Raw genomic sequence first — 54,537 nt, forward strand, 5'->3', positions numbered from 1 at the left:
CGAAGGCGATGTTGCTGAAACCGTAGAAGCGCCCGCCGGTGACCGGCTCGTAGCCGGTGACCGCGTTCACCTGCAGCGCCGAGCCGGTCATCACGTCGGCCAGCAGCGCCACCGAGGTGACCGCGGCGACCACCGTCAGCGGGCCGAGCGGGTGCGCCCGCCACGGCCCGGCGAGCGCCACCCCGGCGACCGCGCAGGCGAAGCCGAGGATGGTCACGATCACCCAGACCATCGGCGCGGGCAGGCTCCACCAGGGGACCAGCTGCGCCAGGAAGGTGGAGACCGCGATCGCCCCGCTGACCACGGCGACGACCCGGACGGCCGTCAGGGCGCGCGAGCCGCCCCAGCCCCGGCGGATCGCGACGGCGGCCAGCAGGTAGAACAGGATCTGGACCGCCACGAACACCGCGAAGAACGGTCCCCTCACCTCGCGCAGCACCTGGCTCGCGAGGTCGTCGTCGGCCAGCTTCCCGGCCGTCGCCGCGACCGGCTCCCCGCTCGGCACGTCGCCCAGCCAGGGGCGTCCCACGACGCCGTGGGGGACCTTCAGGTCCAGCAGGCCGATCGCGGTGGCGGTCAGGTCGGTGTTCGTGACCAGGCCGTCCTGGCGGGTGGAGGTGGCGGTGAGGTAGCCGCGGGCGTACGTTCCCCCGTCGGGGGACGGGCCCCGGGCGATCGCCACGTGCAGGTGGGGTGCCGCCGAGGTGTCGGCCGGCCCCCCGACCAGGACCGTGGTCCCCGTCCCGGGCGACGGGGTCCCGGGTGACGGGGTCAGGCGGTCGAGGACCGCGCCCACCACGCGGTCGGCCCCGGCCACGGCCTCCCGCCTGGCCTGGCCGGTCATCTCGTCCGTGGCGCCGTCCGTGGCGCCGTTCGTGGTGCCGTTCGCAGGGTCGTCCGCGGCGTCGGCCGGGGTGCGGCCGCCGGTCCAGGCCCTGGTGAGGTCGTCGGCCTCGACCACGATGAGGCCGTACGGGGACAGGTCGCCCAGCTGCTCAATGCTCGCCGCGTATTTCCCGATTTTTCCTGACTTATTGGCGGCGGCGAGGGCGGCTCCCGGCCCGACGGCGGCCACCTTCAGGCCCGCGCCGGCCGCGAGCTCGCCCAGCTGCCCGAGAACCGGCCGGTAGGAGGTGGTGGCGTTGAAAGCGGACAGCTCGGCCCAGCCGGGCACGCTCGCCCCGCCGCCGGGGGCCGGCTCCGGTGGGCGCGGGGGCTCGCAGCCCGCACCGGGCGCACCCGCGCGCTGGCCGGCCGAGACCGTCAGCCAGCCCGCCACCGGGCAGGTGATCCCCCGGTCGGGCGGCGGGACCGCCCGGGTGGACATGGACGCGGAACCGCCCTCGCCCACCAGCCTCCACAGGTTCGGGGTCCGCTCCCGGTCCAGGTCGCTCCACTCCAGGCCCGGTATCCCGACGATCACCACCTTCCCGGGAAGCGCCCTCGCCGAGGCGCCCGTCCCCGTCGTACCGGCACCGAAGGCGCCCGGAGCGCCCGGAGCGCCCGGAGTCCCCGCAGGGCCGGCGGCGGCGAAGGACTTCGAGGCGCCCGGGACGCCGAGGAGGACGCAGAGCAAGGTCAGCAGCGTGGTCAGCGACACCAGCAGCGCGGTCGGCAGCGCGGTCGGCAGCGTGGTCGGCAGCGCGGTCGGCAATGGGGGCGGCAGCGGGGACGCGGCGGCCGGAGCGGTCCCGGCGGCCCGGCGGAGCGCCGGTCGCGTCGCGGTCCCCCCGGTGGCCGGGCGCGCGGTCCCGTGACCGCGGTGTGCCGAAGCCATCCGGTTCCCCCTGTCCGTATCCGCTGTCCGTATCCGCCGGGCGGCCGTTTTCCCGGCCCCACGGTAACCTGCCTGCTCGTGAGGACTGGCGAGGTGACCACGACCGGGCGGCGCCCCTCGACGTGGCTGTCATGGATGTCGTGGCTGCCCGCGTTGCTGCTCGTCGCCGCCGCGGTGGCCCCGCTGGTGCTCTACTGGCTGGGCAACGTGGACGACCAGCGCCTGGTCGACCTCGATGTTTACCGTACCGGCGGAGCGGCGATCCTGGAGGGCCGGCCCGTTTACGGGTTCATCACTCCCGCGCCGCAGCTGCTGCCCTTCACCTACCCGCCGGTGGCGGCGCTGCTGGCCACGCCGCTGGCGGTGATGTCCTGGACGGCGGCGCAGTGGGCGTGGACCGCGTTGATCTTCCTGACGCTGGCGGTCACCGTCCGGCTCTCCTTCCGCGCCGTGTTCGGAGGCCCGGAGGCCGTGGTCGAGGGCTCGGGCGCTGTGCTCGGAGGCCCGGAGGCCGTGCTCGGAGGCCCGGGTGCCGTCCCCGGTGCGGCCGTCTCGGGCCCGGACGCCGCCTCCGGCGCGCCCGCCGGAGACGCGGCGCGCACGACGGGGACGTTCGAGGGAGTACGCGCCCGGCTGGGCGGGCTCGCCAGGTTCGGCGAGGGCGGGGCGGGCCGCCTGTGGGCACCCCTGCTGTTCGCCGCCCTGATGATCGCGTGCACCTATTTGATGCCGATCAGGGACCAGGTCCGCTTCGGCCAGGTGGACATCCTGCTCGTCGCGCTCTGCCTGGCCGACTGCGTGGCCCGGCGTCCGGTGTGGCCGCGCGGCATGCTGATCGGCCTGGCCACCGCGGTCAAACTCACCCCGGGCGTCTTCCTGATCTACCTTCTCCTCGCCGGTTTCGGGCCCGGCGCGAGGCGGGAGCGGCGCGGCACCTTTTTCGTGGCCGCGCTCACCGCGGCGCTGCTGACCCTGCTGCCGTTCCTGGTGATCCCGGCGGACGCCGCCGACTTCTGGTTCCGCGCGCTGCTCGATCCCGAGCGGCTCGGCGCGAACGCCGCGACCACCAACCAGTCGATGCGCGGCATGCTCATCCGCCTCTACCTGCCGGACGTGCTGACGAGCCTGCTCTGGGTGGCGCTGGTCGCGGTGGTCGCCTGGTACGGCTTCCGCCACGCCCGCAGGGCCCTGCTCGACGGGCACCTCGTGGCGGGGGCCGCCCTGGTCGGGCTTATGGCCGTACTGCTGTCGCCGGTCGCCTGGATCCATCATCTGGCCTGGGTGGTCGTGGTGCTCGGCGCGCTGGCCGGTGACGGGCGCGACCCGGTCAGGCTCCGGGTGGCCGCCGGGGTCTGGCTCTACTACGTGCTGCCGATCCCCTGGTGGGGAGTGACGATCAAGGCCGCGGAGATCCCGGTGCTCAGCCCCGTACTGGGCAAGATCGTGCAGAACGGGTTCGGTCTGGGCGCGCTGGCCCTGGTCTGGCTGCTGGGGGTATGGCTGCCCAGGCGGAGAGAGGCGTTCCGGGCGCTCTCCTGACGGTGTTCCGGACCGAGCCCCCTGACGGCTCCTCCTGCTCGCCCTCCCCGCGGTTCCGGTCGCTCCCCTGCCGGGATAAGGCCTCTGACGTGGAACGATGACGTGGAACGACTTCGAGTGATCATGTCGGAGCCGGCCGCGTCAGTAGGTAATCCTGCGCACATTTTCCGACAGTCGCCGGATAACCTGGGGACATGTCGAAACTCGCTTACCTGGGACCGGAGGGGACCTTCACCGAGGAAGCCCTGCGCATCCTGGCGCCCGAGGCCGAGCGCCTGCCGAGCCCGAACGTCACCGCGGCCCTGGAGGCCGTCCGGCGCGGCGAGGCCGACGGAGCCGTCGTCCCGATGGAGAACTCGCTCGAAGGCGCCATCACCACGACCCTCGACGAGCTCGCCCGGGGTGAGTCGCTGCTCATCACCGCCGAGCTGCTGCTCCCCGTCGAGTTCTCGCTCCTGGCGCGTCCCGGCACCGAGATCGGCCACATCAAGAGGGTCTTCTCCCACCCGGCGGCCATCACCCAGTGCCGCAACTTCATCGCCCGCGAGCTGCCCGACGCCGTGGTGGTCGCCGCCCCGTCGACCGCCGCCGCGGCGCAGGAGGTCGCGCTTCCCGGTTCGCCGTACGACGCGGCCATCGCCGCGCGCATCGCCGGTGAGCACTACGGCCTGGTCGAGCTCGCGGCCGGGATCGGCGACCGCACCGACACCGTCACCCGGTTCGTCCAGGTGTCGCGTCCCGGCCCGCTGCCCGCGCCGACAGGTGCCGACCGCACCTCGTTGGTCGTCTTCCTCGCCGACGACCACCCGGGCGCGCTGCAGGAGATGCTGACCGAGTTCTCCGTCCGCGGCGTCAACCTCTCCCGCATCGAGTCACGGCCCACCGGCGACGGCATCGGCCGCTATTTCTTCCACTTCGAATTCGAGGGCCACGCCGCCGACGCCCGCGTCGGAGAGGCGATCTCGGGGCTGCACCGCATCTCCGCCAAGGTGCGCTTCCTGGGCAGCTACCCGCGCGCCGACGGTCTCTTCCCGCAGATCAAGCGCGGTACGAACGACGGTGACTTCGCCGAGGCCGCCGGCTGGCTCAGCAGGGTCCGCACCGGTCAGGTCTGATCGTCACCCGGCCCGCGAGCCGGTGCCCGGTTCTGGGACGGTGCCGGGGCGCGCCCGCCGAAGGCGTCCCGGCGGGCGGGAAACGGATGCCGCGGCCGGCTCGTCACCGCCGCCGCGGGGACGGGCCGGGTAATCCGGGCGCGGACGCGAGCCGTACATCGGTAGCCTTGTGGCTGTGATTGACCTGCGTACCCTTCGTGAGGATCCCGACCGGCTACGGGCGTCGCAGCGTGCCCGCGGTGAGGACGACTCTGTCGTCGACACGCTGCTCGACCTCGACGAGCGGCGGCGCGGCGCGCTGAGCCGCTTCGAGACGCTCCGCGCCGAGCAGAAAACCGTCGGCAAGTCGGTCTCCCGCGCCTCCGGGGAGGAGAAGGCCACCCTGCTGGAGCGGGCGAAGGACCTCTCCTCGCAGGTCAAGTCCGCCGAGGCCGAGGCGGAGAGGCTCGGCACCGAGCTCGACGAGCTGCTCTACACGGTGCCCAACCTCGTGGAGGAGGGGGCTCCCGCCGGCGGCGAGGACGACTACGTCGTGCTGGAGGAGGTCGGCGAGAAGCCGTCCTTCGACTTCGAGCCCAAGGACCATCTGGCGCTGGGCGAGCTGCTCGGCGCGATCGACATGGAGCGCGGCGCGAAGGTCTCGGGCTCGCGGTTCTTCTTCCTGAAGGGCGCCGGCGCGCGGTTGCAGCTCGGGCTGCTCAACATGGCCATGCAGCAGGCGATCGAGGCGGGTTTCATCCCGATGATCACGCCTGTGCTGGTCAAGCCGGAGTCGATGAAGGGCACCGGTTTCCTCGGCGCCCACGCCAGCGAGGTCTACCACCTGCCCGACGACGACCTGTTCCTGGTCGGCACGAGCGAGGTGCCGATGGCGGCCTACCACGGTGACGAGATCCTGGACGGCTCCGCGCTCCCGCACCGCTACGCGGGATGGTCCTCGTGCTTCCGCCGCGAGGCGGGCTCGTACGGCAAGGACACGCGTGGCATCATCCGGGTCCACCAGTTCGACAAGGTCGAGATGTTCTCCTACGTACGCCCCGAGGACGCGCACGCCGAGCACCTGCGCCTGCTCGACTGGGAGAAGGAGATGCTGGCCAAGGTCGAGCTGCCCTACCGGGTGATCGACACCGCGGCCGGAGACCTGGGGTCGTCGGCCGCGCGGAAGTTCGACTGCGAGGCGTGGGTGCCCAGCCAGGGCCGCTACCGCGAGCTCACCTCGACCTCCAACTGCACCGACTTCCAGGCCCGCCGCCTCGGCGTCCGCTTCCGCGACTCCGGCGGCAAGCCCCAGCACGTGGCCACCCTGAACGGCACGCTGGCCACCACCCGCTGGATCGTCGCGATCCTGGAGAACCACCAGCAGGCCGACGGCTCCGTCGTGCTCCCCAAGGCCCTGCGCCCGTACGTCGGCCTCGACGTGCTCGAGCCCGTCAAGTAGGCCCGCGCCGCGCGGCGAGGCTCGCGGTGAGGGCCCCGCCGCGCGGCGGGGCCCTCACCGTGTTCACGCCGGACGCTCCTCCGCCTTTGCCGATGTCCCCGCTCGCGCCGCGCCCGCCCAGCCGACCAGGACGGATCCTCCGACTCCGATCCCGCCGACGAGCCAGGCGAGGAACCCGGCCGTCGGATAATCGTCGATGGTGCCCGACCGCCAGGCCGTGAAGAGCATCCACATCGAGAACGGCGTGCAGACGGCGATGGTGACCAGCGCCAGCCAGGTCCGCGCCGGTACGCGCGCCCGGATCGCCGCCGCCGCCGTGAGGATCGTCGCGACGAGGGCGCAGACGCCGCCGAGCAGGGCCACCAGAGCGCCGATGATGTAAATCTTGTCGGACGGCAGGGTGAGCACGAAACCGACCGCGGCGAGGACGTACGCGGGCACGGCCGAGCCGGTGGCCCGCCGCGTGTGACGGCGTGCCACGGCCATGCCGGACATGAAGCCGAGCAGGCCGACGAAGAGGCCGATGCGGTGCTCCGTCGTCAGGTCGACGCCCGGCGCGTCGAGCGGGATCGCCGCCTCCGCGGAGAAACCCCCGTCGGACAGGCCCATCCGCCGCCAGTTCCCCCGCGCGTCCCGCACGGCGACGCCGTCGTCGCCGTTGGCCGCGACCACCACGTGCCCGCCCGGTACGCGCTGTACCGCGATGGCCGAGGAACCCTGCCACGGTCTTTGCCACCGGTCCTCCATCTGCCGCCGGAGTGCTCCCTGACGTCCTTCGGAGACCGCCCATACCGTGTTCCAACTGGTCCCGCCGTCCCGGGACTCGTCCACCGCCAGCCGAGGAGGGACGACGCGGTAGCAGTGCGCGGGCTCGTCGGGAAGGCAGGCCCGGGTCACCGGATCGGGGGTGGGCGAGGGCCCGGCTCCCGGGAGGCCCGAGTCCGGCGAGGGCGAGGGGCTCACAGGGCTCCGCTCCTGCGCGGGACGACCGATCCACGTACGGCCGCCGTCGCGGGAGAGGATCTCGGCCCCCTGGTCCAGGACCACGGTGATGCCACCGCCGCGTACGAAGACCTGCGTCGCCGCGGGCGGCTGCGGTTCGGCCGCGGTGGCGGTCACCCCGACGAGGGCGACCGGGACGATGATCAGCGCGCGGATCCGCCGTACCGGGTGATCGGTGCCGCATCGGCGCCAGATCAGCCACGCGACACCCAGCGTGGGCAGGGCCACCAGGTCGGTCGGGTCGGCCAGGATCCGTGAGGGGCCCGCGGCCAGGGTCCAGGCCCGGGAGGCGAGTTCCGCGCCCGCCTCCGTGGTCTTGACCAGGGTGAAGCCCACACCGGTGGCGACGATCGCCCCGTGGGCGGCGAGCCGGGTGGGGGCGAGGGAGGCCGCGGTTCGGAGGGAGGCGAGGACCGGGGAGGAACCGGTACGGAGGGAGGCGAGAGCAGAGGAGGAACCGATTCGCAGGAGGGCGAGAACCGCGGAGAAGGCGAGGGAAAGAGCGAGGGCGAGTACGGGCGGGGCGACCAGCAGCCCCGCGACGTCGCTCAGCTTGCCGGTGACGAGCCCCGGCCACAGGGCCTTGAGGAGATGGTCGTTGACCAGCAGGACGAAGGTGGCGACCACGGTCGCCGGATGCCCGAACCAGGCGAGGAGGGGCTCTTGCGAACTTTCCATGACCGGCTAGATCCGCCGCGGCGCGGCCCGGTTCGGGTGCGGCGGCATTCGTGACCGAGGCGTGTCCCGGAACCCGGGCGGCTCGCACGCCCCCGGTGCCCGGCGGATCCTCCCGCCTGTCCCGCCGGCCTCGCCTGTCCCGCCGGCCTCGCCTGTCCCGCCGGCCTCGCCTGTTCCGCTCGCCTCGCCGTTCCGCTCACTCGGCGAGGTAGCGCTGGACCGTGGGGCCGAGCCAGTCGACGATCTCCTCCCGGGACATGGCCACCACGGGCGGCAGGCGCAGGACGTAGCGGCACAGGGCCATGCCGAGGACCTGGGTGGCGGTGAGCCCCGCCCGGAGCGCGGCCTGGGCGGGATCGGCGCTGAGGCGGGCGACGAGGGGGCCGAGCTGGGCGGCGAAGATCTCGCGCATGCGCTCGGCGGCGCCCTCGTTGGTGACCCCGGTACGGAGCAGGATCATCATGCCCTCGTCGTCCTCCCAGCGGTCGAGGAAGTGGGCGACGAGCGTCCTGCCCACCTCCTCCCGGGGAACCGCCGCCAGATCCGGAAATCTCAGGTCGACGTCGGCCGCGGCGGCGAAGAGCCCGTCCTTGTTGCCGTAGTAGCGCATGACCATGGACGGGTCGATGCCCGCGTCCGAGGCTATGGCCCGGATGGTGGCCCGCTCGTAACCGTCCGACGCGAAACGCTCGCGTGCCGCGACCAGGATCGCGGCCTTGGTGTCCTCCGAGGTTCTCCGCATGTCAACAACTGTAGGCCAACAGCTGTTGACATCGCCAGGGCGAAGATGCACAGTTATGCCAACGAGCGTTGACCAACAAGCGTTGGCATACTCAAGGAGGATGAAATGCTCCCCACGCTTCCCACGACCACGGACGTTCTCGTCGTCGGCGCGGGCCCGACCGGCCTCACCGCCGCCGTCCACCTCGCCGGGCAGGGCTTCGACGTGACCGTCGTCGACGACCAGGCGGCCGGTGACAACACCTCGCGAGCCGCCGTCGTGCACGCCAGGACGCTGGAGGTCCTCGAGGACCTCGGAGTCTCCGCGCGCCTGGCGGCCCTGGGCATCCACGCCCGGCGGTTCACGATCAGGGACCGCGACAGGATCCTGGTGCCCGTCGGCTTCGACCGGCTCCCGACCCGCTACCCGTACACGCTGATGGTCTCCCAGGCCGTGACCGAGCGGGTGCTGCTGGAGCGCCTCGCCGAGCTGGGCGGACGTGTCGCCAGGCCGTACACCCTGGAAAGCCTCACCCAGGACGACGAGGGGGTGACCGCGCGTCTCTCCGGGGGCGCGGTCGTCACCGCGAAGTACCTCGTCGGCGCCGACGGCATGCACAGCACGGTCCGTGAGCAGGTGGGAGTCGCGTTCGAGGGCGGGCGGTACGCGGAGTCGTTCAGCCTGGCCGACGTGCGCCTCACCGGCGGCGTGCCCCGAGACGAGGTCGTCCTCTACTTCTCGCCCGCCGGGCTGGTCGTGGTCGCGCCGCTGCCCGACGGCACCCACAGGATCGTCTCCACCGTGGACGAGGCGCCCGCCCTCCCCGACGTGGCCTTCGTCCAGGGGTTGCTGGACGCCCGGGGCCCCCGGAAGGAGCGCGCCGTGGTCGGCGAGGTCGTCTGGGGATCGCGCTTTCGCATCCACCACCGCGTGGCCCGTACGTTCCGCGCCGGGCGGGTCCTGCTCGCCGGTGACGCCGCGCACGTCCACAGTCCCGCGGGAGGGCAGGGGATGAACATCGGGATCCAGGACGCCGTCGTCCTGGCCGAAGCCCTTACGATCGCTCTCAAGGGCGGGGAGGAGGCGCTGGACCGCTACACCGCCGCCCGTCGCCCGATCGCCCTCCAGGTCGTCGCCTTCGCCGGGCGGCTCTCCGGGCTGGCCAACATGAACAGGCGCCTGCGACCGCTCAGAAACCTGATCCTGCGACTCCTGGCGCTCAGCCCGGCCTTCCGCCGGCAACTCGCCTGGCGGCTCTCGGGCCTGGTCTACCGGTGAAAGGTAGAAGGCGGGGTCCGCTGGAAACGAACCCCGCCTTCCGGTTCAACCAAGAGGTCTATGCGTCAGACGGCGCGGACCTGCGAGGCCTGCGGGCCCTTCTGGCCCTGGGTGATCTCGAACTCGACCCGCTGGCCGTCTTCGAGGCTACGGTAGCCGTTGCCCTGGATCTCGGAGAAGTGCACGAACACGTCCGGTGCACCGCCGTCCGGTGCGATGAAGCCGAAGCCCTTTTCAGCGTTGAACCACTTGACGGTTCCCTGAGCCATTAAAGCTCTCCCTCAGGATTTGAAACTTTGGGATTCACACCTCATGAACCCCATGTGTCGTACAGCGGGCCCCGGGGTGGCTCAGTAAAACTGGTTTTCACAACGGGATTCAGCTAATACAACGCCATCACATCTAACACTATCCGGCGCAGGCGTGTTCCCGCCATGAGGAAGATTCCTCGGACCGGATCCCTGGGGCCGACACGCCAGCCATCACAGTGCACACTGGGACGTGTTATGCAAAGCCCCAGGCTGGTCGCCACCGACCTCGACGGCACCGCTCTGCGCTCGGACGGCACCGTCTCCCCCCGTACGGCCGCGGCTTTTGCGCTTGTGGAGAACGCCGGGGCCACGCTGGTCTTCGTGACCGGCCGGCCACCTCGTTGGATGCACATGGTCGCGGGAGCCGTACGCCATCGAGGGCTGGCCATATGCGCCAACGGAGCCCTCGTCTACGACCTGCACAGTGAGCAGATCGTCAAATCCCACCTCATCCACCCGGACGTGCTTGAAGAGGTGGTGAGGCGTCTGCGCGAAAAGGTTCCCGACCTCGCGTTCTCTGTGGAATACGAGGGCGGATTCGCCCACGAATCGGACTTCCGTCTCGGAGGATGGGACAGCAAGGCGGTCGGCGGACGCCGCGTCGGAACGGACACGCTCACCTCGCGGCCGTGCGCCAAACTTCTGGCACTACATCCCAGAATGGACCCCGACATCCTCCACGCGGCGGTTTATGGGCTGGTCGGCGACCTGGTCACCCCCACCCATTCCAGCGGCCGGGCACTGATCGAGATGAGCGCGCACGGCGTGACGAAGGCCTCGGCGCTGTCCCACCTGGCCATGACGCTCGGCATCGTGGCCGAGGAGGTGATCGCCTTCGGTGACATGCCCAACGACCTTCCGATGCTCCGGTGGGCCGGAGTCTCGTACGCCGTCGCCAACGCCCACCCGGAGGTGCTGGCCGCGGTCGATCACGTGACCGCGGCCAACAACGACGACGGGGTCGCCGGGGTTCTTGAGGAGCTCTACAGGTCGTGACGGGCTCCGCGGGCCCTCCGAAAGCTCCGCGATCGGGGGGTCGACGGCGTCCGCCGTGCTCTCCGCCCGGTTCGCGAGCCCTCGCCACGCCCTTCGGCGGGCCGGCGGGTGTCGTGCGGGGGCCTCACAGATCGTGCGGGTTCCTCGTCACAGGTAGGGGCCCGCGTTGCCGCCCGGGGAGCCTTCCTGCTGCTGGAGGGACATGCCGCCGGGCAGAGCCCTGCGCATGTTCTCCAGCTGGGCGCGAGCCGCCATCTGCTGGGCGAACAACGTGGTCTGTATGCCGTGGAACAGCCCTTCGAGCCAGCCGACCAGCTGCGCGTGGGCGACCCGGAGCTCCGCCTCGCTGGGCGGGGTGCCGTTGACGTCCTCGGTGAACGGCAGCGAGAGCCGTTCCAGCTCCTCGACCAGTTCCGGTGCCAGACCGTCTTCGAGCTCCTTGATGGAACTCTGGTGGATCTCCTTGAGCCGCTTGCGGCTGGCCTCGTCCAGCGGAGCCGCCCGGACCTCCTCGAGGAGCTGGCGGATCATGCTGCCGATGCGCATCACCTTGGCGGGCTGCTCGACGAGGTCGGCGATCGACCGGCTCTCACCCTCCTCCTCGCCCTGGGAGCCCTGGGGACCCACGACCACGATGTGCGGAGTGCTCTCCTCAGCGTTCATAGCCTCAACTTACTAGCAGGATTTTCCCGATGTGTTCTCCGGACTCCAGGATGCGGTGGGCCTCGGCCGCGTCGCTCATCGGCACCCGGGCGTGCACCACGGGCCGGATGGCCCCGGCGTCGAGCAGGGGCCAGACGTTGTCCACGACCCCGCGCACGATCGCCCCCTTCTCGTCGACGGGCCGGGAGCGCAGCGTGGTGCCGTACACCGAGGCCCGCTTCGCGAGCAGGGCTCCCAGGTTCAGCTCGCCCTTCGCGCCACCCTGCAGGCCGATCACGACCAGCCGGCCGCCCGTCTTGAGAACCCTGATGTTCCCCGGAAGATATTTGCCGCCCATGATGTCGAGGACCACGTCGGCCTTGACCTTCTCCGAGAAGTCCTCCCGCCGGTAGTCGATCCCCTCGTCGGCGCCCAGCTCCAGGCAGCGGTCGATCTTCTCGGGGGACCCGGCGGTGACGACCACGCGCGAGCCGAACGCCTTCGCCAGCTGCACGGCCATCGTGCCGATCCCGCTGGCACCGCCGTGCACGAGGAGGGTCTCGCCCTTCCGAAGGCGCGCGGTCATGAAGACGTTGGACCAGACCGTGCAGGCCACCTCGGGGAGCCCGGCGGCCTCGACCAGGTCGACGCCCTCCGGCACGCGCATGACCTGCTGCCAGGGAACGGCGACCTTCTCCGCGTACCCGCCGCCGCTGAGCAGCGCGCACACCCGGTCACCCGGCGCGAACCCCTCGACGTCCGGACCCACCGCCTCGACCACGCCGGAGCACTCCATGCCCGGGTACGGCGAGGCGCCGGGGGGCGGGTCGTAGAGCCCCTGGCGCTGCAGCGCGTCGGCCCTGTTGACCGCGGAGGCGGCCACGTCGATGATGACTTCGCCGCGTTCGGGCAGCGGATCGGGAACCTCCCGCCACGTCAGCACTTCCGGTCCACCAGGTTTATCGATCACGATGGCGCGCATGTGATCAAAGGTATCCGCTGAGCCCCAACTTGGTGGTTGCTCGCGTTGACAGGAACACAGGGCGTTAACCTGCTATGTGTTTGCTGCCCTTTTATGCCCATCCCGAGGGGGAACACGGTGGCAAGACACGATCGTGAGGAATCTCTCGAGGAACAGCTCGCATGGCTCGACGCCATCAAGGAGCAGGAGGAGGAGGCGCCCGCCCTGGCGGTGAAGGCCACCACGGTGGACGACGCCGTCGTCTCGCCGTACCCGAAGGACCCCTGGAGTCTGGTCCCGACCGAGCCCGACACGACGTCCTCGCCGCTGTTCCGCGCGGCCGTCGACTCGGCTCACCCGGTCGCCGACCCTCCGGTGGAGGACGCCGACGCGGCCGAGTGGATGGAGGCCTCCGACACGGTGAGCTCCTTCACCGTGCCCGCTCCGGCATCCGGCAAGCAGGACAACGACGGCTTCCTCGCGCCGCTCAAGCCGCTGCCGCGCCAGGAGCAGGGTGACACCGGCGACCACGGTGTCGCCGACTTCACCGAGCCGCACCTTCGCACCCCGTTCGCGGCGCCCGCCCAGGAGCCGTCCCGCGGGCTGTTCGAGCAACCCAAGCGCCAGGCGGAGCCGGCCGAACCCTTCGCGCCTCCCGCCTCCGCCCCCGACCCGGCCGAGCCCTCCGACCTGGAGCCGCTCAAGCCGTCGTCCTCGGACACCGAGCGGTTCACCTTCGGCGGCACGGAGTTCGGCGGTGCCGACTCCGACCGCTTCTCCTTCGGGAGCGGCGGCACGCGCTCCACCTCGGGCGGCAAGGACTTCTCCTCGACCGGCTCCTCGACCGGCGGGGACTTCTCCGCCGGAACCGCCGAGGCCGACCGGTCCGCGTCCGGCACGACCGGGTCCGGCACGTCCGGCACGTCCGGTGCCTCCGACGGTGACGACCGGTTCTCGTCAGGTGCCGCGGAGGCCGACCGCTTCCCCGCCACCGGTGCCGAGCACGACCGTACGATCTTCGAACCCTTCGAGTCCTTCGAGTCCACGGTGACGTCGGTGGTGAAGGAGCCGCCCAGGCAGGCGCCCGAGCGCTTCGAACCCGACTCGGATCGCTTCGAACCCGTTCCGGCGCCCGTCCCCGCGTCCGGTTCCGAGCCCAGGCCCGAGCCCGCCGAGTCGTTCCGGGCTCCCGATTCCTTCGGCACCGACAGGCCGGAACCGGCCACGGCGCCGGAGCGTCCCGCGACCTCGGGCGCGTTCGGCCCGGAGTCCTCTTCGGCCTCCTTCGGCACGGACACCGCCCCCGGCTCCCGTGGCTCCTTCGGCACGGAGCGTTCCAGCTCGGCTCCGCCCCCTTCCGGTCATTCCGGTTCTTCCGGGTTCGCGGCCTTCTCCGGTCCCACGGCCTTCGCGCCGGGCCGGGACGCGCCCCCCGCCCCGGAGCGGGACTCGTCCCAGGAACGCGCGGAACGGGAGAGCCCCTTCGCGCCGGGCCGGGACGCGGCCGAACCCGTGCGGGAGCCGTACCAGGCACGCCGCCGTCAGACGGCCCCGGCGCCCGCCTTCGGCGCACCGGCCAGGAACCAGCCTCCCGGCACGGCTCCCCGGCAGTCCGCCGACAGCCTGGATCCGGAGTCGCTGCTGAGGGGCCGTCGCAACGCGCCCGCCGGGGGCTGGCGGAAGCTGGTCTACAAGGCGTCGGCCGGGCTGATCAAGCCCGGCGAGTCCCCGGAGGTCCGTCGCCGAAGGGAGCTGGTCGGCCGCGCACGCACCCCGGTGGCCACCGGCCACCACCGCGTCGCCGTACTCAGCCTCAAGGGGGGTGTCGGCAAGACCACGACCACGGTCGGCCTCGGCGCCACGCTGGCCCAGGTACGCGGCGACCGGGTCATCGCGGTCGACGCCAACCCCGACCGGGGCACCCTGTCGGACAAGGTCGAGCTCGAAACCTCCGCGACCGTCCGCGACCTGCTCAACGAGCGGCAGCAGATCAAGAGGTACGTGGACATCCGGGCCTTCACCTCCCAGGCCCCGTCGCGCCTGGAGATCCTCGCCTCCGACCGTGACCCGTCGGTGTCCGAGGCCTTCAGCGCGGCCGACTACCAGTCGGTCTCCCAGGTGCTGGAGAACTTCTACTCGATCTGCATCACCGACTGCGGCACCGGCCTGCTCCACTCGGCCATGTCCGGCGTGCTCGGACTGGCCGACCAGCTCGTCCTGGTCAGCTCCCCCTCCGTGGACGGCGCCCGCGCCGCCTCGGCGACCCTCGACTGGCTGGAGGCCCACCACTACGAGGAGCTCGTCCGCTCCGCGACCGTGGTGCTGTGCAGCGTCCGCCCCCGCTCGAAGTCGACCGTCGACCTCGACCGTCTGGAAGCCCACTTCGCGGCCCGCTGCCGCGCCGTCATCCGCGTCCCCTACGACCCGCACCTCGAGGAGGGCGCGGAGATCGACCTGGAAAGGCTCCAGCCCGGCACCCGCGAGTCCTACCTCCGCCTGGCCGCCTCGGTCGGTGACGGTTTCGCCGGTCCCCAACCCTGATCCGCACCCGGCGGGCGCCACGTCCCCGAATCGGGGACGTGGCGCCCGCCGGGTCAGGGCACGCCCGGGTCAATGAGAGACTAGGGTGCAATCTGACACGTTCTCCGGACGTGTCACCAGGAGAGCTCGCCTAGTGGACGATGGCGGCGGTCTTGAAAACCGCTAGGCCGGGTGACCGGTCTCGTGGGTTCGAATCCCACGCTCTCCGCTGAGCATCGCAAACGGCGTCTGACCAGGCACTTGGCCTTGGTGAGGCGCCGTTGATCGTTTCTGGAGTGTGCAGCCGTATGCCGTCGTGAGCGGCTCTGAGTCGGTGTTCGCGGGATATACGCGGAATGATGTTGGTCGCATCCGCGCAGGTCGCGCCGGGAAAAAGAGAAGAGGCCCCGGGGACTCCGGAGCCTCTTCCACGTGTGATCGATCATGCGGCCAGCATCTCCGCACGGACTCTGCACGCGATCGTCACCGATGTCTACGCCTCCGTCACCCGCTCCGGCCCCACGGCCTTGGTCGTCGTCAACGGCCACGGCGGCAACTACGTCCTGAGCAACGTCGTTCAGGAGGGCAACGCCGAAGACCGCCGCATGGCACTGTTCCCCTCACGCGAGGACTGGAACGAGGCCCGAGCTGCTGCCGGGCTCACCAGCTCCATGCACGAGGACATGCGCGCCGGCGAACTGGAGACCTTCCTGCTGCTGCACGCCTACCTCGACGTGATCCGCGCCGACTATGAGTCCGCCGACTGGATCTCCGACGACCGCCGCCATCTCCTGACGAAGGGCATGCAAACTTACACGGACAGCGGAGTCATCGGCCGGCCGTCTCTGGCCACTGCCGAAAAAGGCAAAGCCCTGCTCGACAGCCTCACCACCGGCTTCAACGAGGCACTCAGCCTCTTCGCGAAGCCCTGAGCAACGGTGCGTCGGTTGAGCGCGACCTAAGTGTCTAGTCCCACGACATGCTTGACGTTGCTGTCCCATGACACAGCTGACGAATGCCCTAGGAAAGACCGGCCTTGCGGGGCTGAACCGCTCTAATACGGCGGACAGGTTGAGCTTGGTGCGACGGACCACGGGGTGACGCCGACTGCGGAAGGATCGCGAGACCGCTTAGCTGAACCCTCAAAGGAGGAAGGCCACGGCCCGCTCGGCCACAACCGGGGCTGTTTTCCCTTCCGGCCCGAAATGGTTGAGGCCGTTCAAGGTTTCGAGTGTGGCGTTGGGAAGGGTGTCGCGGATAGCGTCGAACTCGGCTCTGCCGGCGCGCGCGGTGCGGCTCCCGCAAAGGAGCAGCACCGAAGCGGTGACGGCCGCGAACTCGGCGAGCCTGCCCTGCTGGGCTGCGAGCTGCTCGTGCTCGGCCAGACAGGCCCCCAGAAGGGGCCGCATCCGCTGCCAGCTCGGGCCGCGGAAGCCCACACGCATCGCCATGCGCAGATACCAGTACGGCATCTTGGTCATGAAGGCCGGCGCGCCGCCCGAGCCTTGGATGAAGTGAACGAACGCGCCGTAGGGATCGTCCGCGGCCAGCCGTTCCCGGTACGGGGCCATCCAGCCGGTGGGGACGGGAGCGACGGGCACTCCGGGCTCATAGACCGCGATGCGGTCAAACAGCTGGAACGAGCGTGCGGTCTCAAGGATGACGAGTGCGCCGTAGCTGTGACCGAACGCCAGCCGCGCTCCGGTCTCCGCCTGGACGGCGAGGAGGTCTTCTACTTCCTTTCCCAGGGCGTACTGGGGCCCCTGAGGGCCGCTGGCGCCGCGTCCTCGCCGGTCGACCACGTTCACCGTGAAGGAGCGGGCCAGCACGGAGGCCAACGGCAAGTAGTCCTCCGAGGTGCGCAGGCTGCCGCCGAGCACGATGAGGCCCGGCCCGGCGCCCATCGTCTGATAGCTGATCGGCGTACCGTCGGCCGAGGAGACGGTGCGCTGGTGTGCCGGTGAGGTCTGGATGCCCTGATTCATTTGGTTCTTTCTCGTTCCAGGCGGTCGAATGTGGCCAGTAGTTGCGCGGTGCGCTCGGCGTACTCGGCGTACGACACGCCGCTGTGCGCGACGAGTGCGGCCAGCCGGTCTTCAAGGCCCTGCTGGGCCGAGGCCACCAGCTGCTTTCCCTTGTTCGTGAGGCTCAGTTGTCGGCGGTGCCCCCCGGCAGGGTCGGGCTGGACGTCGAGAAATCCTTCGGCGGCAAGGACGGCGGTCATGCGGCTCACCGACGGCTCGGTCACACCGAGGGCGTCGGCAAGGGCCCGTTGCGTCGAGGCGCCCAGCTCCCCTACCAGGGTGAGCGCCAGGAAACGGCTGTAGGACACGTTGTACTCCGCCCGCAGGATCCGGTCGCCCGCCCGGTCCAGGCGGGCGGTGAGCACATGCAGGTTGAGGCTCAAATTTCGTTGCACCGTGTTAACTTAACATTCTAACTTAGGAATGCAAGTTAAAGCCGAGACTGGTTCACTCCCCGGATGGTGACCGTGAGTCGCAAGCCGCCGCAATCGACACCTACGGCCGGACCGTGCCGAAGATGCAGCGCCCTCGTCCGACCTGGACCGGGGACAGCGACATAGCGCTCGGACACGGGCGCTGCTGTCTACTCCTCGACATGGTTGATGTCCCACCACATCTCCCGGGACAGGACGCTGCTTCGAGGTGAGTGTCCAATCCCACGAGGAACGCACGCCGCCCATAAACGACGCACCGCGAGAAAACCGAACACGGCACCGGTGTCAAGCATGCCCTGGGACAGAGGTGTCGAGCATCTCCCGGGATAACACATGAGCGCGACCTAAGTGTCTAGTCCCGATTGATACTTGACGCTTTGGCATCGGATGATGCTTGACACTCCTAGCTGCTGTTTCGCTGTTCAGTATGCGCCTTGGACGTGATCAGGAAACCAGCACGGAGCTGCGGAGGATCACAGCTGCACGTGTAATCTCACCACGATGAGGTCGCCCGCACGGTAAAGGACGGGACCCGGGGTGCGGACAGGGCCGTCTGCCTCATCACCCTGATCCCTAGCCGCTCTTTCGCTGCTTGGTATGCGCTCTGGACGTGATCCTGGTGATCTCCTGAGTCGTGGTCCGGGACACGACGCGGATCGGTTCGCCATCGGCGTGGATGACGATGTGGGTGTCATCCACGGTCACATCGAGAATCTTGCGGGCGTGTACCCGGCCGATGTGGATCTTCTGGTCGACGACCATGATGCCGCCGCGGATGGAGACCGTGCGCTGAACGGTGACCGGCCCGGTAGGCGCGGCCGGTGGTGGCCCGGCCCGGCGAGCCCCGCGCAGCCGCCCGCACTCGGTGATCGGCAGCGGGCAGCGCACCGCGCGCAGCAGGGTGCGTTCGCCGTCCATGACCTGGGCGGTGATGCCGTCCAGGCGCAAGGTGACGCGCTGGCCGGCCAGATGAGCACCGATGCACAACGCATGACTGGCCAGGCTGACGACCCCGATCGAGCTGACCAGCCGATCCACCTCGATGGCCGCACGGTGCTGCGAGGCATCGCAGATCGGCGCGGGCCCGGCCGGGCGCGCAGCACCGCAGGCGACCAAAGCCGCCAGGTCCTTGACCGTCAGCCGGGAGGCCACCGTCTTGAGCCGGCCACCACCGGCGGTGGTGAACACGTGCAGATGCGCGGTACTGATCCACAACGTGATCGCCAACCCGGCGCGGTCGGGGCCGAGCCAGACCTGCTGGCGGCCGACCGACAGGTTGCCCGAGTCCGGCACCACCCGCTCGACCTCGATGGCCTGAAGGGCCATCGGCTCGGTCACCGCCACCTCCTCATCGGTGACGACTTCCGGCGGCGCCGAGACGGTCTGCACGGCCGGTGGCACCATCACACTCAGGCTCGCCGGCAACCGCAACGGCAACGCCTCATCGGCCTGTTGCCGCTGCTGGTGGTGGTCGGCCTGATCGGCGAAGAAGCGGTCGGCGGGAAAGGCCATCTCCAACGCCTGGTGCGGACGCGCGGTGTTGTAGTGCTCGGCGAAGGCATCCACCGCCTCCTGCGCCGCGTCCATCGAGGCGAACGGCACCTCGTCGTCGAGCAACTCCCGGCGCACCGTCTGGTGAAAGCGTTCGATCTTACCGGTGGTGGTCGGGGTGCGCGGCCGGGTATGCAGCAGCCGGATGCCGTTTTCCCGGCAGATGCCCTCGAACAAAACCTCACCGGCCTTGGGGCCGCCGAACCGGCCGGTGAACTGCTTACCGTTGTCGGTCAGCACCTCCAGCGGCACCCCGAAGGTGCGCATCGCCGCGGCGAACGCCGCACACCTGCCGCCCGGTGGGCCGGGCCACCACCGAGGCGATCACACAAAACCGCGAATGGTCATCCACCCCGGTGATCAGCTTGCATTCGGTGCCGTCTTCCAGCAGCACCCCGCCCATGATGTCCATCTGCCACAGCTGCATCGGCTCGGGCCGCTCCCAGCGCACGTAATCACCACGTTTGCGTTTACGCGCCATCGGATCGATCAAGCCGTTGCGCAGCAGCGCCCGGTAGATACTGGAGCGCGAGGGCACCGGATCCACCCCGCGCCGGGCCAGCTCCCAGCCCAACGTGCGCGGCCCCCACCGCGGATGAGCGCGCCGCAACTCACAGATCATCGCCTCGATCGCGGCCGGGGTCTGCATCGGATGCGCCCGCACCCGGTGCGAGCGATCGGCCAACGCGCCCAGCCCGCCCTCTCGATAGCGGCGCAGCCAGGTATGCACCGACTGACGCGAGATCCCATACCGTTCGGCGACATCGGTGACCTTCGCCCCCGACAACACCTCGATCACCGCGTGATAGCGCTGCTCCACGACACTCAACTCCACCAATGCCATTCCGGCCCCCGAAGCGCAGACAACGCCACGAGCAGGCACAGAAGACGATCAAGGTGTCAAGCATCAAGCGAGGCTTGAGTGTCAACCATCAAGCGAGACAGGACATGAGCGCGACCTAAGTCATTGCCGAATTGTTCTCATAGGTATCAAGCGGCGGCGCGGCGCGCCGCCGCACCCCCGGCCCTCCACCCGCCCGCCGTCCGGGCGTGCGGCCTGGGTGCCGGTCCCGGACGGCGACGGGACACCGGGCCGGGCACCGCACGCCGGCCCCGCCGCACCAACCGAACGCACCGACCGGGGCTGCCACGCCGCCGCACAAGTGCAGCCCTACGATCGCCACGGCATGGCTGGACGCCGTAGGTGCTTGGGGGCGATCGGTGAGCCAGGGTTCGTTCCTCACCCTGGCTCACCGACTAACGTAGCGAGCCAAGAGACGGCTTGACGCGTCAGAGTCGCGAAGAGTGGTTCGCCTCTATGCCTTGTGGTCGGCTACATATGGCGTCAGCGCAAGCATGCCCGTTCCTCGCACCTGCGTCTTGTGGGTCAAGGTGAGCGGACTGACGCCGTACGCGGCGGCGATCTCAGGGGCTAATTCGAAGGAGACCCATTTCCACTCATCGATCTGTTCGCTGCTTGCGGTTCGCAGGTCTCCGCCGGTCGGTAGCCCTAGTTCCAGGCGGCGTGCCTGCTCCAGGGCCAGCGGATCGCCGAGAGTGAGGAGTTCGTCATCGGGCTCGCCAGTGGCCGCGTACCGGCGCACGACGATGCCGTGCTCGGCTATCAGCCACGCCGAGCCGTCCCCTTGTGCGCCGTAATAGTAGGCCTGGGCTGCCCCGTATCTTGTACTGAGCGCCTTGCACAGTTGAAGCACATCCTCACGGCGCTCGTTGTCGTAAGGATCGCACCACGCGCCGAGAATCAGAGTCCAGCCGTCCACTTCAGGGGTGACAAAGACCCGCAACAGGTGCTCATGATCATCCAATTCGCTGTGTCCATCAGCGTCGATCACTTCTTGCGCCTCGGCGAACGTGATTGGCCTGAGCGGGGACAAGCCCAAGATTTCCATGACACCCGTCTGATCACCGGTCGGGACCGCGATCCAGCAGTTCCAGCACGTCCATACCGACTCCGGCCAGTCCTTTAGCTCTCCTCGCATAGGCCCACTGTGTCAGGGCTGCGAGACAGTTAGGTTGCATCTACGCGTTCCCGCAGGTCATAAGCCCGCTTGGGTTGCAGTTCAGGTTGCAGTTCACCGCTGTACCAGCAGGTGCCAGAAAGACCGGGGCGGGGCGTTGGTCCTGGTAGAACCTCTCTGAACGATGGCCTCCCTAACCGCTCATTCGGTGTGGCTGTACAGCCACAAGTACAGCCAAGAGGGCGAACCATGGCGGAAGCCTGCGGACGTTGGCGGACAACAAACGCCCAGACAGAAGCTGAATCGTCTTCTTCTAATCCGGGGTTCGTCCTTCTCTCTGGTCGAGTGTCCCGGTTGAGGCCACCGAGTCAAGGGCGCCTACGGCGTCGCTACACGATCAACTTCGTTGACCCTTGACACGGCGGCCTCGCCCTGGGGATCGGCAGCTTCGAGGAGGGCGGGGGAGAACCAGGCTGCGGCGCATTACTGCAACGCGTACTGCAACAGCCTCACACAACCGCTCACGATCACGACCGCTCGGCACCATTCCAGAGCAGGACACGAGCCTCTGATCGCGTGTCGGATGGTCCTGATGAGGAAGAGGTCAGCTCATCGACTCTGTGTCCGTTGCGTGTCCGTTAGTAGAGGGATCAAAGGGAACTCACGGGGACTCACCGGCACTCACCCCGCTCCCCCACAGGTCAGCGTTTTACCTGGTCGGCGACCACGGTGCGTAGAGACTTCCCAAGCTGATGGCGCGGGTTTCCACCAAGTCAAGCCGAACTAGGGTGAGTCGCTTCGGTGACGCTTGTGACCCAGGATCGCAACCCATGGAGGATCCCACTCAGGTGGGCGTCATCGGCGAGGCCAGGGGGTGCCCATGGTTCTGTTCTCAGTTCGCTCTCCGCGTCGAGATCGGCCCAGAGCCACTGGAACGAGTCCCTGACGCTCAGCTCATGGGGATCGGCCACATCGAACAGGCCGCGGAGATCTTCGACCAGCTTGGGTAGGGATACCTCGCCTGAGTCGTACAGGTCGAGGCGCGCGGCCATCTGGCCGATGAGGTCACGCTGGTAGTCCTCCACGGCATCACCTTCTTGATCTCTACGTCATTATGCCAACGCTTGGCCCGCGCGGAATATACGCGGAATGATGTTGGTCGCGTTTCCCCAGGTGGCTGCCCTCGATGCCCGGTTCGGCGAAGGCTGCCAACTCCGGAATCAGGTTCACGTCGGAGCGAACCCTGGCGACCTTGCCAGGGCCTGTACCGGCAAGCTGTGCCAAGCGGTGAAGTGGCGAACGGCGGGAGTGTCAATGCCGGTGGTGAGACGCTCTTCGATGCGGTGGCCCGTACCGCCGTGGACTGGGACGGTGTGACCTGCTCGTCCTGCGATCTCTCGAGCCACGTCCTGTTCGATCTGGGGTATTTCAGCTCCCGTGATGCCCTGTTTCGGACGCATGGTCAGACGTTGCGCCTGCCGGTTCGTGCCATCGCGGACCTCGTCATGAGTCGCCGAGCGGCTTGAGCCCTGCCGACACCGACAGGGCCGCAGAAGGGCCCCAGTGCTGCTCAGGGTCCCTTCGTGTCTCCGCTCACGCCGCTCTGACGGTTTCAGAATGAGGTTCAGATCTAGAGGGCAGTGCGACTTCAGAACAGTGTCTGTGACAGATTCACCGTATCGGCATCTGGATCGCTTATAACCGCCCCTGCGGGGCCGCCCGCGTAGACTCGGGTCTTACCATGCGACCAATTCAAAATGGTTTTCTTGTCGATGTCGAACTCTGCGGCAAGTGTCAGCGACATCGGTCGGCTTTTATGTGACGTGTTCCAGTATTCCTCCAGTATTTGGCGCTCGCTTCCCTGCACCGCCGCGCTGCTATACGATCATCCGTCGTGACGGACCTCTTTGACAGTCTTTTGGTGCTGCTCCCGTTGGTGGCTCTTGGGCATGCGGCCTATCGCGCCTTTCTGAACCCGGATGACGCGACCGGGATCTTCCGCAGAGGATTTCTCGCCGGTGGCGTCGTGTTGCTCCTCCTGCCGCTGGTGGGTGTGGTTCAGATCTTCGGCCGCGACTTCTCCGCGGGCCCTGAGACGCTTGACATCGCGGTGAAGGCGGGGTTCGGGATGCTGGTCGCGGCTCTCATCTGTGCAGTCGTCGAGCGTAAACAGAGCCGGCATCAGGGGTGAACGCGAAGCGGTGTGCTACGACAGAAGTACACGAAGGAAGAGCCCGGCAGAAAGGGGGAGCCCCAGGGAGCACAATCATTGCGATGGGCCGTTTTTTCGCAGGTCGGGCAATACTGACATTCGTTTTTGCAGATAGAACGCCAGGAACTCAGGCTTCCCGTGTCCGCTCCGTTCTCTGTTGATCAGTGGTTCGTGAGGGCCGGAACGCCTATTTTCCGGGAACGCTGAACGGCGGCGCCCCGACTGATCAGGATCACCGCGCCGATGAGCAAGGCAACCACTCCCGAAAACTCGGCGAACGCCATCATGACGTATTCGCCGTCCGGATCGCCGACTCCGGCAGGTGAGCTGTTGAGCCATCGTGACGCGGCCATTGCCTGGGACAGGACCAGAGATCCGAACGCGACGGTGATCCCTCCCAGGACGAAGCCCGGAGGCGCCGGCCGGGGCCGTTTGCTGAAAAAGCCGGCCCACAAGACTCCGGCCACCAGTGAGACCGGGACCGTGAGAAACCAGCCGATCTCCAGGCTCATGATCGCATCCAGGCGTAGATGCTCGAATCCCCCGCCCCGGGGAGAGTGCAGGAGCGGGATCATCAAGGTTCCGCTGAGGAGCCCGATCGCGAGGAAACGGGAGAACCACATGATCGGCATGATCTCGGACAGCCTGGGGGGCAGGTCAAGAAGTGGGGAAGGAATGAGCTGCGGCACGAACGGCGTCTGACCAGACATTCGGCCTCGGTGAGGCGCCGTTGATCGTTTCCGGGGTATGCGACCGTGAGCGGCTCTCGGCCGGTGTCCGCGGGATGCGTGCGGGATGGATTTTGAGACGTTCTCCCAGATCGCGCGCGAGAATCTTGCCTGGAGGATCGGGAGGGGAGTCGTGGATCACATGGACTGGGACCGGATACCGGGACCGGCCTGGTACCTCCCGGATGCCGCCCGAGCGGCGATGGAGGCGCTGACCGGGTCCGCAGACGCTCGGCAGGCCGCCCGCGCGCTGGCCGATCTCCGGTACGCGGTCACGAACGACCATGCCGGAACCCTCTACCCGGCTGCCGTTCCCGCGGCGAGCGTGCTTCTGGAAGCGATCGGGGAACGGCCGGGACCACCCCGGCAGGAGGCGTTGAACGCGCTGCTGGACTGGTGGGGATGCTTCTGTCCCGAGCCGGGGTTCGGGATCTACGAGGACCCGTCGGCCGGGTCTGTCGGCCTCATCGAAGGGATCGTGAGGCGCGTCCGTGGCGCCACGGACATGCTCCGCCGTGTCGCTGATGATCCGTCCGGGGGTGGAGGGCATCGGCCCGGTGTGAGGCTGCTGCTGGCCAGGCTCGACGAAGGCTGGAACATGGAGGCCGGCTGACGCGGAGGAACCGGTTCCCTCAGCCGTGTCGAACCGAGAACTGATGAGCCGAGGACTGCGGCGGGCCGCTCCGTCACCCGGTCCGTCACCCGGTCCTGCGGTTCTTCTTGAACTCCTCGACCAGCTTGAGGAACTCGGGTTCGGAGGCGGCGAACTTCGTGATGCCCTTCTCCCGGTCGGTCTTCACGAAGTACAGCCAGGGCCCGGCGGCCGGCTTCAGAGCGGCTTCGATGGCGTCGGCGCCCGGGTTGCAGATGGGACCGGGCGGCAGGCCGAGACGCGCGTAGGTGTTGTACCGCGACCGGCTCCTGAGATCCTCCTTCGAGGCCATGACGCCGGACTTGTTCAGGCCGTACATGATCGTGCTGTCCAGGGACAGCTTCATCTCGGGCGTGTGGTTCAGCCGGTTGTGGATGACCCGCGCGATCCTGGACATGTCGCGCTTGTCGGTCGACTCGGCCTGGACGATGCTGGCGATGGTCAGGATCTCCAGTGGCGTACGGCCGACACGCCCGGCACCGGCCACCAGGTCGCTGTCCTCGGCGGCGCGGTTGAAGCGTGTCACCATCGCGGCGAGGAGTTCGTCGGGGCTCGACGTGGGTGAGACCTCATAGGTTCCGGGGAAGGCGAATCCTTCCGGCGCGCCCTCGGCGTAGGCCGGAAGGCCGAGCGCCTCGCCGTCCTCGGCGGCCCGCCTGAACTCCGCGAGCGGTCTGCCGGTGGCGGTCGACAGCTGCTTCAAGATCTGCGTGAGCCGCTGTCCTTCTCTCACGGTCAGGGTGGTCTGCCCCTGCCCGGTCTCCGCAGGAGTCTCGCCGGAGCCCTGCCCGGTGAAGTCCTTGGGGGCCGCCACCGGAGAGGACAACCCCTGGACCACGAGCGTGGATCCGACCGCCATCACGGTTACGGCCGCCGCCGCCGCCAGGGCGAGGCCGCGCCGGCGGGATCGGTTCCGGTTGGCGGGGAAGAACCGGCCCGGTGGGGGTGGCTGCTCCTCGTGGGCCATGTCGGAAAGGGTCTCGCGCAGCAGATCCTCGATGTTCATCCGAACTCCCTCACGGTGCTCAGTTCAGGGGCGGCCTTCTTCAGACGCTCCAACGACCGGTAGATCTGGCTGCGTACCGACCCCACCCTGACACCGAGCAGCCGCGCGATCTCGGTCTCGGACAGGTCCTCGAAGTAGCGCAGCACGAGCATGGTCCGCTGCCGGGGTGTCAGCCGGGCGAGAGCCGCGCGCATCACCAGGCGAAGATCCACCAACTCGGCGTGCCCGTCGCCGATCTGTTCGGGCAGCCATCCGGTGGACACCTCCGCGACGCGGGAACGGCGCCGCCACCAGCTCACCTGCTCGTGATACATGGCACGGCGGACGTAACCCTCGATGGCCGCCGGGTCGCGCAGGCTGCGCCACTTCACCGCTGTCTTCGCCAACGCCGACTGCATCAGGTCCTCGGCGGCGTGCCGGTCGCCGGTCAGCAAGTACGCGGTACGGAACAGCGCCCCTGATCGATCGACGACGAACTTTTGGAAGTCCGCCTCAAATCCTGGATCCACCTGTCCTCCTCGCGATGTCACCAAGCAAGGACGCGGACAGGGCGCCGGTCTATGCCGGCACGGCCGAACCGATCCGCATCAAGGGCTGCACGCCCTGGTCCGCGCCATCTACCTTCGCCACCTGAGGGCTTCAGCCCGAGCCGATTCCTCAGGGGTCCCGCCTGCCGGATGACGATCGCCGGCGGGATGATCTGTCCCTGTAGGGCATCCTGTTGTGGTGATGCTTTTGCGGTGAGGATCCAGGGGTGGCCATGGCGCCGAAGATTTTCGCGGACGGACGTGACCGCGGCCTGGTCGTGTCCATGGTCGTGCTGTCTCTCGTCATGATGTGGGGCCTGGCCGTGGTGGTGCTCGACGTACTCGCCTCTGCCGAGCTGGGATCGGCGGCCGCACGGCTGCCGGACGCGAGGCCGGACATCGAAGGGGTGGCCGGCTCGGATGGCGGCCTGGCCCAGAAGGTACGGCGGGTCAGGGAGGAGGCCGCGGGGCGGACCACCGCCTTCGCGCTGTTCATCGCGGTGACCGCGGGGACGCTGGGCACGCTGGCCTGGTTCGCCTGGAGGCGCCGGTCGGCCGCCATGTCGTTTTGGGTCGGGGTGGTGACGGCTCCCTACCTGTGCGGGCTCGGCGCGGCGCTGTGGTTCCAGCCGTTGCCCGAGCCGAGGCTCGCCGCCCCCTACGGGGAGGCGCTGCGGGCCGTCCACCCGTACTGGTACGCGCCCGCCCGGACCGTGGTGATCGCGCTCGCGGCGGCTGTCCACATGGGCGTGCTCATCCTGATCGCTCGATGGTCGGTCAGAACGACCGGCAGGCCCGCGTCCGCCCGCCCTCTCGCCGCCGGGTTCATGGCCGTGACGGCGACGTGTGCCCTGGCGGTGGCGGCACTGAACTTCGCGGGCATCGCCCAGGCGAGGAAGGCGGCGCTCGGCGAGGCCGTCGCCGAGGGAGCGGACGCGGCGAGCGGCTTCGTCCACGATCCCGGCACCGCCGACCGCCTGCTCGACCTGTCCGTTCGAGACGCCTGGGTGTACGCGGCGCTGCTGGCCGTGGCCGCGCTGGTGGCCTGCGCGGTCGCCATCGGCGCGGCACGCGGCGGAAACGGGGCGCAGGTGACAGCGGCGACGCTGGCGGGTGTGGCGGTCGTGCCGTATATGACGGTGCTGCTCGCGACCGTGGCGCTGGGGCCGTTCGTCCACGGCAACGGGGAGCCGGTTCATCTGTCGGTGTCCGAAGGCCCCGAATGGTACCGGCCCGTGGTCTGGTCCCTCCTCGCGGCGGCCGCGATCACTTTTGTCGCCGGAACCGCACTCGTGACCCGGCCCTCGAACCGCCCCGCCCCCCGTAGCCCCTCAAGATGATCTTTCAGGGTTTCGCGGCGGTACGGTGTGCCGATGGCGGACATCTACGAATTCGTACTGTCGGTGAACATCCGTGCTGACGTCACCGACGACGAGCTCGCCGAGCTGCGGTGGCATGTGGGGCGGGGGCCACGACCTGAGCGACTGCCGATCGGCACTGACGGATACGGGGAAGCCCATCCACTCGGTGATCCTGACGACCCCGACTGCGAGTGGGAGGACGCGGAGGCGGAGCCCGTGTTCGCGCAGCGCGGCGCCGCCCGGCGAGTGGGGGGCGCGCTCGTCGCCGAGCTGGTCGCGCGAGAGCGACCGGACGGCTGGGCTCTGACGGTACGCCAGGAACTCCATCCTGACGACTTCTACCAGGTCCGGACCCTGCTGGCCTGGCTGGGCCGGTGCTCGGCCGACGCACATGCCGCAGGTGTCGAATCCTTCGTCGGTTACCTGCGCTTCCACGAGAGCACCGAGGTCGCGCCACTCGTTCTCGCGAACGGGCGGATTCGCGTGCCGGAGGACATCGAATCGCACACCCCGCACTGGGAGGACGCCACGGTGTGACCGGCCAGGCCCGTTTCGGTGCCAACAGCGGTCAGAGCCGGTGGGGAAGGCACGGATACGACGACCGGGCCGCAGGTTCCCGATCTGAAATTTTCACGGCTCGGCGAGAGGTTCACGCAGTTCGCCTGCCCGCCGGCCCGCCTCGTGCTTGACCCGCCCGCCGGGGCGGAACCACACTCCGCTGGAGTGTCACCCCTCCGCGCGGCCACCTGAGCGGTCCGCATCGCCGCCGCACTCGCGTGCCGGTTCTTACGGGGAAATGTTAACGCCAACAATTTCGGGAGCCGATAACAGCCGCTCATGTTAGCGATAACACGATCAGGTTCATCTCATGGCGACGCCGGGAGCCGGCGCCGAGTGGGCCAACGGGACTCAGAAGGCGCGGATCAGCACCGACAGGCAAAAGGACGAGACATGACGCAAGATCAGAATGAGCCCGTGAGCGGCGAGCGAAAGCCACTGAGCCGGAGAACCGTCCTGACGACGATGGGGGCCCTGCCGATCCTCACGGCCGCGGGCACGGTCATGGGGGCCTCGGAGGCCGCGGCCGCCACGGCGGTCATCAACCCGTCGGCGCAGCGGCAGACGATCCGAGGCTTCGGCGGCATGGCCTTCGCGTCCTGGATCGGCGACCTGACGGCGGCCCAGCGGGAAACGGCGTTCGGCACCGGCGAGGGCCGGCTCGGGTTCTCCGTGCTGAGGATCCCCGTCCCCGAGAACCAGGCGGACTGGAGCCGTGACGTGGCGACGGCGAGGCGCGCGATCGAGCTCGGGGCGTCCGTCATCGCGTCGCCGTGGAACCCCCCGGCCGGCATGGTCGAGACCTTCACCCGCGGCAGCCAGACCAACGCCAAACGCCTCAGGTCCAACATGTACGCGGCCTACGCCCAGCACCTGAACGACTTCAGCACGCACATGCGGAACAACGGGGTGAACCTGTACGGCATATCGGTGCAGAACGAGCCCGATTACGCGCATGACTGGACGTGGTGGACGCCCGCCGAGATCCTCCGGTTCATGCGGGAGAACGCCGGCTCGATCAACACCAGGGTCATCGCGCCCGAGTCCTTCCAGTACCTGAAGAACATCTCGGACCCGATCCTCAACGACCCCGTGGCGCTCGCCAACATGGACATCCTCGGCGCTCACCTCTACGGCACGCAGTTCTCGAACTTCCCCTACCCCCTCTTCAAGCAGAAGGGCGCGGGCAAGGAACTCTGGATGACCGAGGTCTACCACCCCAACAGCAGCGACTCGGCCGACCTCTGGCCCCAGGCGCTCGACGTGGGGGAGCACATCCACCGCGCCATGGTGGACGCCGAGTTCCAGGCGTACATCTGGTGGTACATCCGGCGCAGCTACGGCCCCATGCGGGAGGACGGCCAGATCAGCAAGCGCGGCGCGATGATGGCGCACTTCGCCAGGTTCGTCCGCCCCGGCTACGTGCGGGTCGACGCGACGGCGAACCCGGCGTCGAACGTCTACGTCTCGGCGTACCGGGGCGGTGACTCCTCGGTCGTCATCGTCGCCGTCAACAAGGGCACCTCCGCGGTGAGCCAGCAGTTCACCGTGTCCAACAGCACCGGATCGGCCGCCGTCTCGTCCTGGCTGACCGACGCGAGCAGGAACGTCGCGCCCCAGGGGGCGACCACCATGTCGAACGGCTCCCTCACCGTCACGCTTCCCGCCCGAAGCGTGATGACCTTCGTGACCAGCCTGGGCCCCGGCCCCACCCCGACCCCGAGCCCCACCCCGACTCCGACGCCCACCCCGACACCCGGCACCGGACCCCGGGTCGCCTACACGGTGAACGCCTGGAACAACGGCTTCACCGCCAACATCAGCATCACCAACACCGGGACCTCGACGATCGACGGCTGGACGCTGGTCTTCACCCTGCCCTCCGGCCAGTCCATCACCTCGGGCTGGAACGCCACCTACACGCCCTCCAGCGGCCAGGTGAGCGCCCGCAACGTCAGCCACAACGGCACGCTCGCCCCCGGGGCGACCATCGACATCGGCTTCCAGGCCAACCACACCGGCAACACCGCCGAACCGGCCGCCTTCACCCTCAACGGCATCGCCTGCACCGTGGTCTGACCGGCGGGTGAAGCAGCCCCCGAAGCCCGACCGGCGAAGGGGACGGGTGCGGCCTCTCCGATGAGGGGAGAGGCCGCACCCGAAAGCGCCGGTTCCTTGCGCGCCGGCGTATCAGGACGTTATGTCACCACCGGATCCGAGACGGGGGCGTGTTTCACGGAGTCCCGTCCGCGGGTCGAACATCAGGAAACGACGTCAACGCCGCTTTGCGCCTCAGGGCGATGAGACACATCGGTGAGGTTACGACGATGGATCTCGATCAGGGTGTAGGCGGCGAAGGCGTAAGCCGGGCCGTAAAAGAAAGGCGGGATGCCGACACCGGTGCCGTTCCGATAGCAGGAGTACCAGCTGGGGAGAGACAGGTAATCGACCGGCGGGCAGTGGGTCAGGTCCGACCAGGGGCCGACGACGTTGGCGGCGAGGTTGACCACCGCGAGAACTCCCAGGACGACCGCCAGGACCAGGGTGGTTCGATCCCGCCACCTTCGCCGGAGCAGGGCCGCCACGGCCACCATGGGTACGGGGAGCGCGAAGGCCAGCACGATGATTTCGGCGTTCCACAGCACCTGCATGACGTCCATGCCGACGGAGCCCAGGTAGCCGATGCCGAGGCCCTGAGACAGAGGGAAGATCCCGATCCCGTCGATGACGTGGAAGTCGTAGTAGAAGAGGCCGGTGCTCGCGATGACCTCGCTGCCGAACCAGGCCGTGACCGAGGGAAAAAGCACGAGCAGCGCAGCCACTGACCACCACCATTGGACTCGCATCCGCCCTGCTTCCCGGCACCGGTACCGAATGAGACGAAAAGCATGGCATGTTGGGCTCATCCCGGTGAGAACGGGCCTTCGACCCGGCCGGGCCGCCACCCGCGAACCGGCGTCCTCGGGTCATGACCGCCACGCGTCGACCACGTCCGCCACCGCCATCTCGCGCATCACGGTCACACCGACGCGACCGGCGTTCCCGGTCGGTCTGTGGGGCGCGGTCGATCCGCCGCACCACCGGCACGTCACCCGCCTACGGCGCCTCTTCGGCGACCGGTACCCGATTGCCCAGCCCGCGGGGCATCAGCAGGAACACCTTGGGCGACAGGCGGTCCATGTCCCCGCCTCTGCCGAACACCAGACCGGCGGCGAAGTCGACGAACTGCTTCGCCTCGTCGTCCGGTAGCGCGGTGAGGTCCATCACCACGGGCACCCCCGTGCGGAAGAAGTGCCCGACGTAGATCGCCTCGTTGTAGTTCTGGGGACGTAGTGTTTTGACCACCGCATAAGTCTCCACCGTCCGTCACGCCCGTCAAGATGTCTTCTGAAGCGTAGGCGGCACCTCACAACCCGCTGATCTCACAGGGTGCAGCCCTGTGGAATCGTGAACCCGCTGACACCTTGAACCCACCCGCGTACCGGGGAGTGATCGCGTGACCGAGTCCGGCCGGCTTCTCCAGGTCATCGTGTGCGCGGCCGATGCCGCCCGGGACGTCGGCCGTCTCGTCACCCTCGCCCAGGACGAGGGCTGGACCGTCCAGGTCGTCGCCACCCCGTCCGCGCTGGACTTCGTCGACGTCCCCGCCCTGGAACGGCAGACCGGATGCCCTGTCCGCAGCCGGTACCGGACACCGGACGAGCCCAAGCCCCCGCGAGCCGACGCGATCATCGTCGCCCCCGCCACGTACAACACCGTCAACAAGTTCGCCCAGGGCATCGCCGACACCTACGCCCTCGGCCTCCTCGCCGAAGCCCCCGGCCTCGGCATCCCCGTGGTCGTCGTGCCCTTCGTCAACGACGCTCTCGCCACCCGCGCGCCGTTCCGCCGGAGCGTCGAAGGACTCAGGGCCGAAGGCGTCCGCGTCCTGACCGGCGCTTCCGAGTCCGACCCGGTCGACACCGGAGACGAAAGCCGGGAGAGCCACCCCTGGGCCCTCGCTCTCACGGAGATCTCGGGAAAACAGGCTCACCGGGCGCGCGCCGATCGGTCATAGCGAGCGGCGAGGAACCGGCGCCATGAGACGCGTCGGTTCTCCGCGATTATCGGTCTGCGCCGGAATCTCATTATGTGTCCGCAGCCGTTGTGTGACGTGAAACAACCATTGATTCTCATGCTCCAGGCCTGTTCCGATGTTCTTCCTCTCTCGGCCGGCGACTCATATGTCATCGGGCTTCCGGGTCTTACAATGACCACCGGAGGGAAGGACGGTGGGGTCTGGAAGGCTCAGGAAGACAGCGGCCCGGTGTGGTGGTCGATCCCGGGCTGCCGCCTGAGGTCGCGGGTCTGCTTCGCGCGAATCCATCCCTGCTCAAACGCATACGGGCCGGTTGGAGGCCGTTGGAGAATCCGCCGAGGAGATCCGCGGTTATCCCGGCCGTCGCCGGTATGTTCGCGGCGGTCGGCTTTCTGGCGGTGCTTTCCTTCGAAAAAGGGGCCGGGCTCGGAATCCTGATGCTCATCATGCTCGCGTACTTCGTTTTCGCGGCGATCAGGGCCGCGAGGGATTCCGAGGAGAGCGGCAGCCCGGAGCAGGAACTGTTCGAGCTCGCGCACCGCTACCGCGATTCCTATCTTCTCCCCGACGACTTCGACGCCGACGCGAGCCGCCTGCTCGGCCGGGCGCGGCTGGCGGTCGACTCCGTCCTGCGGTCGCGCGTCAACGCCGAGGGACTGCTCGACGACGTACGGAACGCCGTCATGCTGCCGCCACAGGAATGGGAGGTCGCGCGCCTGCTGGCCAAGCTGTCCTCCCTTCGTGGAGAACACCGCGATCTCGTGCGGGGCGGGGTCACCCCGGAGGTGGCGGCCGCGATGAAGCCGCTGGAGCGCGTGCTCGCCGGCAGCGAGAGCGCCGTCACCGCGAAGGTCGAGGCGCTCGAGCGTTACGCGGCCCATGTCGCCGACGCCGAACGTGCCTACCGGGCCCGCGGCCAGATCGAGGCGCTGGTGGAGCGGTTGCCCCGCTACGAGGAGCTGCTCGCCGAGTCGGGGGCCGACGGCCTGAGCATGCCCGAGATCGGGCACCTCACCGGCGAGGCCGACGAGCTGGAGCAGGCGTTGCGCGCGAGCATCGGTTCGGCGCACGAGCTGTTCCGCCATCTGGAGGGCCCGGCGCCGTCCGGGTGAGGGGCATCGGATGATCACCTGCCCGGCGGGCCGGGGGCCGGCCGACCGGGGGTCAGTCGAACAGGCAGTAGGCGGCCGTCGCGTCGTCGTGGATTTTCGTCCGGGGCCAGCGGGAGCCCTTGGGGTCGGTGTGCTCCGCCTCGCGGACCCGGCGGATCAGTTCTCCGGGGCCGGAGCGTTCGAGGGTGTCGAGGGCCTCACGCCAGGTGGCCAGCTCGAACTGGTCGACGAGCCGGGAGGCTCCGTCGCTGAGCAGGGCGGCCGCCCGCACCCGGTGGGCGGGGAGCGTGCCGGTGAGCGACTGCTCGGCGGTGAGCGGGTCGACGGCGGCGATCCAGAAACCACCCTCGCGGTTGCGGTGGCCCCGCATGGTCTCCACGTACTCCCGATGCGCGGTGACGCGCTCGGAACTTCCGTAGGCGAGGCCGTCCATGGTCGACCGGTGCGCCCTGCCGATCTGATCCACCCGGTCGTCGCAAACGACCGTCGGCTCCGCCTGGCCGGTCACATCCAGGACGAGGACGGAGTCCGCCAGGACGAGGAAGTCCAGATCGCCCGCTGTACGGCGGACCATGACCACCGTGGCGGACGGCGAGCCGGGATGGGTGAGGTCGCAGACGAAGTCGTGGAGGGAGGCGACGGCCTTTATCCCGTTCGCGAGTATCTCCGTGAGCGTTCCGGTGTCCTGCGTCATGCCCGCGAGGAGGGTCGAGCCCAGAGAGCGGACGTACCAGCCGACGCCGTGGTCGCACCCGGACTCCGCCCCCGCCGGGATGCCCGCGCCGTCGAGGAGGACGAAGGCGTCCGGGGTCGCCCCGAAGAAGTCCTCGTTGCCGTCGTTGCCCGCTGTGTTCCCGGCGTTCCCGGCGTTCCCGGTGTTCTCGGTGTTTCCGGTGTTCTCGGTGTTTCCGGTGTCCGCGTTCTGGCTGCCGGGTGCCGCTTCGGTGGCGAAGGTGATGCGCATCGGTTCGGGACTCCTCGTGCTGGACGGGCCCGCGCTGGACGGGCGTGCACGTTTCCCTCACGAGTTCCCCCGTTGGAACGGCGTACTCTCACGCGTTCCCCACCCGGACATCCCTCGCGGTGTGCCTCCGTGGCGTACCGCCACGACGTCCTCCCACGGCGGGCGCACAGGTCCGGGGCCGGGCACCGCCGGTCCGGAAGCGGGCCACCGGCGTGGGGGCGTCGAGGCGCGAGGACGAGCGGGGCGCGGCGCCCCGGGACGCGAGGCGAGCGGAGCACCGGGGCGACCGTTCAGGACGACCCCTCGGTAAGCCTGTTCCTCAGGAGGCTCCCTCGGTGAGCCTTTCGGTAAGAGGGTTGCTCGGTAAGAGTCAGTAAGAGGGCTCCGAAATCGACTCGGCTCGATAGACGTCCATCGATCCCTCGTCGTCCTCGTCCACCCCCACCTTCCTCAGCAGCAGAGTCCGGCTGCCGATTTTCAGGGAACGTTCGCCGTTGATCTCCGTGGACGCGAACACCGTGACCGTGTGACCGTGCATATCGCGCACCTGGTCGTATTCTGGTCCGTCAGGAATGTCTAGCTTGATGCGCCTCATCTGGAATGTCACTCTCCCAGTGTGAAAGCCGCGGCCCTGAAAATCGATCGTGCGCGTGACGATATTTGGCATCGTTTTCGACAGGAAAGGTATGGGTGCCCGGCCTCTTCCCCGATCCGGGCCTCGCGAGGGCCGTGGTCAACGAGAACGCCGTGGCCACCGGGAGCGGAGATCGCTAGGGCAGGGGGTCGATCCCGATGTTCTGGTCGTACTGGATGAGCTCCGCCCCGCGATCGGTGAGGATGGGCCAGTGGGTGGCGCGGGCACACCAGACGACGTGTCCGGCCGTGATGTCGCGCGATCCGTCGAGGATCTCCGCGATGTCCCCCACCTTCCCGTGGGTGAAGTCGTCGATCCTCACACCGGGCGTCGTGACGAGCTCGAACAGCTCCTCCTGGGTCGAGAGCGGGGAGATGGACAGGACGGCCGCCAGGCTGGTGGCCGGGACGCATATCCCGCCGCCGCGGAAGAGACACATGGCGGCGACGCTCCGGGAGTATTCGGTCTTCGCCACCGCGATGTCGACCAGTGCGCTCACGTCGAGCACTCGACCGGGAAGCATGATTCAGCGCCTCCGGAAACGGCGTATGCCGATCTGGCCCCACTCCGCCTCGGAGAGCTGGTCGACCCCGAGGGAGTCGGCCGCCGTGTCGAGGTCTTCGCGATGCAGGTTCCAGCGGTGCATCAGGGTGATCACGTGAGGTTTGTTGCCGATCTCTCGCTGGACGGCCGCGTGGAGCACGTCGGCGATCCGGTTTCCGGTCAGGCGCGCCTTACGGGAAAGCGCCTCATAATCCGCTTTATCCAGCTCTATGGTGATAGATGTATCGGAAGCCGGCGCGCCGATTGCCTTTTGTCCTTCTCTGAGCTGGAGATGGGCCAGCCACAGCGGAACCGAATCCGACTCTTGTCTGGCGCCATCGTGATCATTCGATGATGGTTTTTCCGATCCTGTGCCGTCTCGCCATGCCGGCATGGAGTGGGCCATGCGTTCGACAGTAGCTGTGAATTGTCGATTATGGCAGCACTTCTGAGCCAAAGGTCATCGCTACAGAAACCCGGGCGGCTGAGTGGTGGGATCGGTGGGGTTCGAAGGAGCGGCGGGGTTCGAGGGAACGGCGGGCGCCGAGGGGGCGGTGGGCACGGAGGGAGTGATGGAAGGAGTGGGGGTGGGCGCACCGGGGGCGGAGGTGGGGACGACCACGCCGCAGAATCCCATGGCCCGCCGTTGCTCGGCTATCTGGTCGACCGGGGCCTGGTAGGTGAGCCGCTCCTCGGGTGAGGGCTCGTACCGCCACGTACCGCCCTCGAAGACGAAGTCGAAGTCCGTCGAGTCGTCGAGCCGGGTCGCCTGGACCCTGGCGATGTCGCCGGTGATCGTGACGCCGGCGATGGTGAGCGGGGAGTTGGGCAGGATCGGGGGGCAGATCTCGAACAGCCTCACATACTCCTCCCGGGCGATCAGCCCCTGCGCCTCGGTGGTCCACAGGTCCCAGAAGTCGCCGTACAACCCGCTGCTGTAGGCGTCGAGCGCCGGTTGGACGGCCTGGCGGACCGAGGCCTCCGAGTGCTCCGATCGCTCGCCGCCACGCGTCGGGGCCGCCGTGCTCGGCGGCGACGAGGGAGGGTTGAACACCATGAAGACGGTGACGACGGCCCCGATGGCCACGCCGACGGCCATGACGACCATCACGACCAGCCCTCGTCTTGTCTCGCCCCGCGGCGGCTGGCCGTACTGCGGCGGATAGCCCACGTGCGGTCTCCGAGGAAATGGCAAGAGCGGATGAAAGTGATCATAACGTCCGTAGCTCTCGGCTGACCACGGTCACCGCACACCCGGAAGGGGAGCCGACATAATGCGCGCGTGATTCAAACGATCGGTACGGCCGCCGTCGTCTTCGCCGGTACCAACGTGGACGACATCATCATTCTGACGGTGCTCTTCCTGGCGTCCAGAGCGGGAGGCGTTCCCCGCCCCTGGCGGATCGTCGTGGGCCAGTACGCGGGCATCGCCGCGCTGGTGGCCGTCTCGGCGGCGGCGGCGCTCGGCCTCGCGGTGGTGCCGGACCGCTGGGTGGGACTGCTCGGCCTGGTGCCGTTCGGGATGGGGCTGTGGGGGCTGGTCAAAGCCTGGCGAGCCTGGAGTGCAGGGAAGGACGGCGACGACGGCGACGGCGGGGCACCCCGGATCGCCTCGGGCGTGCTCTCGATCGCGGGGGTGACCATCGCGAACGGGGCCGACAACATCTCCGTCTACACCCCGATGTTCCGCACGATCGGCCTCGCGTCCAGCGCCGTCACGGTGGCCGTGTTCGCGGTGCTCGTCGCGGTCTGGTGCGCGGCGGCCTCCTGGCTCGGCTCGCACAGGAAGGTCATCGCCCTGGTGGAGCGGGCGGGGGCGTGGCTGGTGCCCGTGGTGTTCATGGTCATCGGCGCCGTCATCGTGGCGGAGTCGATATTTAGATAAATATCGACAAATCGCCCGAATCTAGGGCAAACGTACCGGGGAATTACTTACCATGCGAGACCATTTGCGCTTCTATCGGCATCGATGGTTCAAGGTGTGGATCGCCCTGATCGTTCTGTCCTTCTCGCTCATCGCCATGATGCAGGCGGCCGGTAACCAGGCGCTCCTGCCCGCGGCTTTCTTCTACGGGGCCGCGGCCGGGCCCCTCGCCCTCCTGCTCGCCATCCACGACCGTATCCACGTCGCCACCAGCGTGCCGCCCATGACGCTGATGGGCATGTTCCTCTTCGGCGGAGGCGTCGCCCTCCTGCTCGGCGGCTACTTCGACGCGCTCTTCATCTCCGAGAAGAACAGCACCTCGATCCTGCGGGTCGGCTGGATCGAGGAACCCGCGAAACTCGTCCCACCCCTCGCGGTCGCGCTCACCGGCCGTCACCTCACCAAGGCCGCGGGGGTCGCGCTCGGCCTGTCCTGCGCGACCGGGTTCGCGATCATGGAGTCGATGGCCTACGCCTGGAAGAGCATCGCCAACCACGACGGCGCCGTGGGCGCGGGTACGGTCCTCCTCCTGCGTGGCCTCAGCACCCCCTTCAGCCACCTCGTCTGGACCGGCCTGGTCTGCGCGGTGGCCTTCGGCGCCTGGCAGGTCAGGGGGCGCGCGGTCGTGACCCTGCCCGTCGTCGCCGCCTTCGTCGCGGCGGCCACGCTCCACTCGCTCAGCGACGGCCTGCTCGTCCTGGACATCCCCGGGCCGGCCAGGCTGCTCTTCCTCGCCGTCGCCGCGGCGAGTTACTGGCTGTTCCACCGGGCCACCCGAGATCTGAAACCGGTGCCGCTCCCGGAACCGGAGCCGTCCCGGGCCTGACCTTACGGAGCCGGAACCGGAACCGGAGCCGTCCCGGGCCTGACCTTACGGAGCCGGAACCGGAACCGGAGCCGTCCCGGCCCTGACCTCCCGGGTGCGCGGGCCGGTCCGAAGCTCGGACACGCGCCTCGCCGTGCGATATCGCGTCGCTGTTCCACGTTCCACGCGGGACATCACAACTGCGCCAGCAGCCGGCGGGGCCCGATAACCTCGGCGCCCAGTTCCGTGACCCGCTCGCGCAGCCCCCGGTCGGCGGTGACGACCAGGACGCGCTCCCAGGGGCGGGCGTCCCGCACGGCCTGGACGACGGCGTCGTCCCCGCTGCCCGGTGCGGCGATCACGGAGACACCGGGCGCGGGGGCGGTGTCGCGGGCGGCGCCCTCGACGACCGCGGCCAGCCGGGGGAACCAGCGGGCCAGCACCGGGGTGCGGTCGGGCGCGGTCAGCCGGCCGTCGGCGGCACGCGCGCCGACCTCGGCGAGCAGCTTGGCCGCCGCCCCCGCGCGGTCCCGCCACCAGCCGTGCTCGGCGCGGGCGCCCACGATGTTGGCGACGTCGAGGACGACGAGGGAGGGGGCGAGCGCGAGGCCGACGACCGGCCAGGTCGCGGCGAAACCGGGGTGGAGGTTCTTGGCGGTGATCTCCTCGGCGGGAACCCAGCGCAGGGCGTCGCTCTCGGTGTTGGCGGGGATCGCGCGCAGCAGCTCGGCGGCCTCGGCGATCACGGTCTCGAAGGACCAGCCGCCGTGGTCGTCGAGGTAGACGCCCTGGACCCGCAGGCCGGTGCCGTCCAGCGCGGCCTCCTCGAAGGCCTCGCGCAGGGCGGTGTCGATCGTGTCCTCGTGGCTGTCGCGGGCACCGCCCGGCAGCCCCCAGGTGCCGCCGTGGTGGCTCCACGCGGCACGTTTCTGCATCAGGACGCGGGGGCCGTCCGTGGCGTCGTGGTGGACGGCGAGCAGGCCGGCCGCGCCGTGCACCCCCCAGTGCCGGTGCCCGAGATCGCACCGAGCCCATCCGTCCCCGTCCCCGGCCGTCATGGACCAATGATGCATCAGGGCGCGGCCGCGCACTCTCCACCCCCGGCCGTCGGGGAGACGCGGCCGCCGAACGTGCCGACGTACGGGATCTCGACCTCCGCCCCCGGCCACCGGGGAGACGCGAACGCCGCCCGGGTCGCCGGGAGTCTCCTTCTCCTCCGCCTCGCCGGCCACCGGGGAGACGCCGGTGGCGGAGGGGACAGCCGGCCGGCGGAAAAGCGTCGATGGCGCCATGTCCTGATCCTGCATACTGGCCACCTCGATCCTCGTCGAAGGACTCCCATGCACCCGAGCGTGTACCCGAGCGCGCTTTTCGCGCCCGTTCGCTTTCCGCGGCCGATCCGCGCGTACGCGACCGTCGCCCTCGCCCTGGTCGCCCGCGTCCCGCTGCCGATCGTCACGGGCGCGCTCGCCGCCCGGGTCGTCCTGACGCTCATTGGGCTTCAGGAGACCGCCCGTGCCGGCCTGCCGGCGGGGGACGGCCCTTGAAGAGGCCCGGGCCGCCCGTGGGGTCCTACCTCGGGCTCACCGCTCTCGTCGTGCGTGACTACGACGAGGCCATCGGCTTCTACCTCCACGTCCTCGGCTTCGAGCTTCTGGAGGACACGCCGCTGGGCGGCGGGAAGCGCTGGGTGACCGTCCGCCCCCGCGGCGCCCGGGAGACGGCTCTGCTCCTCGCCCGCGCCGACGGTCCCGAGCAGGAGGCCCGGATCGGGGACCAGACCGGCGGCAGGGTCGGCCTGTTCCTGTACACGGACGACTTCGCCCGCGACTACGAGCGGCTGCTGTCCGCGGGCGTCGCCTTCGAGGAGGCCCCGCGCAGCGAGCCCTACGGCCAGGTCGTCGTCTTCCGGGACCTGTACGGCAACCGCTGGGACCTGCTCCAGCCCGCCGACGTCTCACCGGTGTACGGCTGAGCCGGGCACCCGCCGACGCCCCCTCGGACAACGGCCCGGGACCACCGGACGAGCGCTTCCCCGGGGCTCAGTTCCCGCCCTTGGAGAAGTGCTGGTAGTCCTTGATGCCGGACCAGTAGCCGCCCCACTCCCAGCCTCTCTGCTGGAAGGCCTTGACCACGCGGTCGCCCGGGTTGATCACTCCGGGAGCCCGGACGGGGCGCTTGAAGAACTTGCGGGCGTTCTCGTGGGAGCCCGTGCCGTTGGCGTAGATGTACGGGTTCTCGCGCGGGTTGATGTCGACGGCCAGGCCGTAGGCGTGCCTGGACCAGCTGCTCGACCCCTCCGCGGGGCGGCAGTTGAAGGCCGAGGTGTTGTCGGCGTCGATCGAGGCGTAGTCGTCGGCCTTGTAGACGTCGACGAGCCGCATCTTGTAGATGGGCCAGCGCCAGTCGTACAGGCGGCGGAAGACGGCGACGATGTCGTCGGTCGCGGCCTTGTTCACGACCAGCTCGCCGGTGTGGGGCTTGTCGTCGAAGCCCCAGTAGGTCATCGTGATCAGCCGCAGGTCGCCCACCGGGACCGGGCATCCGGGCCGCCACGAGTACTTGAGCCGTTCGCGGGCGATCCGGGAGACCTTCGCGACGAACTCCGGCGGGCCCGTCGGGGTCGGCGACGCGGTGGGTGGCGCGGTGGTGGACGGGCCGGGCGTCGGTGTCACGGGCGGATCCGGGGCGGCCACTCCGGTGGCGGACGAGGACGCCGAGATCGGCGCCGAGGTGGCCGGAGGCGCGGCGGGGGCGGGCTGGGAGGCGGCCGTGCCACACGAGGCCGCCGCCAGGCAGCCGACGGCCGTCGCGAGCACGGCCCGCGTGCGGATCATCAATCTGGAATCTGACACGTGCCGCCCCCTCAAAAAACGGACAAAAGCGACAAAAAGCCATTGTAGGTGACCGGCTACCCGAGGTGAGAGGCGGCCGCCGCGGCGATCCACTCGTGGGCGATCACGGATTCCGGTGGCCAGGGCGTGCCGTTGACCACGGCCACCAGCTCCCAGTATCGCCCGGCGCGCGGGTCGTGTTCCGCGTAGTCCCGTACGACCGACTCCGGGGTGCGCCTCTGCGCTCCGGCCAGGACCGCGACGAGCTCGGCCACGACGGGCGCGGCGGCCTCCGACTCCGGGGCCACCCCGCCCCGCGCCGCGGCCAGGGCCGCCTTCGTGACCAGGGTGTTGGCCTCGTGCCAGGCCGCCACGTCGATCCCGTCGGCGTTCTCCCAGAAGTCGCCGCCCATCTCGCGCAGGGAGGCGCGGAAACCCTCGTCGGCGAGCAGTTCGGTCAGCTCCAGCCAGGCGTCGAGCTGTTCGATGCCCGGCTCGTCGGGCAGGTCGGGCACCATGGCCTCGCGCAGGCTGCCGAGCCACTCCTGCCTGGCGGCGTTCTCGCCGGCGACCTCGTCGACGAACTCGTTCACCAGCGCCGCCGTCTCCGCCGCGCCGAGCCGCCCGAGGGCGTTGAGCCGGCGCAGGTCGTCGTCGGTGGGTTCGTCCCGATCCAGGGTGGCCCTGAGCACCGCCCGGGTCCGCTGCAGCGCCCTGATCTGCGTCTCCACCGTACGGAGGTGCAGGGAGAGCACCTCGCCCAGGTCGCGGTCGCCGAGCGACCTGATGGTCGCCAGGTCGACGCCGATCTCGCGCAGCGTCCTGACGAGCTCCAGCCGCCCGCGGTCCTCGTCGCCGTAGAGGCGGTAGCCGCTCCGGGTGCGGCCGCGCTCGGGGAGCACCCCGATGTCGGAGTAGAAGCGGATCGTCTTCACCGGCAGCCCGGAGAGCCTGGCGAGCTGTCCGATCGTGTAGCTCATGGCCTCGATTATTCCGTTGAGCCTCCAGTTACAGGAGACTTTAGCTTGGCGGGCATGTCGAAGAAGAAGGTCGGCCGGATCGCGAAACTGCAGCTCCAGGCCGGTGAGGCCGGCCCCGCCACCGTGGGCAAGGACCTTGGCCCGCTGGGCCTGAACCTCATGGAGTTCTGCCGCCGGTACAACGCGGCCACCCAGGACCGGCGGGGGTTCGTCGTCCCCGTCGTCGTCACCGTGTTCGAGGACCGCTCGTTCGAGCTGGCGGTCAAGATGCCCACCACGGCCTCGCTGATCCGCCGGGCCATCGGCCTGGACGGGGGCAGCCCCCGCCCCGGGCACCAGGCGGCGGGCGTGATCACCCGCGCGCAGCTGAGAGAGGTCGCCAGGACCAAGCTGCCCGACCTCAACACCGCCGACCTGGACCAGGCGGAGAAGATCGTCGCCGGCACCGCGCGTTCGATGGGGCTCACCGTCCGGGACTGAGCCACCCATACACGTCGCCGGGCTCACGGGTGCCGTCACCTTCGAACGGCGCGGGGCGCACATTCCTTGGGAAGGCTTTTCACCGAAACGTATCGCGCCTGTGTTCGAACCCGCGCTACAGTCATGGGCACGGGATCGAACACGGGTTCGGGCTGACGTTCCTGCAGGTGAAGGGGTGTGCCATGGCGATGCTCGCGGTGCCGCCGACGGTGCAACCCCCGCTTCCCCGGTCGCCGGTGGAGCGCGGCGCGACACGCCGTAGCACTTTCTACGGAATTCTAAGCCGGCCGCTATATCCCGTCATAAAGTCCGAGAGCGTGGACCCCGTGCGCAATCCCTACGCTCCCGGTGCCGGACAGCGCCCCCCGGAGCTCGCCGGTCGCGACCGCGAGCTACAGCAGTTCGAGATCGTTCTGGAACGGGTGGCCCGAGGGCGCCCCGAGCGCAGCATGGTGGTCACCGGGCTGCGCGGCGTGGGCAAGACCGTTCTGCTCAACACCTTCAAGTCGATGGCCATGCAGCGGCTGTGGGGCACCGGCAAGATCGAGGCCAGGCCCGACCAGTCGATCCGGCGCCCGGTGGCCGCCGCCCTGCACATGGCGGTCAGGGAGCTGGCCCCGAGACATCGGGCGCCCGAGCGCATCGAGGAGTTCCTCGGCGTGCTCAAGGCGTTCGCGATGCGCGACCCGTCCGCGGCCAAGGGCACCTCGCACTGGTCGCCCGCGATCGACGTGCCCGCGGGACGGGGGCGCGCCGACTCCGGAGACCTGGAGATCGACCTCACCGAGCTGTTCGTCGACGCCGCCGCGGTCGCCACCGATCTGGGCGTCGGCATCGCGCTGTTCATCGACGAGATGCAGGACGTGCAGGCCCCCGACGTCTCGGCGCTCTGCGCGGCCTGCCACGAGCTCTCCCAGAGCGGTGGCCCGCTGATCGTGGTCGGCGCGGGGCTGCCGCACCTGCCCAGCGTGCTGTCGGCCAGTAAGAGCTACTCCGAGCGGCTCTTCCGCTACGCCAGGATCGACCGTCTCGACCGCGAGGCGGCCGACCTGGCGCTCATCGCCCCGGCCGAGAGCGAGGGCGTGGAGTTCACTCAGGACGCCCTCGACGCCCTCTACGTGGCCGCCGACGGCTACCCTTACTTCGTCCAGGCGTACGGCAAGGTCGCCTGGGACCTGGCGCTGCGCAGCCCGATCACCGCCGACGACATCAGGGTCTCCGCGCCGGAGGCCGAGGAGGAGCTCGCGGTCGGCTTCTTCGGCAGCCGCTACGAGCGGGCCACCCCCGCCGAGCGCGACTACATGCACGCCATGGCCGCCATCGGTGACGAGCCCGTCGCCACCGCCGAGGTGGCCGAGGGGCTCGGACGCAAGCCGTCGAGTCTCTCCCCGGCTCGCGACAGCCTCATCAAGAAGGGCCTGATCTACAGCGCGGAACGCGGGCTGATCGCGTTCACCGTGCCGCACTTCGGAAAGTTCCTGCGGTCACAACCGGTCTGACTGAACATTTGTTCGATATGATGCGAGGGAGACCCTAGCCCTCTATATGGCTCTCTAGTGGGGAAGCTAGAGAGCCATATAGAGCTCAATCATGCTGCCCTAGGAAAATCTAGGGTTCTCTAGTGTCCAGCCGATATCGGCAGAGATTCCGGCAGAGTTCCGGTCTTCACCGGCTGCCCGTCAGAGCCGACCATGGCGACCCGCACCGCCGGGTGCCGCCCGCTCAGATAGATCGCGAAGACCACGTCGACGGGGTCGCCCGCGTGGCTGTTGCCCGGATAGACGAAGAACCGCCAGCACAGCTCCCGCCAGCTGTCGACCGGATCCTTGCTCGACAGCACTTCCTCGTGCGAGCGCCAGACCGCGCTCGACCGCAGCCGCCCGAGCGCGGCGGCCGGGTCGAGGCGGCGCTGCTCGCAGGGTGCCCGGTAGCGGAGCCTGGCGACCGTCTCCTCGATCTCCGGCGAGAGCGCGGCGAGCACCAGCAGTCCCGCGAGCACGGCCGGCGCGTGCGCCCACGTCAGGTCCGCCATCGCCGCCCAGCCGGGGATCTCCGGCGTCCAGACCAGTCCCAGGGACATGGCCGTCAGCACCATGGTGCGTCCCAGCGACCGCCGTCCCACCGGGAGCGCGCTCACCTCGCCGAAGCAGCCGCAGCCCACGTCCGGGCGACGGCGCCGCAGTTCCCACAGGACGTAGGTGGAGACCGCGAAGAACCCGGAGATCCCCCACCGGAAGAACGGGTGGCCGGTCAGCAACAGCCCGCTCACCAGGAACAGTTCTCCGAGCGCGCAGCTCAGCATCGCGGGCGCGCGCCAGCGCTCGGGCACCAGCACGGCCGGTCCCAGCCTGCTCAGCGTGCCCGGTTCGGCCTCGCGCACGACCGTCCAGATCTTCGCGACCGTACCCGCGGCCAGCAGCAGGAACACGACCGGCAACTGCGCGGCGGCGATCGTCGTCAGCATCTGTGTCACCCCATTCCAAGCCGGGCGTTGAAGCACCCGGTGGTCAGGTCTCCGCCGAGTTCCACGAAGGAGCTCGGGGACAGTTCCAGGATCCGGCCGCGCGGCGAGGTGCCGCACTCCAGGCACCGGTCGCAGAACCGGCCGGCCAGGCAGCCGCACGCCACGATCGGCAGGACCGAGGTGCGTCCGGCGCACACATTGCGCACGTTGAGCATCGATCCCAGCGCCAGGTAGGGCAGGCCGGCGCAGGACACCCCGGTGTCGTCGCACGCCGTGTCGGCCCGCTCCAGCATGGGGTAGGCCACCCCCTGCTCCCCGTCGTCGAAGGTGTCCGACCAGGTGGCCGTGCCCGAGATCCGCGACTGCACGCCGACGTAGCCGGGGGGCGGTGGCGGTACGGCCGTCCACCGGTAGGGCGGCTGCGAGGTCGCGGGCAGCCGCGCCAGTGCCGTGCCGTCCTCACGGACCCCGATGGCGTCGAACAGGTAACCGGGCTCGAACTGAGGGTGCCTGACCCGCAGCCGCCCGGAGGACCGGTAGGGGATGACGATCGTGCGCCGCCCGCGGTGCGGCCCGCAGTACAGCTCCACGGTGTGGTCCTTGCCCTCGGAGCCGATCGACTGGATCACTCCGGTGATCCTGGTGATGTCCGCCCAGATCCGGTCCGCGACTCGGCCGGCCCGCAGCGCCTTGATGATCACATTGGATCCGGGGGAGAGGTCGGCGGGGCTGACGGCCTCCCCGCGCCAGGCGGTCGCCCACGGTGCGATGACGAGCCGCTCCTCGTCGCCGTCCGGAGTGTCGATGACGATCAGGTGCGGGCTGACGTCGAGGATCGTGCCGCTGACCGCGTGGAAGAGCTCGCCTTCCGCGGGGAGGGGACCCGGTTCCTGGACGGTCCGGCCAAGCGCGGCGGCCGCCAGCGTACGGCGGCGATCGGCGCTGCGATAGGGCATCGTCGCTCCCCAGTTCTGCAAGGTGTCGCAGCCAGCGTCACACGCTTCGCGGAATCCCGCTGTCCGCTCCACCAATAATCACGGCAGGTGTCCAACCGGGTACTAAAGTTCCCCTCCCTGGTAGAACGCATTGGTGTCTGCCCGATGACAAACCGCTATCTAAGGCTTCTTGCAGGCTCCATCGCCCATCGAAGCTGATCTTTACCGTTGATGGGATGAAATATAGATTTCGGTTCAGCCGCAGTATGGGTTCTGGCTGCGATTCTGGCCACCATACGCACCTGGAGCACAGGCTGGTGATCGTGGTGGCCGGCGGGACCGACGAGGAGTTCCGCGAGTATGTCGTTGCTCGCGGCCCGGCGCTGCTGCGTGCCGCCCACCGGCTCACCGGGCACCCGAGCGACGCCGAGGACCTGTTGCAGGCGGCGCTGGTGAAGACCTACCTCGCCTGGGACCGGATCCAGGACCGTACCGCCCTGGACGGCTACGTGCGCCGGGCGATGGTCAACATCAACATCTCCTGGTGGAGGCGGCGCAAGCTGGAGGAGTATCCGTCGAGCGAGCTCCCCGAGCCGGTCGTCGCGAGCGCCCAGCACCTGCCCGAGCGCGTCGAGCAGGCCCTCGACCGGCTGCCCACCCGGATGCGGACCGCCGTCGTCCTGCGCTACTACGAGGACATGACCGAGCCGGAGATCGCCAAGGCCCTGGGCATCAGCGTCGGGACGGTCAAGAGCACGGTCTCCCGGGGGATGGCCAAGCTCCGGGGCGACCTCACCTCCGAACCGCGGCATCTGGAACCGCAGATCTGAGGCGGCCGGCACGCTCCCCGCCCGCCACCGACTCCCTTGCGGCCGCGTCCACCGATCCCTTATAGACGCGTCACTCCCTTATGGACGCTTCACTCGGACGGCATGGACGCTTCACTCGGACGGCCCTCATGGACGCTTCACTCGGACGGGCTGAGCGCGGTCTCCTCCGCCTCGGGCCGGAGGTCCTCCGCTCCCGCGGTTGCGCACGGTCGTACGGCGTCGCGGATGGTCCTCAGGGTGTCGAGGAAGGTGTCGAGCTCCGTGGGGGGGAGAAGCCCGGTGAACCAGGTGTCGATGTCGATCAGGTGTTGCGGGAGGACGCCGCCCAGCCGGTCGGCGCCGGCCTCGGTGATGGCCGCGTAGGAGGCCCGCCGGTCGCTGGAGCACGCCTGCCTCGTGACCAGTCCCTCGCGCTCCAGCCGGTCGACGACCCGGGTCGTCCCGCTCGTGGACAACCCCGTCTGCGCCGCCAGGTCGCTCATGCGCAGCCGCCGCTGTGGCGAGCGCGCCAGCCTGATCAACGTCTCGAAGTCGATCTCTGAGAGCTTCGCGGCGACGAAGGACTCATGCGTCTTCGCTGAGATGCCGGTGTAGACCTCGGCAAGGAGGCCCATCGCCGTCAGCCGGGAGTCGTCGAAGTGGTTCACGCTCACCACCCTACCGGACAGTAGTTGACGAGAGGAATATTCCTCGTGTAGAAATCTGTTGACGCAAGTATCCACCAGTAAGCATCTCTTCGGGAGCAGAAAAATGACCACTCGGACCTGGGAGAACCTTCAGATCCCCGCCCCGGGCACCTACGCTCTGGACGTCGCCCACACCCAGATCGGCTTCGTCGTCAAGCACATGATGGTGAGCAAGGTTCGCGGTCAGTTCAACGAGTTCGCCGGCTCCGTCACCATCGCCGAGAACCCCCTGGACTCCTCCGCGGAGCTCTCGATCAAGACCGTCAGCATCACCACCGGCGCTCCCGACCGTGACAACCACCTGCGCAGCGACGACTTCCTCTCCGTCGACAAGTTCCCGGAGCTGACCTTCCGCAGCACCCGCGTCCTCGGCCACTCCGGTGACGAGTTCACCCTCGTCGGCGACCTCACCATCCGTGACGTCACCAAGCAGGTCGAGCTCACCGTCGAGTACGGCGGCGCCGGCACCAACCCGTGGGGCCAGGACGTCTGGGGCTTCTCGATCAAGACCGAGATCGACCGCGAGGAGTTCGGCCTGACCTGGAACCAGGCGCTGGAGACCGGCGGCGTCCTGGTCGGCAAGAAGATCAAGATTGAGATCGAGGGCGAGGCCAACCCGGCCGCCTGATCTCCGTGACCACCCGAGGTCTCTCCCGTCCCGGCAGGCGGTGAGAGGCCTCAATGGTGTTCACTCGTTGAGATGTAGCGTCTCGCGAACTGGGAATCCACAGGATTTCCACCGTGCTCAGCTGGGGACTCCTCAGTTTGTCCACAGGGGCGGGAAGAGTTATCCACCACTTGTGGATAACTCTCCCCCAACTCTTGCCCGAGACGCGATCGTCAACCGCTTTGCCGCCTTGCCTGATGGCCGGTACGCTGTGCTGAGCCGAACGGCAACCAGGAGGCTTCGCCTAGTCAGGTCTATGGCGCCGCACTGCTAATGCGGTTTGGGTTTACCGCCCATCCGGGGTTCAAATCCCCGAGCCTCCGCAGATCAGAGGCCCTCTCCCGAGACACGGGGAGAGGGCCTTTCTGATCTCTCGGGGTGTCACAGTTGCAGTTCGAGTTGCAGTAGGGCGTCGCCCCGTGATGCGGCGACACGGAAGACCAAGATTGACCATGCCGACGCATCCGCCTATCGGGCCTCCCCGGAGAGCAACGCCCTCCATATATCGCCGACCTGCCGGACCGGCCATCGATAGGTCTCGTGTACTTCCGGGCTGCCTTCCAACTGGAGCGTGCGCCGGATGAAGCCCTGTCCTCCGGCCTGGCACAACTCGTACAAGGTGGCCCGGCATCGGCAGGTCCAGGTGATCACCCGCAGGCGCGCCGTCCCTCTGTCGGGGCTCAGCCAGACCAGTCGCGTGTGACCAGGCTGCGGCGTGGACACGTGGGGACTCAGGCAGCCCGCCAGCTCGATCACTGCGGAGCACAACCACTCGGGCCGGGAGCCGGAACCGGTCCCCGCTCGCGAAGCTCAACGCAACGATCGGCCACCCGGCGTGCAGCCGTCACCGGATCACCCGCAGGGCAGAAGGCGTAGCGCCGAAGACGAGCCCGGCCTGCCTCCTGCCCGGCCCACCAGCGGAACACCTGGCCATCGGTCCACACGACCAGCCCGAACCAGACCGACACCAGCGCCAGCCCGTACCCATCGTGAACATCCGAGGCGATGTTCAACGCGGCCAACTCATCATGCAGCCGCCGCGCCGCCCGTACCGGGGTGATCGCCTTCTGCCGGCTGATGGCCGGAATCTCATCTCCGTTCATCACGCCGCCTTCAGCGGAACTCGACAGCGGCACGACTTCGGCGGATTCACCACGACCGTGGCGGGACCCACGGTCCTCATTGTCGGCTCACTCATGGATCAAGGGTCGTCACCCGGCCTTACGCGCCCCATCCCGAGCCGCAATACTCCGGCTGGATAGCCGATATCCCTTGACGGGATAACCCCCGGTGACAAGCGTTGGATATCCGGAAGCCGCGTCGCGAAAGGGGGGAGGCCCATATGCCTGCAGATGCGACTGAACCAGTCGTTATCCCGCCGGAGCTATGGCAGCGCCCGGAAACGCTGGCCGCCCTCCGCGACCGCGATATCGGGCAGCTCTTCCGGCTGATCCGTCAGCACAGCGGCTTCAGCCAGACCCGCATCGGCGTCGCGGTGAACCTCAGCCAGGGCAAGATCAGCGAGATCATGAAGGGGGCCGTTCAGGTCACCTCATTCGACGTGATCGAGCGCATCGCCGACGGCCTGGACATGCCCGGCCCCGCCCGGTTGACTCTCGGACTGGCACCGCGCCGCCTTCCCCCAGCCGGCCCACAACCTCGGCACCCGCCGACCTCACGACCGTTGGATCAGTCGGTGTCGGGGACGGGACTGCCGACTCGATACCTGGCCAGCCTGACCAGTGCATCCAGCCGCTCCGTCATCTCCGGACTCCGGCACGTCCTCACCGGCCACATCCAGGCTGAGGCCATCATGGGGCCACTCCTCTTGATCAGTGCGGTTCAAAGCCAGGTGCCCGTAGTCGGGCAGCTCTGCCAGGTAACCCGAGGAGCCGACCGCACCGAAGCCTTGAACTTCGCCAGCGAACTGCTGGAATTCTGCGGCTGGCTCCATCAGGACCTGGGCGATTTCATCCACGCCACGATGTGGACCAACAAGGCCCTGGACTACGCGATGGAACTGGGTGACCAGCACGTCATCTCCTACATCCTCATGCGCAAAAGCATCATCGCCACCGAGGCCGGTGACCACGGCCACGGCCTTGGACTGGCGAACGCGGCTCTGACCAACTCCGATGCCCTCACACCCAGGCTCAGAGCGGTCATCCTGAGAACCCGTGCGATGGCGAACGCCCACCTCGGAGAGACAGCGGACTCCGCCCGTGATTCAGAAACGGCCCTTGTCGAAGCCATCGAGGGAATGGCACAGAGCGAGAGCGACCGCGCCTCGTACTGCACTCCCGCCTACATCGCCATGGAGACCGGCGCGACCCGCGTCCTGCTGGGCGAAGCCACCGCTGCCATCCCGATATTCGAGGCCAGTCGCTCCCAGTGGCCCGAATCCAGCCAGGCGCGCGATCACGTTCTGTTCCTGACGCGTATGGCGACCGCCTACGCCGTAGCGGGCGAACGAGAGCACGCCTGCGCGGTGACCGAAGAAGCGCTCTCACACATGCAGGCCCTTCGCTCCAACCGGGTCACCAGCCAGCTCACAGCACTACGCGCTCATCTGGCCCGATGGACGGCAGACCTCTCCGTGGCAGACTTGCTCACCAGGCTCGACATCCTCTTGGAGTCCTTCTTCCTAACAGCACCTCAGCCACAAGGAGACCGGTGACCACCCTGCTGCCCACCGCGACCACCACCGAGGAACGAGACCGCAACGCCCAGGTCGCGATCCTCCCCGTCGGCAGCTTTGAACAACACGGTGACCACCTGCCCCTCAGCACCGACACCATCGTGGCCACCCTGATCGCCCGCCAGATCGCCGACGCTCACCCCGTCCTGCTGCTCCCGCCCGTGACGATCTCCTGCTCGCACGAACACAGCGCCTGGCCGGGAACGGTCAGCATCTCCGCGCGGACCCTGCACGCGATCATCACCGACGTCTACGACTCCGTCACCCGCTCCGGTCCCACCGCCCTGGTCGTCGTCAACGGCCACGGCGGCAACTACGTCCTGAGCAACGTCGTCCAGGAGGCCAACGCCGAAGGCCGCCGCATGGCGCTGTTTCCCTCCCGCGAGGACTGGAACGAAGCCCGAGCCGCCGCTCACCTCATCAGCTCCATGCACGAAGACATGCACGCCGGAGAGCTGGAGACCTCCCTCCTGCTGCACGCCTGCCCCGAGGTGATCCGCCCCGCCTACCAGTCCGCTGACTGGCTCGCCGACGACCGCCGCCATCTCCTGACGAAGGGCATGCAGGCATACACAGACAACGGGGTCATCGGTCGGCCGTCTCTGGCCACTGCCGAAAAGGGCAAAGCCCTTCTCGACAGCCTCACCACCGGCTTCAGCGACGTGCTCGACCTTTTCGCGAAGTCCTGAGCAACAGCCACACCAGCTGATCGCGAGCTGAGGCACTGCCGAATTGTTCTTATGGGGTGTCAAGCGGCGGCGCGTCGCGCCGCCGTATGCCCCGCGCCGGCGTCCCCGCGCCGCGCATGCGGCCTGGGGGCCGGTCACGGCGCGAGCGCCGCGCGGGGCATCGCCGTAGGCACACCGCGCCGTACCAGGCCAACGCGCCGACCACCGGCACCCCGCCGCCAGGTCGCTTCGACGGCTGGGCCGACTACTACACGGCGCCCTTGACATCCTTCGGATCTCGCTGATCACTCCGCTGCCGCCAGACGTGCACGACCACGGCCACAATCTGGAGAAGTATCCCGAGCGACCCGAACACGAACATGCCGAACAACCACCCGGCAGGCACCGGACCGCGAAATCCGGAGAGCCCGAAAACCACGCCGGCACCAGTCCACCCATAGAAGACGAACCAGAAAGCAGCCCCAAGCCTGAACCAGATAGATCGCTGCCATTGCATGCTGCGAACTCTCCCATCAAAGAGCCGTTGCTAAAAGAGCGCCTCCGGCGGGGGTACTCGGCTCCGGGATGATCGACGTTCCAGCATGAAGGCCGTAAGTGGTTGAGGTGGAAGCCGGATCTTCCCGCCTGCCACGTCCCAGGCGAGCCCAACATCTCAACTCCTCCGGATCAAGGCCGTCTGTGACCGTTGGCATCCCATGGCCGAGGAACGTCCACCGGCCGGCGTACACGCGAAGACGGCCTTGACCCTCCGTCCCCGAGCTGTTGCCCCTCCGGGGTGGGACGAGGCAGACGGGAAGATCCGCCGGGCGGAGTGTGCGCATCCGCACGGGGTTCCCAGGCCGTGCCCGTTGCGTGCCCGTCAGCAGAGGGAGCAAGGGGAACTCACGGGGAATCGCGGGGAACCGAAGCACTCCCCCACAGGTCAGCGTCTCCCCAGCTCAGCGGCCAGGTGGGTTAGAGACTTCCCAAGCTGACAGCGCGGAACGGTTTCCAGCGCTCGCTCACTTGGGCCGACGCTGTCCGGGGCGATATTGAGCGACGCGTTCTGCCGCTATACGTTCCCGTCGTTCCCGATCCGCGATCTCACGAGGAGTCGGCAATCGCTGCTTCTCATGCCTGATGGCCAATCGGATCGTCCAGTAGAGGAAGAAGAACAGCAGCGCGGCCGGAACAGCCCATACAGCGCATACCATCAGCACGAGCAAAATATCGCTGATATGCATCTGATCCTCCGCATAGGGGGGAACCAGCATGCCTGATCTTGCAACCTGCGTCCATCAACGTTCACCGCTTCCAGATGATCCGGGCTTGGTCGCCTGAGAGACCAGACAGGGGCAGGGACAGGCTTCCAGCGCCGGGCCTAAGATCGACTCATGCGAGCCGGGTACCATGAAGCGTTGGCGATGCTCGGGTACGTACTGGGCATGATCGCCACGTCCGTGCTCATGGAATGGGCACGTGAGAGTGGCCGGGAGCCGGTCGGCGAAGTCTTGCTCATGTGTTCTCTGTTGTTTCAGATCGCATTCCTTTTCGGCGTGGTCCGCCTTCTCTTACGTGGATTGCGGTGGGGCGGTGGTTTCCTCGTGCGTCGACAGCGGACCGCACCGCAGGATCTTCCTGAATCGCCGGGCCATTAGCGGGCCATTAGGGGCGGTCAACAGCGGTCAGTCACGGTCGCTCTCGGGGAGCCTTCCGCCCAGCTCATGGCCCGCATGGCATGCGATCAGACCGATTTGCAAGCAGGATGTCAGAAGTTCGAATCTCTCGCATCCGCGGTGTTCTCCGTTGATCAACGGCTCATGGGGCAGGGGCGACCGTCTTGCGCGAATGCCGGACGGCGATGCCCCGACTGATCAGGATCGTCGCGCCGACGAGCAGGGTCACTACTCCTGACAGCTCGGCGAACGCCGCCATGACGTATTCGCCGTCCGGATCACCGACTCCGGAAGGCCAGCTGTTGAGCCATCGTGACGTGGCCATTGCCTGTGACAAGACCAGAGCTCCGAACGCGACGGTGATCCCTCCTAGGACGAAGCCCGGAGGCGCCGGCCGGGTCCGCTTGCTGAAAAAGCCGACCCAAAAGACTCCGACCACCAGTGAGATCGGGACCATGAGAAACCAGCCGATCTCCAGGTTCACGATCGCATCCAAGCGCAGATGCTCGAATCCCTCACCCCGTGGGGAGTGTAGAAGCGGGATCATCACGGTCCCGCTGAGGAGCCCGATCGCGAGGAAGCGGAAGAACCACATGATCGACATGGTCTCGGACAACATGGGGGGCAGGTCAAGAGGTGGAGAGAAAGAAGCTTCCGCTGGTGGGGAAGGAATGATCTGCGGCACGAGCCATGATGATCGGGGACCAAGGAGCCTGTGGGATATATACGGGATGATCTTTCGTGGTCGAGATCCGAGATGAGCCTCATGGCCTGTTCAGAGGCTCTGTGGTTGCTCGGAATGTAGCCCTCTTGAAAACCGCTACGCCCTGGCGAGGGTGCTCGGTTCCGGGATGACCGCCGGTACGTGAGCGCGGGAACCGTATGCGGCTGGGATGGTCAGAGAAGTGAAGGCTTGCGCAGATGCGCCGGCCCCGGAAATCCTGCGGTCATGCTCACTGTGCGACAGCTTCTCGACTACCTCGAAGGCCTCCCCGACGACACTCCTGTGGTGATCGACGTTCGCCCCGGCGATGAGTACGTACGGGTCGAAGACATCGACATCACCACGGAGGAGGACGCAGCGGGAGACCGCACACCCACGGGCGTTCAGCTCGCGACACGCAGAGTTCAGCGAGACGCCCTCCAGCTAGAACTTGGCGAACTACGCTCGGCGCTCTGCCACACCCTTGGGAAATCTCACAGAGAACCTGGCGGCCCGCAGGGATTGACGATCATCTCCGTACTCAGTGACAGGGAGATCTTCAGCGAGATCCGACGACTCCGCACGATCGCCGAATCCATCGAGCAGCAGAACCCAGAGCCATGATCACCACGCCGCTGGTCTCAGCGACAAAGAATTCGCCGTGATTACCCGTGACCAACCCGGAGCCCAGTTCGGCGCCTCTGCGAGCCATGACTTATGCACTCTCCAACCTGGCAGCCCGCTCCTCGCCTCACCCTGTTGCACGATCATTGAGTGATGAGAGCACGAGTGGGCACCTTCCGATGGCCAGACCTCGAACTCGGACGGAGCATCGACGACCCCGCC

The 54,537-nt window shown here is 68.5% G+C and carries 60 protein-coding genes and 2 tRNA genes (2 of these 62 running past the window's edge); 29 read left to right on the forward strand and 33 right to left on the reverse strand.

Going from position 1 to position 54,537, the window contains the following annotated elements; translation table 11 throughout:
• A protein-coding gene (locus AB0F88_RS25015) for a hypothetical protein (RefSeq protein ID WP_362688544.1) crosses the window boundary here: on the reverse strand, positions 1–1,777 show its 5' portion. 731 nt of this gene lie to the left of the window's left edge; only the first 1,777 of its 2,508 coding nucleotides appear in the window; it begins with the start codon at positions 1,775–1,777; the stop codon falls past the left edge of the window.
• A 78-nt stretch (positions 1,778–1,855) separates the two neighbouring features.
• On the opposite strand from AB0F88_RS25015, the gene AB0F88_RS25020 reads away from it, so the two are divergent.
• From AB0F88_RS25020 to serS, 3 genes are all read left to right on the forward strand, one after another.
• Positions 1,856–3,316 (forward strand): glycosyltransferase 87 family protein, encoded by a 1,461-nt coding sequence (locus tag AB0F88_RS25020; protein WP_362688547.1) that lies wholly within the window; start codon positions 1,856–1,858, stop codon positions 3,314–3,316.
• A 194-nt stretch (positions 3,317–3,510) separates the two neighbouring features.
• Positions 3,511–4,431, forward strand: coding sequence for a prephenate dehydratase (pheA, locus tag AB0F88_RS25025; protein ID WP_362688550.1), 921 nt, complete (start codon positions 3,511–3,513; stop codon positions 4,429–4,431).
• Positions 4,432–4,606: 175 nt separating this feature from the next.
• Positions 4,607–5,869 (forward strand): serine--tRNA ligase, encoded by a 1,263-nt coding sequence (gene serS, locus AB0F88_RS25030; protein WP_362688553.1) that lies wholly within the window; start codon positions 4,607–4,609, stop codon positions 5,867–5,869.
• A 63-nt stretch (positions 5,870–5,932) separates the two neighbouring features.
• Here the strand turns inward: serS and AB0F88_RS25035 are convergent, their stop codons facing one another.
• Positions 5,933–7,549, reverse strand: a complete 1,617-nt coding sequence (locus AB0F88_RS25035) for a hypothetical protein (RefSeq protein WP_362688556.1) — start codon at positions 7,547–7,549, stop codon at positions 5,933–5,935.
• Positions 7,550–7,745: 196 nt separating this feature from the next.
• Positions 7,746–8,291, reverse strand: a complete 546-nt coding sequence (locus tag AB0F88_RS25040; RefSeq protein WP_362688559.1) for a TetR family transcriptional regulator — start codon at positions 8,289–8,291, stop codon at positions 7,746–7,748.
• Between the two features lie 105 nt (positions 8,292–8,396).
• On the opposite strand from AB0F88_RS25040, the gene AB0F88_RS25045 reads away from it, so the two are divergent.
• Positions 8,397–9,548: an FAD-dependent oxidoreductase gene (locus AB0F88_RS25045; protein WP_362688562.1), complete on the forward strand. Its 1,152-nt coding sequence runs from the start codon at positions 8,397–8,399 to the stop codon at positions 9,546–9,548.
• Between the two features lie 65 nt (positions 9,549–9,613).
• Here AB0F88_RS25045 and AB0F88_RS25050 read toward each other — a convergent pair whose 3' ends face one another.
• Positions 9,614–9,817 (reverse strand): cold-shock protein, encoded by a 204-nt coding sequence (locus AB0F88_RS25050; RefSeq protein ID WP_012886943.1) that lies wholly within the window; start codon positions 9,815–9,817, stop codon positions 9,614–9,616.
• 237 nt (positions 9,818–10,054) lie between these two features.
• Between AB0F88_RS25050 and AB0F88_RS25055 the strand changes: the two genes are divergently transcribed.
• On the forward strand, positions 10,055–10,855 hold the full coding sequence (locus tag AB0F88_RS25055) for an HAD family hydrolase (protein WP_362688565.1): 801 nt from the start codon (positions 10,055–10,057) through the stop codon (positions 10,853–10,855).
• Positions 10,856–11,002: 147 nt separating this feature from the next.
• On the opposite strand, the gene AB0F88_RS25060 is transcribed toward AB0F88_RS25055, so the two are convergent.
• Both AB0F88_RS25060 and AB0F88_RS25065 read right to left on the reverse strand, forming a co-directional pair.
• Positions 11,003–11,518, reverse strand: coding sequence for a bacterial proteasome activator family protein (locus AB0F88_RS25060; protein ID WP_362688568.1), 516 nt, complete (start codon positions 11,516–11,518; stop codon positions 11,003–11,005).
• A gap of 4 nt (positions 11,519–11,522) precedes the next feature.
• On the reverse strand, positions 11,523–12,479 hold the full coding sequence (locus AB0F88_RS25065; RefSeq protein WP_362688571.1) for an NAD(P)H-quinone oxidoreductase: 957 nt from the start codon (positions 12,477–12,479) through the stop codon (positions 11,523–11,525).
• Between the two features lie 117 nt (positions 12,480–12,596).
• Between AB0F88_RS25065 and AB0F88_RS25070 the strand changes: the two genes are divergently transcribed.
• From AB0F88_RS25070 to AB0F88_RS25080, 3 genes are all read left to right on the forward strand, one after another.
• On the forward strand, positions 12,597–14,999 hold the full coding sequence (locus tag AB0F88_RS25070; protein ID WP_362688574.1) for an AAA family ATPase: 2,403 nt from the start codon (positions 12,597–12,599) through the stop codon (positions 14,997–14,999).
• A 119-nt stretch (positions 15,000–15,118) separates the two neighbouring features.
• Positions 15,119–15,207: transfer RNA gene (locus AB0F88_RS25075), tRNA-Ser, on the forward strand.
• Between the two features lie 205 nt (positions 15,208–15,412).
• Entirely contained in the window at positions 15,413–15,910 is a 498-nt protein-coding gene (locus AB0F88_RS25080) for a creatininase family protein (protein ID WP_362688576.1), read from the forward strand.
• A 210-nt stretch (positions 15,911–16,120) separates the two neighbouring features.
• Here AB0F88_RS25080 and AB0F88_RS25085 read toward each other — a convergent pair whose 3' ends face one another.
• The 7 genes from AB0F88_RS25085 to AB0F88_RS25115 all read right to left on the reverse strand — a co-directional run bounded on the left by AB0F88_RS25085 (position 16,121) and on the right by AB0F88_RS25115 (position 22,770).
• Entirely contained in the window at positions 16,121–16,963 is an 843-nt protein-coding gene (locus tag AB0F88_RS25085; RefSeq protein WP_362688579.1) for an alpha/beta hydrolase, read from the reverse strand.
• Entirely contained in the window at positions 16,960–17,397 is a 438-nt protein-coding gene (locus tag AB0F88_RS25090; RefSeq protein WP_362688582.1) for a MarR family transcriptional regulator, read from the reverse strand. The genes AB0F88_RS25085 and AB0F88_RS25090 overlap by 4 nt, the downstream gene beginning before the upstream one ends.
• Before the next feature lie 612 nt (positions 17,398–18,009).
• Positions 18,010–19,254 carry an integrase core domain-containing protein gene (locus AB0F88_RS25095; protein ID WP_362688585.1) on the reverse strand — a complete coding sequence of 415 codons (1,245 nt, stop codon included), beginning with the start codon at positions 19,252–19,254 and terminating at the stop codon, positions 18,010–18,012.
• Complete coding sequence (locus AB0F88_RS25100) at positions 19,208–19,807, reverse strand: helix-turn-helix domain-containing protein (protein WP_362688588.1); 600 nt, start codon at positions 19,805–19,807, stop codon at positions 19,208–19,210. The genes AB0F88_RS25095 and AB0F88_RS25100 overlap by 47 nt, the downstream gene beginning before the upstream one ends.
• Positions 19,808–20,303: 496 nt before the next feature.
• Positions 20,304–20,987, reverse strand: coding sequence for a hypothetical protein (locus AB0F88_RS25105; RefSeq protein WP_362688591.1), 684 nt, complete (start codon positions 20,985–20,987; stop codon positions 20,304–20,306).
• Between the two features lie 752 nt (positions 20,988–21,739).
• Positions 21,740–22,051, reverse strand: coding sequence for a hypothetical protein (locus AB0F88_RS25110; protein WP_362688593.1), 312 nt, complete (start codon positions 22,049–22,051; stop codon positions 21,740–21,742).
• 563 nt (positions 22,052–22,614) lie between these two features.
• Entirely contained in the window at positions 22,615–22,770 is a 156-nt protein-coding gene (locus AB0F88_RS25115; RefSeq protein WP_362688596.1) for a hypothetical protein, read from the reverse strand.
• A 90-nt stretch (positions 22,771–22,860) separates the two neighbouring features.
• Here AB0F88_RS25115 and AB0F88_RS25120 point away from each other — a divergent pair, with 90 nt between their 5' ends.
• Positions 22,861–23,157, forward strand: a complete 297-nt coding sequence (locus tag AB0F88_RS25120) for a hypothetical protein (protein ID WP_362688599.1) — start codon at positions 22,861–22,863, stop codon at positions 23,155–23,157.
• Positions 23,158–23,339: 182 nt separating this feature from the next.
• Here AB0F88_RS25120 and AB0F88_RS25125 read toward each other — a convergent pair whose 3' ends face one another.
• The gene (locus tag AB0F88_RS25125) at positions 23,340–23,888 is read right to left on the reverse strand and encodes a hypothetical protein (protein ID WP_362688602.1); all 549 of its coding nucleotides are present in this window, start codon (positions 23,886–23,888) and stop codon (positions 23,340–23,342) included.
• A gap of 151 nt (positions 23,889–24,039) precedes the next feature.
• On the opposite strand from AB0F88_RS25125, the gene AB0F88_RS25130 reads away from it, so the two are divergent.
• Entirely contained in the window at positions 24,040–24,519 is a 480-nt protein-coding gene (locus AB0F88_RS25130) for a hypothetical protein (RefSeq protein WP_362688604.1), read from the forward strand.
• An 85-nt stretch (positions 24,520–24,604) separates the two neighbouring features.
• Here AB0F88_RS25130 and mltG read toward each other — a convergent pair whose 3' ends face one another.
• Both mltG and AB0F88_RS25140 read right to left on the reverse strand, forming a co-directional pair.
• Entirely contained in the window at positions 24,605–25,564 is a 960-nt protein-coding gene (gene mltG, locus AB0F88_RS25135) for an endolytic transglycosylase MltG (protein ID WP_362688606.1), read from the reverse strand.
• Positions 25,561–26,073: a SigE family RNA polymerase sigma factor gene (locus AB0F88_RS25140; protein WP_362688608.1), complete on the reverse strand. Its 513-nt coding sequence runs from the start codon at positions 26,071–26,073 to the stop codon at positions 25,561–25,563. Before AB0F88_RS25140 ends, mltG begins: the two co-directional genes overlap by 4 nt.
• Positions 26,074–26,324: 251 nt before the next feature.
• On the opposite strand from AB0F88_RS25140, the gene AB0F88_RS25145 reads away from it, so the two are divergent.
• From AB0F88_RS25145 to AB0F88_RS25155, 3 genes are all read left to right on the forward strand, one after another.
• Positions 26,325–27,431 (forward strand): hypothetical protein, encoded by a 1,107-nt coding sequence (locus tag AB0F88_RS25145; RefSeq protein WP_362688611.1) that lies wholly within the window; start codon positions 26,325–26,327, stop codon positions 27,429–27,431.
• Positions 27,432–27,464: 33 nt separating this feature from the next.
• Positions 27,465–27,989 (forward strand): hypothetical protein, encoded by a 525-nt coding sequence (locus tag AB0F88_RS25150; protein ID WP_362688614.1) that lies wholly within the window; start codon positions 27,465–27,467, stop codon positions 27,987–27,989.
• Between the two features lie 438 nt (positions 27,990–28,427).
• On the forward strand, positions 28,428–30,089 hold the full coding sequence (locus AB0F88_RS25155) for a cellulose binding domain-containing protein (RefSeq protein ID WP_362688617.1): 1,662 nt from the start codon (positions 28,428–28,430) through the stop codon (positions 30,087–30,089).
• Positions 30,090–30,271: 182 nt separating this feature from the next.
• On the opposite strand, the gene AB0F88_RS25160 is transcribed toward AB0F88_RS25155, so the two are convergent.
• Positions 30,272–30,832 carry a hypothetical protein gene (locus AB0F88_RS25160; protein WP_362688620.1) on the reverse strand — a complete coding sequence of 187 codons (561 nt, stop codon included), beginning with the start codon at positions 30,830–30,832 and terminating at the stop codon, positions 30,272–30,274.
• Between the two features lie 274 nt (positions 30,833–31,106).
• Entirely contained in the window at positions 31,107–31,355 is a 249-nt protein-coding gene (locus tag AB0F88_RS25165) for a cell division protein SepF (RefSeq protein WP_362688623.1), read from the reverse strand.
• 151 nt (positions 31,356–31,506) lie between these two features.
• Here AB0F88_RS25165 and AB0F88_RS25170 point away from each other — a divergent pair, with 151 nt between their 5' ends.
• Both AB0F88_RS25170 and AB0F88_RS25175 read left to right on the forward strand, forming a co-directional pair.
• The gene (locus tag AB0F88_RS25170) at positions 31,507–32,067 is read left to right on the forward strand and encodes a flavoprotein (RefSeq protein ID WP_362688626.1); all 561 of its coding nucleotides are present in this window, start codon (positions 31,507–31,509) and stop codon (positions 32,065–32,067) included.
• A gap of 458 nt (positions 32,068–32,525) precedes the next feature.
• Complete coding sequence (locus AB0F88_RS25175; RefSeq protein ID WP_362688629.1) at positions 32,526–33,200, forward strand: hypothetical protein; 675 nt, start codon at positions 32,526–32,528, stop codon at positions 33,198–33,200.
• A 52-nt stretch (positions 33,201–33,252) separates the two neighbouring features.
• Here the strand turns inward: AB0F88_RS25175 and AB0F88_RS25180 are convergent, their stop codons facing one another.
• The 5 genes from AB0F88_RS25180 to AB0F88_RS25200 form a co-directional block, all read right to left on the reverse strand.
• On the reverse strand, positions 33,253–34,164 hold the full coding sequence (locus tag AB0F88_RS25180) for a protein phosphatase 2C domain-containing protein (protein WP_362688632.1): 912 nt from the start codon (positions 34,162–34,164) through the stop codon (positions 33,253–33,255).
• Between the two features lie 370 nt (positions 34,165–34,534).
• Complete coding sequence (locus AB0F88_RS25185; protein WP_362688635.1) at positions 34,535–34,771, reverse strand: hypothetical protein; 237 nt, start codon at positions 34,769–34,771, stop codon at positions 34,535–34,537.
• Between the two features lie 163 nt (positions 34,772–34,934).
• Positions 34,935–35,321 carry a hypothetical protein gene (locus AB0F88_RS25190; RefSeq protein WP_362688638.1) on the reverse strand — a complete coding sequence of 129 codons (387 nt, stop codon included), beginning with the start codon at positions 35,319–35,321 and terminating at the stop codon, positions 34,935–34,937.
• A gap of 3 nt (positions 35,322–35,324) precedes the next feature.
• Positions 35,325–35,747 carry a hypothetical protein gene (locus tag AB0F88_RS25195; protein ID WP_362688641.1) on the reverse strand — a complete coding sequence of 141 codons (423 nt, stop codon included), beginning with the start codon at positions 35,745–35,747 and terminating at the stop codon, positions 35,325–35,327.
• A 60-nt stretch (positions 35,748–35,807) separates the two neighbouring features.
• Positions 35,808–36,512, reverse strand: coding sequence for a hypothetical protein (locus AB0F88_RS25200; RefSeq protein ID WP_362688643.1), 705 nt, complete (start codon positions 36,510–36,512; stop codon positions 35,808–35,810).
• Positions 36,513–36,623: 111 nt separating this feature from the next.
• On the opposite strand from AB0F88_RS25200, the gene AB0F88_RS25205 reads away from it, so the two are divergent.
• The gene (locus AB0F88_RS25205) at positions 36,624–37,226 is read left to right on the forward strand and encodes a cadmium resistance transporter (RefSeq protein ID WP_362688646.1); all 603 of its coding nucleotides are present in this window, start codon (positions 36,624–36,626) and stop codon (positions 37,224–37,226) included.
• 52 nt (positions 37,227–37,278) lie between these two features.
• On the forward strand, positions 37,279–38,091 hold the full coding sequence (locus AB0F88_RS25210; protein WP_362688649.1) for a PrsW family glutamic-type intramembrane protease: 813 nt from the start codon (positions 37,279–37,281) through the stop codon (positions 38,089–38,091).
• A gap of 173 nt (positions 38,092–38,264) precedes the next feature.
• Here AB0F88_RS25210 and AB0F88_RS25215 read toward each other — a convergent pair whose 3' ends face one another.
• Positions 38,265–39,128, reverse strand: coding sequence for an NUDIX domain-containing protein (locus AB0F88_RS25215; RefSeq protein ID WP_362688652.1), 864 nt, complete (start codon positions 39,126–39,128; stop codon positions 38,265–38,267).
• A gap of 282 nt (positions 39,129–39,410) precedes the next feature.
• Here AB0F88_RS25215 and AB0F88_RS25220 point away from each other — a divergent pair, with 282 nt between their 5' ends.
• Both AB0F88_RS25220 and AB0F88_RS25225 read left to right on the forward strand, forming a co-directional pair.
• A complete protein-coding gene (locus tag AB0F88_RS25220; protein WP_362688655.1) occupies positions 39,411–39,617 on the forward strand; it encodes a hypothetical protein in 207 nt (68 codons plus the stop codon).
• Positions 39,618–39,634: 17 nt separating this feature from the next.
• Positions 39,635–40,045 (forward strand): VOC family protein, encoded by a 411-nt coding sequence (locus tag AB0F88_RS25225; protein WP_362688657.1) that lies wholly within the window; start codon positions 39,635–39,637, stop codon positions 40,043–40,045.
• 67 nt (positions 40,046–40,112) lie between these two features.
• On the opposite strand, the gene AB0F88_RS25230 is transcribed toward AB0F88_RS25225, so the two are convergent.
• Together AB0F88_RS25230 and AB0F88_RS25235 are read right to left on the reverse strand one after the other, a co-directional pair.
• Complete coding sequence (locus AB0F88_RS25230; RefSeq protein WP_362688660.1) at positions 40,113–40,907, reverse strand: M15 family metallopeptidase; 795 nt, start codon at positions 40,905–40,907, stop codon at positions 40,113–40,115.
• Between the two features lie 74 nt (positions 40,908–40,981).
• On the reverse strand, positions 40,982–41,884 hold the full coding sequence (locus AB0F88_RS25235; RefSeq protein WP_362688664.1) for a MerR family transcriptional regulator: 903 nt from the start codon (positions 41,882–41,884) through the stop codon (positions 40,982–40,984).
• A gap of 54 nt (positions 41,885–41,938) precedes the next feature.
• Here AB0F88_RS25235 and rplK point away from each other — a divergent pair, with 54 nt between their 5' ends.
• Both rplK and AB0F88_RS25245 read left to right on the forward strand, forming a co-directional pair.
• Positions 41,939–42,364, forward strand: a complete 426-nt coding sequence (rplK, locus tag AB0F88_RS25240) for a 50S ribosomal protein L11 (RefSeq protein WP_362688667.1) — start codon at positions 41,939–41,941, stop codon at positions 42,362–42,364.
• 317 nt (positions 42,365–42,681) lie between these two features.
• A complete protein-coding gene (locus tag AB0F88_RS25245) occupies positions 42,682–43,863 on the forward strand; it encodes an ATP-binding protein (protein ID WP_344749614.1) in 1,182 nt (393 codons plus the stop codon).
• A 119-nt stretch (positions 43,864–43,982) separates the two neighbouring features.
• Here the strand turns inward: AB0F88_RS25245 and AB0F88_RS25250 are convergent, their stop codons facing one another.
• Positions 43,983–44,828: a MauE/DoxX family redox-associated membrane protein gene (locus AB0F88_RS25250; RefSeq protein ID WP_362688671.1), complete on the reverse strand. Its 846-nt coding sequence runs from the start codon at positions 44,826–44,828 to the stop codon at positions 43,983–43,985.
• A gap of 5 nt (positions 44,829–44,833) precedes the next feature.
• The gene (locus tag AB0F88_RS25255; RefSeq protein WP_362688674.1) at positions 44,834–45,784 is read right to left on the reverse strand and encodes a hypothetical protein; all 951 of its coding nucleotides are present in this window, start codon (positions 45,782–45,784) and stop codon (positions 44,834–44,836) included.
• Positions 45,785–46,089: 305 nt separating this feature from the next.
• Here AB0F88_RS25255 and AB0F88_RS25260 point away from each other — a divergent pair, with 305 nt between their 5' ends.
• Positions 46,090–46,593 carry a SigE family RNA polymerase sigma factor gene (locus AB0F88_RS25260; protein WP_362688768.1) on the forward strand — a complete coding sequence of 168 codons (504 nt, stop codon included), beginning with the start codon at positions 46,090–46,092 and terminating at the stop codon, positions 46,591–46,593.
• A gap of 137 nt (positions 46,594–46,730) precedes the next feature.
• On the opposite strand, the gene AB0F88_RS25265 is transcribed toward AB0F88_RS25260, so the two are convergent.
• Positions 46,731–47,240 carry a MarR family transcriptional regulator gene (locus tag AB0F88_RS25265; RefSeq protein WP_362688677.1) on the reverse strand — a complete coding sequence of 170 codons (510 nt, stop codon included), beginning with the start codon at positions 47,238–47,240 and terminating at the stop codon, positions 46,731–46,733.
• Between the two features lie 103 nt (positions 47,241–47,343).
• On the opposite strand from AB0F88_RS25265, the gene AB0F88_RS25270 reads away from it, so the two are divergent.
• The 3 genes from AB0F88_RS25270 to AB0F88_RS25280 all read left to right on the forward strand — a co-directional run bounded on the left by AB0F88_RS25270 (position 47,344) and on the right by AB0F88_RS25280 (position 48,649).
• Positions 47,344–47,907: a YceI family protein gene (locus AB0F88_RS25270; RefSeq protein WP_362688680.1), complete on the forward strand. Its 564-nt coding sequence runs from the start codon at positions 47,344–47,346 to the stop codon at positions 47,905–47,907.
• Between the two features lie 272 nt (positions 47,908–48,179).
• A tRNA-Ser gene (locus tag AB0F88_RS25275) sits at positions 48,180–48,269 on the forward strand.
• A gap of 257 nt (positions 48,270–48,526) precedes the next feature.
• Positions 48,527–48,649 (forward strand): hypothetical protein, encoded by a 123-nt coding sequence (locus AB0F88_RS25280; protein WP_362688683.1) that lies wholly within the window; start codon positions 48,527–48,529, stop codon positions 48,647–48,649.
• A gap of 49 nt (positions 48,650–48,698) precedes the next feature.
• Here the strand turns inward: AB0F88_RS25280 and AB0F88_RS25285 are convergent, their stop codons facing one another.
• A complete protein-coding gene (locus AB0F88_RS25285; RefSeq protein ID WP_362688686.1) occupies positions 48,699–49,049 on the reverse strand; it encodes a hypothetical protein in 351 nt (116 codons plus the stop codon).
• Between the two features lie 239 nt (positions 49,050–49,288).
• Between AB0F88_RS25285 and AB0F88_RS25290 the strand changes: the two genes are divergently transcribed.
• A complete protein-coding gene (locus AB0F88_RS25290; protein ID WP_362688689.1) occupies positions 49,289–50,623 on the forward strand; it encodes a helix-turn-helix domain-containing protein in 1,335 nt (444 codons plus the stop codon).
• On the forward strand, positions 50,620–51,333 hold the full coding sequence (locus AB0F88_RS25295) for a creatininase family protein (RefSeq protein ID WP_362688692.1): 714 nt from the start codon (positions 50,620–50,622) through the stop codon (positions 51,331–51,333). The genes AB0F88_RS25290 and AB0F88_RS25295 overlap by 4 nt, the downstream gene beginning before the upstream one ends.
• A 247-nt stretch (positions 51,334–51,580) precedes the next feature.
• On the opposite strand, the gene AB0F88_RS25300 is transcribed toward AB0F88_RS25295, so the two are convergent.
• The 3 genes from AB0F88_RS25300 to AB0F88_RS25310 all read right to left on the reverse strand — a co-directional run bounded on the left by AB0F88_RS25300 (position 51,581) and on the right by AB0F88_RS25310 (position 53,607).
• Positions 51,581–51,829: a hypothetical protein gene (locus AB0F88_RS25300; protein WP_362688693.1), complete on the reverse strand. Its 249-nt coding sequence runs from the start codon at positions 51,827–51,829 to the stop codon at positions 51,581–51,583.
• Positions 51,830–52,334: 505 nt separating this feature from the next.
• Positions 52,335–52,586, reverse strand: a complete 252-nt coding sequence (locus tag AB0F88_RS25305; RefSeq protein ID WP_362688695.1) for a hypothetical protein — start codon at positions 52,584–52,586, stop codon at positions 52,335–52,337.
• 544 nt (positions 52,587–53,130) lie between these two features.
• A complete protein-coding gene (locus AB0F88_RS25310) occupies positions 53,131–53,607 on the reverse strand; it encodes a hypothetical protein (RefSeq protein ID WP_362688698.1) in 477 nt (158 codons plus the stop codon).
• A 330-nt stretch (positions 53,608–53,937) separates the two neighbouring features.
• Here AB0F88_RS25310 and AB0F88_RS25315 point away from each other — a divergent pair, with 330 nt between their 5' ends.
• A complete protein-coding gene (locus AB0F88_RS25315; protein ID WP_362688701.1) occupies positions 53,938–54,315 on the forward strand; it encodes a hypothetical protein in 378 nt (125 codons plus the stop codon).
• 153 nt (positions 54,316–54,468) lie between these two features.
• Positions 54,469–54,537, forward strand: partial view of an Imm8 family immunity protein gene (locus AB0F88_RS25320; RefSeq protein ID WP_362688704.1) — the beginning only. Its footprint extends 282 nt past the window's final position; 69 of the gene's 351 nt are visible here — the first part of the coding sequence; it begins with the start codon at positions 54,469–54,471; its stop codon lies off the right edge, out of view.

The sequence above is a fragment of the Streptosporangium sp. NPDC023963 genome, from assembly GCF_040639135.1.
GTDB lineage: Bacteria > Actinomycetota > Actinomycetes > Streptosporangiales > Streptosporangiaceae > Streptosporangium.

Coding starts and splice junctions, on each gene's coding strand:
- pheA (WP_362688550.1), top strand. CDS start 3,511: ATGTCGAAACTCGCTTACCTGGGACCGGAGGGGACCTTCACCGAGGAA.
- AB0F88_RS25035 (WP_362688556.1), bottom strand. CDS start 7,549: ATGGAAAGTTCGCAAGAGCCCCTCCTCGCCTGGTTCGGGCATCCGGCG.
- AB0F88_RS25040 (WP_362688559.1), bottom strand. CDS start 8,291: ATGCGGAGAACCTCGGAGGACACCAAGGCCGCGATCCTGGTCGCGGCA.
- AB0F88_RS25045 (WP_362688562.1), top strand. CDS start 8,397: ATGCTCCCCACGCTTCCCACGACCACGGACGTTCTCGTCGTCGGCGCG.
- AB0F88_RS25050 (WP_012886943.1), bottom strand. CDS start 9,817: ATGGCTCAGGGAACCGTCAAGTGGTTCAACGCTGAAAAGGGCTTCGGC.
- AB0F88_RS25055 (WP_362688565.1), top strand. CDS start 10,055: ATGCAAAGCCCCAGGCTGGTCGCCACCGACCTCGACGGCACCGCTCTG.
- AB0F88_RS25060 (WP_362688568.1), bottom strand. CDS start 11,518: ATGAACGCTGAGGAGAGCACTCCGCACATCGTGGTCGTGGGTCCCCAG.
- AB0F88_RS25065 (WP_362688571.1), bottom strand. CDS start 12,479: ATGCGCGCCATCGTGATCGATAAACCTGGTGGACCGGAAGTGCTGACG.
- AB0F88_RS25085 (WP_362688579.1), bottom strand. CDS start 16,963: ATGAATCAGGGCATCCAGACCTCACCGGCACACCAGCGCACCGTCTCC.
- AB0F88_RS25095 (WP_362688585.1), bottom strand. CDS start 19,254: ATGCGCACCTTCGGGGTGCCGCTGGAGGTGCTGACCGACAACGGTAAG.
- AB0F88_RS25105 (WP_362688591.1), bottom strand. CDS start 20,987: ATGCGAGGAGAGCTAAAGGACTGGCCGGAGTCGGTATGGACGTGCTGG.
- AB0F88_RS25115 (WP_362688596.1), bottom strand. CDS start 22,770: ATGTCGCTGACACTTGCCGCAGAGTTCGACATCGACAAGAAAACCATT.
- AB0F88_RS25125 (WP_362688602.1), bottom strand. CDS start 23,888: ATGTCTGGTCAGACGCCGTTCGTGCCGCAGCTCATTCCTTCCCCACTT.
- mltG (WP_362688606.1), bottom strand. CDS start 25,564: ATGAACATCGAGGATCTGCTGCGCGAGACCCTTTCCGACATGGCCCAC.
- AB0F88_RS25145 (WP_362688611.1), top strand. CDS start 26,325: ATGGCGCCGAAGATTTTCGCGGACGGACGTGACCGCGGCCTGGTCGTG.
- AB0F88_RS25150 (WP_362688614.1), top strand. CDS start 27,465: ATGGCGGACATCTACGAATTCGTACTGTCGGTGAACATCCGTGCTGAC.
- AB0F88_RS25175 (WP_362688629.1), top strand. CDS start 32,526: ATGCTCATCATGCTCGCGTACTTCGTTTTCGCGGCGATCAGGGCCGCG.
- AB0F88_RS25180 (WP_362688632.1), bottom strand. CDS start 34,164: ATGCGCATCACCTTCGCCACCGAAGCGGCACCCGGCAGCCAGAACGCG.
- AB0F88_RS25190 (WP_362688638.1), bottom strand. CDS start 35,321: ATGCTTCCCGGTCGAGTGCTCGACGTGAGCGCACTGGTCGACATCGCG.
- AB0F88_RS25195 (WP_362688641.1), bottom strand. CDS start 35,747: ATGGCCCACTCCATGCCGGCATGGCGAGACGGCACAGGATCGGAAAAA.
- AB0F88_RS25210 (WP_362688649.1), top strand. CDS start 37,279: ATGCGAGACCATTTGCGCTTCTATCGGCATCGATGGTTCAAGGTGTGG.
- AB0F88_RS25215 (WP_362688652.1), bottom strand. CDS start 39,128: ATGACGGCCGGGGACGGGGACGGATGGGCTCGGTGCGATCTCGGGCAC.
- AB0F88_RS25220 (WP_362688655.1), top strand. CDS start 39,411: ATGCACCCGAGCGTGTACCCGAGCGCGCTTTTCGCGCCCGTTCGCTTT.
- AB0F88_RS25230 (WP_362688660.1), bottom strand. CDS start 40,907: ATGATCCGCACGCGGGCCGTGCTCGCGACGGCCGTCGGCTGCCTGGCG.
- AB0F88_RS25235 (WP_362688664.1), bottom strand. CDS start 41,884: ATGAGCTACACGATCGGACAGCTCGCCAGGCTCTCCGGGCTGCCGGTG.
- rplK (WP_362688667.1), top strand. CDS start 41,939: ATGTCGAAGAAGAAGGTCGGCCGGATCGCGAAACTGCAGCTCCAGGCC.
- AB0F88_RS25250 (WP_362688671.1), bottom strand. CDS start 44,828: ATGCTGACGACGATCGCCGCCGCGCAGTTGCCGGTCGTGTTCCTGCTG.
- AB0F88_RS25255 (WP_362688674.1), bottom strand. CDS start 45,784: ATGCCCTATCGCAGCGCCGATCGCCGCCGTACGCTGGCGGCCGCCGCG.
- AB0F88_RS25270 (WP_362688680.1), top strand. CDS start 47,344: ATGACCACTCGGACCTGGGAGAACCTTCAGATCCCCGCCCCGGGCACC.
- AB0F88_RS25280 (WP_362688683.1), top strand. CDS start 48,527: ATGAAGCCCTGTCCTCCGGCCTGGCACAACTCGTACAAGGTGGCCCGG.
- AB0F88_RS25285 (WP_362688686.1), bottom strand. CDS start 49,049: ATGAACGGAGATGAGATTCCGGCCATCAGCCGGCAGAAGGCGATCACC.
- AB0F88_RS25290 (WP_362688689.1), top strand. CDS start 49,289: ATGCCTGCAGATGCGACTGAACCAGTCGTTATCCCGCCGGAGCTATGG.
- AB0F88_RS25300 (WP_362688693.1), bottom strand. CDS start 51,829: ATGCAATGGCAGCGATCTATCTGGTTCAGGCTTGGGGCTGCTTTCTGG.
- AB0F88_RS25305 (WP_362688695.1), bottom strand. CDS start 52,586: ATGCTGGTTCCCCCCTATGCGGAGGATCAGATGCATATCAGCGATATT.
- AB0F88_RS25310 (WP_362688698.1), bottom strand. CDS start 53,607: ATGTTGTCCGAGACCATGTCGATCATGTGGTTCTTCCGCTTCCTCGCG.
- AB0F88_RS25315 (WP_362688701.1), top strand. CDS start 53,938: ATGCTCACTGTGCGACAGCTTCTCGACTACCTCGAAGGCCTCCCCGAC.